Annotated in this window: 55 protein-coding genes, 2 tRNA genes and 1 riboswitch (2 of these 58 cut by a window edge); of the genes, 26 read left to right on the top strand and 31 right to left on the bottom strand. The window is 68.5% G+C overall.

All coding sequences use genetic code 11. The features are described from left to right. A protein-coding gene (locus ACCD06_RS26120; protein ID WP_413344568.1) for a tRNA1(Val) (adenine(37)-N6)-methyltransferase crosses the window boundary here: on the bottom strand, positions 1 to 429 show its 5' portion. It extends 294 nt beyond the left edge of the window; only the first 429 of its 723 coding nucleotides appear in the window; it begins with the start codon at positions 427 to 429; its stop codon lies off the left edge, out of view. Between the two features lie 44 nt (positions 430 to 473). Then, complete coding sequence (locus tag ACCD06_RS26115) at positions 474 to 680, bottom strand: DUF2007 domain-containing protein (RefSeq protein WP_085083912.1); 207 nt, start codon at positions 678 to 680, stop codon at positions 474 to 476. Between the two features lie 117 nt (positions 681 to 797). Here ACCD06_RS26115 and ACCD06_RS26110 point away from each other — a divergent pair, with 117 nt between their 5' ends. From ACCD06_RS26110 to ACCD06_RS26100, 3 genes are all read left to right on the top strand, one after another. Next, positions 798 to 1814, top strand: a complete 1017-nt coding sequence (locus tag ACCD06_RS26110) for a polyprenyl synthetase family protein (protein ID WP_109074664.1) — start codon at positions 798 to 800, stop codon at positions 1812 to 1814. A gap of 132 nt (positions 1815 to 1946) precedes the next feature. After that, positions 1947 to 2023: transfer RNA gene (locus tag ACCD06_RS26105), tRNA-Pro, on the top strand. 194 nt (positions 2024 to 2217) lie between these two features. After that, positions 2218 to 2294, top strand: a tRNA-Pro gene (locus ACCD06_RS26100). Between the two features lie 59 nt (positions 2295 to 2353). Here the strand turns inward: ACCD06_RS26100 and ACCD06_RS26095 are convergent. The 3 genes from ACCD06_RS26095 to ACCD06_RS26085 form a co-directional block, all read right to left on the bottom strand. Then, complete coding sequence (locus ACCD06_RS26095) at positions 2354 to 2770, bottom strand: carboxymuconolactone decarboxylase family protein (RefSeq protein ID WP_158282115.1); 417 nt, start codon at positions 2768 to 2770, stop codon at positions 2354 to 2356. A 171-nt stretch (positions 2771 to 2941) separates the two neighbouring features. After that, positions 2942 to 3742 (bottom strand): metallophosphoesterase family protein, encoded by an 801-nt coding sequence (locus ACCD06_RS26090; protein WP_109155943.1) that lies wholly within the window; start codon positions 3740 to 3742, stop codon positions 2942 to 2944. A 99-nt stretch (positions 3743 to 3841) separates the two neighbouring features. Further along, positions 3842 to 5293, bottom strand: coding sequence for a tetratricopeptide repeat protein (locus ACCD06_RS26085; protein WP_413344564.1), 1452 nt, complete (start codon positions 5291 to 5293; stop codon positions 3842 to 3844). Between the two features lie 124 nt (positions 5294 to 5417). Between ACCD06_RS26085 and ACCD06_RS26080 the strand changes: the two genes are divergently transcribed. Beyond that, positions 5418 to 6680 carry an ABC transporter substrate-binding protein gene (locus ACCD06_RS26080; RefSeq protein WP_413344562.1) on the top strand — a complete coding sequence of 421 codons (1263 nt, stop codon included), beginning with the start codon at positions 5418 to 5420 and terminating at the stop codon, positions 6678 to 6680. A 194-nt stretch (positions 6681 to 6874) separates the two neighbouring features. Here ACCD06_RS26080 and ACCD06_RS26075 read toward each other — a convergent pair whose 3' ends face one another. Together ACCD06_RS26075 and ACCD06_RS26070 are read right to left on the bottom strand one after the other, a co-directional pair. Next, positions 6875 to 7519 carry a trimeric intracellular cation channel family protein gene (locus ACCD06_RS26075; protein ID WP_413344560.1) on the bottom strand — a complete coding sequence of 215 codons (645 nt, stop codon included), beginning with the start codon at positions 7517 to 7519 and terminating at the stop codon, positions 6875 to 6877. 73 nt (positions 7520 to 7592) lie between these two features. Then, entirely contained in the window at positions 7593 to 8153 is a 561-nt protein-coding gene (locus ACCD06_RS26070; protein ID WP_413344558.1) for a hypothetical protein, read from the bottom strand. 161 nt (positions 8154 to 8314) lie between these two features. Between ACCD06_RS26070 and ACCD06_RS26065 the strand changes: the two genes are divergently transcribed. Both ACCD06_RS26065 and cueR read left to right on the top strand, forming a co-directional pair. Next, complete coding sequence (locus ACCD06_RS26065; RefSeq protein ID WP_109072947.1) at positions 8315 to 10768, top strand: heavy metal translocating P-type ATPase; 2454 nt, start codon at positions 8315 to 8317, stop codon at positions 10766 to 10768. Between the two features lie 11 nt (positions 10769 to 10779). Continuing rightward, on the top strand, positions 10780 to 11166 hold the full coding sequence (gene cueR, locus ACCD06_RS26060) for a Cu(I)-responsive transcriptional regulator (protein WP_109073033.1): 387 nt from the start codon (positions 10780 to 10782) through the stop codon (positions 11164 to 11166). A gap of 208 nt (positions 11167 to 11374) precedes the next feature. Here the strand turns inward: cueR and ACCD06_RS26055 are convergent, their stop codons facing one another. After that, entirely contained in the window at positions 11375 to 11572 is a 198-nt protein-coding gene (locus ACCD06_RS26055) for a hypothetical protein (RefSeq protein WP_109072948.1), read from the bottom strand. A 3-nt stretch (positions 11573 to 11575) separates the two neighbouring features. Beyond that, complete coding sequence (locus tag ACCD06_RS26050; protein WP_109072949.1) at positions 11576 to 11761, bottom strand: hypothetical protein; 186 nt, start codon at positions 11759 to 11761, stop codon at positions 11576 to 11578. Positions 11762 to 11920: 159 nt separating this feature from the next. On the opposite strand from ACCD06_RS26050, the gene ACCD06_RS26045 reads away from it, so the two are divergent. Further along, on the top strand, positions 11921 to 13339 hold the full coding sequence (locus ACCD06_RS26045) for an MFS transporter (RefSeq protein WP_413344555.1): 1419 nt from the start codon (positions 11921 to 11923) through the stop codon (positions 13337 to 13339). 21 nt (positions 13340 to 13360) lie between these two features. Here ACCD06_RS26045 and ACCD06_RS26040 read toward each other — a convergent pair whose 3' ends face one another. The 4 genes from ACCD06_RS26040 to metX all read right to left on the bottom strand — a co-directional run bounded on the left by ACCD06_RS26040 (position 13361) and on the right by metX (position 16401). Further along, positions 13361 to 13939 (bottom strand): PRC-barrel domain-containing protein, encoded by a 579-nt coding sequence (locus tag ACCD06_RS26040; protein ID WP_109072951.1) that lies wholly within the window; start codon positions 13937 to 13939, stop codon positions 13361 to 13363. Between the two features lie 257 nt (positions 13940 to 14196). Next, positions 14197 to 14451, bottom strand: coding sequence for a DUF3072 domain-containing protein (locus ACCD06_RS26035; RefSeq protein ID WP_136703942.1), 255 nt, complete (start codon positions 14449 to 14451; stop codon positions 14197 to 14199). Between the two features lie 76 nt (positions 14452 to 14527). After that, complete coding sequence (gene metW, locus ACCD06_RS26030) at positions 14528 to 15139, bottom strand: methionine biosynthesis protein MetW (protein WP_109072952.1); 612 nt, start codon at positions 15137 to 15139, stop codon at positions 14528 to 14530. Positions 15140 to 15171: 32 nt separating this feature from the next. Then, entirely contained in the window at positions 15172 to 16401 is a 1230-nt protein-coding gene (gene metX / locus ACCD06_RS26025) for a homoserine O-acetyltransferase MetX (RefSeq protein WP_109072953.1), read from the bottom strand. 199 nt (positions 16402 to 16600) lie between these two features. On the opposite strand from metX, the gene ACCD06_RS26020 reads away from it, so the two are divergent. After that, the gene (locus ACCD06_RS26020) at positions 16601 to 17497 is read left to right on the top strand and encodes a chorismate mutase (protein ID WP_109072954.1); all 897 of its coding nucleotides are present in this window, start codon (positions 16601 to 16603) and stop codon (positions 17495 to 17497) included. Between the two features lie 135 nt (positions 17498 to 17632). Further along, the gene (gene hisC, locus ACCD06_RS26015) at positions 17633 to 18724 is read left to right on the top strand and encodes a histidinol-phosphate transaminase (protein WP_109072955.1); all 1092 of its coding nucleotides are present in this window, start codon (positions 17633 to 17635) and stop codon (positions 18722 to 18724) included. A 204-nt stretch (positions 18725 to 18928) separates the two neighbouring features. On the opposite strand, the gene ACCD06_RS26010 is transcribed toward hisC, so the two are convergent. The 7 genes from ACCD06_RS26010 to ACCD06_RS25980 form a co-directional block, all read right to left on the bottom strand. Beyond that, the gene (locus ACCD06_RS26010) at positions 18929 to 20209 is read right to left on the bottom strand and encodes an amidohydrolase family protein (protein WP_109072957.1); all 1281 of its coding nucleotides are present in this window, start codon (positions 20207 to 20209) and stop codon (positions 18929 to 18931) included. Further along, positions 20209 to 21132, bottom strand: a complete 924-nt coding sequence (locus tag ACCD06_RS26005) for an ABC transporter permease (protein ID WP_109072958.1) — start codon at positions 21130 to 21132, stop codon at positions 20209 to 20211. Before ACCD06_RS26005 ends, ACCD06_RS26010 begins: the two co-directional genes overlap by 1 nt. A gap of 6 nt (positions 21133 to 21138) precedes the next feature. Then, a complete protein-coding gene (locus ACCD06_RS26000) occupies positions 21139 to 22188 on the bottom strand; it encodes an ABC transporter permease (protein ID WP_109072959.1) in 1050 nt (349 codons plus the stop codon). Further along, positions 22178 to 23746, bottom strand: coding sequence for an ABC transporter ATP-binding protein (locus ACCD06_RS25995; protein WP_413344550.1), 1569 nt, complete (start codon positions 23744 to 23746; stop codon positions 22178 to 22180). Before ACCD06_RS25995 ends, ACCD06_RS26000 begins: the two co-directional genes overlap by 11 nt. A 17-nt stretch (positions 23747 to 23763) precedes the next feature. After that, positions 23764 to 24774, bottom strand: a complete 1011-nt coding sequence (locus ACCD06_RS25990; RefSeq protein WP_413344548.1) for a BMP family protein — start codon at positions 24772 to 24774, stop codon at positions 23764 to 23766. Positions 24775 to 25051: 277 nt separating this feature from the next. Beyond that, the gene (locus ACCD06_RS25985) at positions 25052 to 25231 is read right to left on the bottom strand and encodes a DUF2256 domain-containing protein (protein WP_413344546.1); all 180 of its coding nucleotides are present in this window, start codon (positions 25229 to 25231) and stop codon (positions 25052 to 25054) included. After that, complete coding sequence (locus ACCD06_RS25980; protein WP_199231914.1) at positions 25228 to 26100, bottom strand: IclR family transcriptional regulator; 873 nt, start codon at positions 26098 to 26100, stop codon at positions 25228 to 25230. Before ACCD06_RS25980 ends, ACCD06_RS25985 begins: the two co-directional genes overlap by 4 nt. A gap of 189 nt (positions 26101 to 26289) precedes the next feature. Here ACCD06_RS25980 and ACCD06_RS25975 point away from each other — a divergent pair, with 189 nt between their 5' ends. From ACCD06_RS25975 to ACCD06_RS25945, 7 genes are read left to right on the top strand one after another with little or no spacing between them, the layout of a single operon-like run. Next, positions 26290 to 27384: an ABC transporter ATP-binding protein gene (locus tag ACCD06_RS25975; protein WP_413344544.1), complete on the top strand. Its 1095-nt coding sequence runs from the start codon at positions 26290 to 26292 to the stop codon at positions 27382 to 27384. Next, positions 27381 to 28286 carry an ABC transporter permease gene (locus ACCD06_RS25970; protein ID WP_109072964.1) on the top strand — a complete coding sequence of 302 codons (906 nt, stop codon included), beginning with the start codon at positions 27381 to 27383 and terminating at the stop codon, positions 28284 to 28286. The genes ACCD06_RS25975 and ACCD06_RS25970 overlap by 4 nt, the downstream gene beginning before the upstream one ends. Positions 28287 to 28293: 7 nt before the next feature. After that, the gene (locus ACCD06_RS25965) at positions 28294 to 29088 is read left to right on the top strand and encodes an ABC transporter permease (RefSeq protein ID WP_109072965.1); all 795 of its coding nucleotides are present in this window, start codon (positions 28294 to 28296) and stop codon (positions 29086 to 29088) included. Between the two features lie 40 nt (positions 29089 to 29128). Continuing rightward, positions 29129 to 29419, top strand: coding sequence for a (2Fe-2S)-binding protein (locus ACCD06_RS25960; protein ID WP_109072966.1), 291 nt, complete (start codon positions 29129 to 29131; stop codon positions 29417 to 29419). After that, on the top strand, positions 29416 to 31005 hold the full coding sequence (locus ACCD06_RS25955; protein WP_413344541.1) for an FAD-dependent oxidoreductase: 1590 nt from the start codon (positions 29416 to 29418) through the stop codon (positions 31003 to 31005). Before ACCD06_RS25960 ends, ACCD06_RS25955 begins: the two co-directional genes overlap by 4 nt. Beyond that, entirely contained in the window at positions 31005 to 32123 is a 1119-nt protein-coding gene (locus ACCD06_RS25950) for an NAD(P)/FAD-dependent oxidoreductase (protein WP_413344539.1), read from the top strand. The genes ACCD06_RS25955 and ACCD06_RS25950 overlap by 1 nt, the downstream gene beginning before the upstream one ends. 44 nt (positions 32124 to 32167) lie before the next feature. After that, positions 32168 to 33229, top strand: a complete 1062-nt coding sequence (locus ACCD06_RS25945; RefSeq protein ID WP_109072969.1) for an ABC transporter substrate-binding protein — start codon at positions 32168 to 32170, stop codon at positions 33227 to 33229. A 58-nt stretch (positions 33230 to 33287) separates the two neighbouring features. Here ACCD06_RS25945 and ACCD06_RS25940 read toward each other — a convergent pair whose 3' ends face one another. Next, on the bottom strand, positions 33288 to 34679 hold the full coding sequence (locus ACCD06_RS25940; RefSeq protein ID WP_413344537.1) for a class II 3-deoxy-7-phosphoheptulonate synthase: 1392 nt from the start codon (positions 34677 to 34679) through the stop codon (positions 33288 to 33290). Positions 34680 to 34983: 304 nt separating this feature from the next. Here ACCD06_RS25940 and ACCD06_RS25935 point away from each other — a divergent pair, with 304 nt between their 5' ends. Next, positions 34984 to 36348 carry an AmpG family muropeptide MFS transporter gene (locus tag ACCD06_RS25935; protein WP_413344535.1) on the top strand — a complete coding sequence of 455 codons (1365 nt, stop codon included), beginning with the start codon at positions 34984 to 34986 and terminating at the stop codon, positions 36346 to 36348. A 24-nt stretch (positions 36349 to 36372) separates the two neighbouring features. Here ACCD06_RS25935 and ACCD06_RS25930 read toward each other — a convergent pair whose 3' ends face one another. The 4 genes from ACCD06_RS25930 to fliL all read right to left on the bottom strand — a co-directional run bounded on the left by ACCD06_RS25930 (position 36373) and on the right by fliL (position 40155). Further along, positions 36373 to 37272 carry a manganese catalase family protein gene (locus ACCD06_RS25930; RefSeq protein WP_413344824.1) on the bottom strand — a complete coding sequence of 300 codons (900 nt, stop codon included), beginning with the start codon at positions 37270 to 37272 and terminating at the stop codon, positions 36373 to 36375. Between the two features lie 272 nt (positions 37273 to 37544). Then, complete coding sequence (locus ACCD06_RS25925; RefSeq protein WP_413344533.1) at positions 37545 to 38027, bottom strand: hypothetical protein; 483 nt, start codon at positions 38025 to 38027, stop codon at positions 37545 to 37547. A gap of 174 nt (positions 38028 to 38201) precedes the next feature. Then, entirely contained in the window at positions 38202 to 39569 is a 1368-nt protein-coding gene (gene gor / locus ACCD06_RS25920) for a glutathione-disulfide reductase (RefSeq protein WP_413344531.1), read from the bottom strand. Between the two features lie 91 nt (positions 39570 to 39660). Further along, a complete protein-coding gene (fliL, locus tag ACCD06_RS25915) occupies positions 39661 to 40155 on the bottom strand; it encodes a flagellar basal body-associated protein FliL (protein ID WP_136703924.1) in 495 nt (164 codons plus the stop codon). Between the two features lie 393 nt (positions 40156 to 40548). On the opposite strand from fliL, the gene ACCD06_RS25910 reads away from it, so the two are divergent. After that, positions 40549 to 41727 (top strand): nicotinate phosphoribosyltransferase, encoded by a 1179-nt coding sequence (locus tag ACCD06_RS25910; RefSeq protein ID WP_109072976.1) that lies wholly within the window; start codon positions 40549 to 40551, stop codon positions 41725 to 41727. 302 nt (positions 41728 to 42029) lie between these two features. After that, a complete protein-coding gene (locus tag ACCD06_RS25905) occupies positions 42030 to 42965 on the top strand; it encodes an IS110 family transposase (protein WP_085083272.1) in 936 nt (311 codons plus the stop codon). A gap of 71 nt (positions 42966 to 43036) precedes the next feature. On the opposite strand, the gene deoA is transcribed toward ACCD06_RS25905, so the two are convergent. The 6 genes from deoA to ACCD06_RS25875 are packed head-to-tail and all read right to left on the bottom strand — an operon-like array spanning position 43037 to position 48574. Continuing rightward, positions 43037 to 44356: a thymidine phosphorylase gene (gene deoA, locus ACCD06_RS25900; RefSeq protein ID WP_413344529.1), complete on the bottom strand. Its 1320-nt coding sequence runs from the start codon at positions 44354 to 44356 to the stop codon at positions 43037 to 43039. 3 nt (positions 44357 to 44359) lie between these two features. Next, the gene (deoC, locus tag ACCD06_RS25895) at positions 44360 to 45187 is read right to left on the bottom strand and encodes a deoxyribose-phosphate aldolase (RefSeq protein ID WP_413344527.1); all 828 of its coding nucleotides are present in this window, start codon (positions 45185 to 45187) and stop codon (positions 44360 to 44362) included. Further along, positions 45184 to 46017: a purine-nucleoside phosphorylase gene (locus ACCD06_RS25890; RefSeq protein WP_109072979.1), complete on the bottom strand. Its 834-nt coding sequence runs from the start codon at positions 46015 to 46017 to the stop codon at positions 45184 to 45186. The genes deoC and ACCD06_RS25890 overlap by 4 nt, the downstream gene beginning before the upstream one ends. 15 nt (positions 46018 to 46032) lie before the next feature. Then, positions 46033 to 46452, bottom strand: coding sequence for a cytidine deaminase (gene cdd, locus ACCD06_RS25885; protein ID WP_413344525.1), 420 nt, complete (start codon positions 46450 to 46452; stop codon positions 46033 to 46035). Positions 46453 to 46456: 4 nt separating this feature from the next. Continuing rightward, positions 46457 to 47431 carry an ABC transporter permease gene (locus ACCD06_RS25880; RefSeq protein WP_413344523.1) on the bottom strand — a complete coding sequence of 325 codons (975 nt, stop codon included), beginning with the start codon at positions 47429 to 47431 and terminating at the stop codon, positions 46457 to 46459. Positions 47432 to 47434: 3 nt separating this feature from the next. Then, on the bottom strand, positions 47435 to 48574 hold the full coding sequence (locus tag ACCD06_RS25875) for an ABC transporter permease (protein WP_413344521.1): 1140 nt from the start codon (positions 48572 to 48574) through the stop codon (positions 47435 to 47437). A gap of 186 nt (positions 48575 to 48760) precedes the next feature. Here ACCD06_RS25875 and ACCD06_RS25870 point away from each other — a divergent pair, with 186 nt between their 5' ends. The 7 genes from ACCD06_RS25870 to ACCD06_RS25840 all read left to right on the top strand — a co-directional run. Further along, on the top strand, positions 48761 to 49093 hold the full coding sequence (locus tag ACCD06_RS25870; protein WP_413344519.1) for a (2Fe-2S) ferredoxin domain-containing protein: 333 nt from the start codon (positions 48761 to 48763) through the stop codon (positions 49091 to 49093). A 123-nt stretch (positions 49094 to 49216) separates the two neighbouring features. Then, the gene (locus ACCD06_RS25865; RefSeq protein WP_136703916.1) at positions 49217 to 50131 is read left to right on the top strand and encodes a DMT family transporter; all 915 of its coding nucleotides are present in this window, start codon (positions 49217 to 49219) and stop codon (positions 50129 to 50131) included. 33 nt (positions 50132 to 50164) lie between these two features. Further along, positions 50165 to 50280, top strand: a riboswitch (TPP riboswitch). Between the two features lie 71 nt (positions 50281 to 50351). Beyond that, on the top strand, positions 50352 to 51488 hold the full coding sequence (locus tag ACCD06_RS25860) for an ABC transporter substrate-binding protein (RefSeq protein WP_413344516.1): 1137 nt from the start codon (positions 50352 to 50354) through the stop codon (positions 51486 to 51488). 4 nt (positions 51489 to 51492) lie between these two features. Then, positions 51493 to 52365 carry a branched-chain amino acid ABC transporter permease gene (locus ACCD06_RS25855; RefSeq protein ID WP_413344514.1) on the top strand — a complete coding sequence of 291 codons (873 nt, stop codon included), beginning with the start codon at positions 51493 to 51495 and terminating at the stop codon, positions 52363 to 52365. Further along, complete coding sequence (locus ACCD06_RS25850) at positions 52358 to 54073, top strand: ABC transporter permease subunit (RefSeq protein WP_413344512.1); 1716 nt, start codon at positions 52358 to 52360, stop codon at positions 54071 to 54073. The genes ACCD06_RS25855 and ACCD06_RS25850 overlap by 8 nt, the downstream gene beginning before the upstream one ends. Then, on the top strand, positions 54070 to 54771 hold the full coding sequence (locus tag ACCD06_RS25845) for an ABC transporter ATP-binding protein (RefSeq protein ID WP_413344510.1): 702 nt from the start codon (positions 54070 to 54072) through the stop codon (positions 54769 to 54771). The genes ACCD06_RS25850 and ACCD06_RS25845 overlap by 4 nt, the downstream gene beginning before the upstream one ends. Positions 54772 to 54897: 126 nt before the next feature. After that, positions 54898 to 55139, top strand: the start of a protein-coding gene (locus ACCD06_RS25840) for a hypothetical protein (RefSeq protein WP_413344508.1). The gene runs 1099 nt beyond the window's last position; only the first 242 of its 1341 coding nucleotides appear in the window; it begins with the start codon at positions 54898 to 54900; its stop codon lies beyond the right edge, outside the window.

Below are 55139 nucleotides of genomic sequence, written 5' to 3'. Positions count from 1 at the left end.
GTCGCCCAGCCCTGCCGCGCCTTCCACATTCGCCGCGGCCTTCCAGTCGTCGGGCGGGACGCTGGCGGCACCGGCCTTCAGGTAGGGCGGATTCATCATTACACGATCGAATCCGAAGGTCCCGAGAGCTTCGGGTGGGGCCATCAGGTCGCCCTGGACCACCGTCACCCGCTCCGCGACGCCGCTGAGCGCGGCATTGCGGCGGGCGAAGCCGCAGGCGTCGGCCCGCTGTTCCAGCCCGACCACCGCCACGCCCGGCACCCGGACGGCGAGGCACAGTGCCGCAGCTCCGGTGCCGGTGCCGACATCCAGCACCCGCTCGCCGGCGGCGGCGGCGGTGATGGCGGCGAGGAAGACCGGATCGATGGCGGCGCGATAGCCGCCGTCCGGCTGGTGCAGCCTGACCCGGCCGTTCAGCAGGAAATCCACGGGTGTTTCCAGGCGTCGTTCTGGAGACGGAACGATATGGCCGCTCACGCTTCGCCGGCCTCGCGCAGGATGCGGAGGGCCTGTGCGGCGTCCTCCGTGCCGACCATCAGCCGCCGGGGAATGGCGCCGATGGAGCCCTCCAGGATGCTGGTGTAGCTGTCCAGCACGATGGCCTCGATGCCCGCGTCGGCCAGAAGGGCAACCAGCCAGGACAGGCGGACGGGGTCGGTGGTGCGCAGCAGTTCGGTCATGGCATCTCGGAAGAACGGGCGTCTCGAAAGAACGGTCCCCTGCGGACTTGACCGAACAGGCTAGGCCGTTATGCTCCCTAGCGCAAATTCTGGCGTCAATCACCCGTGGAGTCGACCTTGGCGGTCGTGACCAACTTCGAGCCGAAACGGCGCAAGTCTACCCCGCTCGACGACCTGACCGCTTTGGTGGCCGAGGACCTCAGCGCCGTCAACCAGATCATCCTCGACCGTATGCAGTCGTCGGTCGAGATGATTCCGCAGCTGGCCGGCTATCTGATCGCGGCCGGCGGCAAGCGCCTGCGCCCGGTGCTGACGCTCGCCGCCGCCAACATGTGCGGCTATCAGGGGGAGCATCACCGGCTGCTGGCCGCGGTGGTGGAGTTCATCCACAGCGCGACCCTGCTGCACGACGACGTGGTCGACGAAAGCGACCTGCGCCGCGGCATGGCCTCGGCCAACGCGGTGTTCGGCAACAAGGCCAGCGTGCTGGTCGGCGATTTCCTGTTCTCCCGCGCCTTCGAGATGATGGTGGAGGTGCAGTCGCTCGACGTGCTGCGCATCCTGTCCGGCGCCTCGGCCATCATCGCCGAGGGCGAGGTGCTGCAGCTGCGCACCACCAATGACACCGAGACCAGCGAGCAGGCCTATCTCGAGGTCATCAAGGGCAAGACGGCCGAGCTGTTCGCCGCCGCCTGCCGCGTCGGCGCCGTCGTCGCCAACCGCCCGCAGGCGGAGGAGTTGGCGCTCTACGATTACGGCATGAATCTCGGCATCGCCTTCCAGCTGGTCGACGACGTGCTGGATTACTCGGCCTTGCAGGCGAAGCTGGGCAAGACGGTCGGCGACGATTTCCGCGAGGGCAAGATCACCCTGCCGGTCGTGCTGGCCTTCCGCCGCGGCAACGACGAGGAACGCGCCTTCTGGCGCCGGGTGATGGAGGAGCTGGACCAGAAGGACGGCGACCTGGAGCGTGCCCAGGCGCTGATGGCCCGCCACAACGCCCTGAAGGACACGGTGGAACGGGCGCGCCATTACGGCTCCATCGCCCGCGACAGCCTGGGTCTGTTCGCCGACGGGCCGATCAAGCAGGCCCTGCTGGAAGTCATTGATTTCGTGATCGATCGCGATTTCTGACGGCATTTCCGCCGGGCCGGGAGGGGGCCGGATCTTTTTGGCCGATGACGCATTTTTTGCGTTGCGCGCCGGAGCGTGAGCGTTTATACACCCCCTCCACCGGCGGACGACACCGCCCGCCGGTGCCATGATCGGAGAGTAGCTCAGCCTGGTAGAGCACTGCTTTCGGGAGGCAGGGGCCGGAGGTTCGAATCCTCTCTCTCCGACCACAAAGACAAGGGCTTCCGGAGAAATCCGGGAGCCCTTCGTCGTTTCGGGGTTCCGCCGGGCATGGCAAAACAGCATGGCAAAAATGCAGTGGTCAGGCTGTGACTTTGCATTGCGCAGCCGGCCGGAACCGTTTATACACCCGCTCCACCGGCGGACGGCGCACTCCAGAGTGACAGGCCGCCGGTGCCATGATCGGAGAGTAGCTCAGCCTGGTAGAGCACTGCTTTCGGGAGGCAGGGGCCGGAGGTTCGAATCCTCTCTCTCCGACCAACAAGACAAGGGCTTCCGGAGTGATCCGGAAGCCCTTTGTCGTTCCGGACCGGTGCCGATCAGGCGGCGCGCTGCTGTTGCGACATCTGGCTCCGCACATGGTCGCAGGCCTGATCGACCTCCCGTGTGAAGGTGTCATAGTCCACCTGCATGCCATTCAGGTAGGCGCTCCAGCCCGCGCTGGACTTCGCGTAATGAACGGCGGCCTCGATCTCATCCTGCGTTGCGCCGAACAGTTTGGCGAGCGCCGTATGATAGAAGGCGCAATACCGGCACTTCATGACGGCGGCAATCCCCAGACCGATCAGTTCGCGGTACTTCTGTGGGATCGGCCCGTCATCGACCTGCACGGCCTTGAACAGGCGCCATTCGGCTTCGATGGTGGTGTCGGGCAGTTCCTTGAAGAAGGATGGAACCAGCCCGAAGATGTCGGTGATCTCCTGGTATACGGCTTGGCGATCCGCTTGGCGATCCATGTGCCCCTCCCTGAGGTGAGGCGTGGGCATGCCGCAAGTTGCGCGGGCACGCTCGCGTCGAAGGCGGCCATTATGCGCCGTGAAACGTCGGCTGGACCTTTCCATTGCGGCAGATGTGCTTTTTAGACCTTGCTCCGGCGCCAATTCCCCCAATTTCGGCCAGAGCCCCCCTCACACCGTGCACAGGAACCGCCGGTCCGTCCCCTCCAGCACCAGGGCGGTCAGGCGGTTGGTGGCGTAGGCGCCGGTGTCGATGCCGATGCGGTTGGCCAGCAGTTCAGGCTCCGGCGCGATGGTGTGGCCATGGACGACCACCTTGCCATGATCGGCGCGTGACGCGAGGAAGACCTCGCGGATCCACAGCCGGTCCTGGTCCTCCTGCCGGTCGAGCGGGACGCCGGGGCGGACGCCGGCATGGACGAAATGATAGTCGCCGATGGTCAGGTGGCAGCGCAGGCCGGTCAAGAAGGCGCGGTGATGGGCCGGCAGCAGGCTGTTCAGCATCATCTGCGCCTGCTGCAGATGCTCCGTCGGCGCATCAGGATCGGGGGCGGGGATGCCGTAGCTCTCCAGCGTCGCATCGCCGCCATAGGTCAGCCAGCCGGGGGCGACGCGCAGGTCCGACAGGAAGCCCAGCATGGTGTCCTCGTGGTTGCCGCGCAGGAATACCGCGCCGAAGGCCGGCGGCAGCCCGCAGGCGAGCCGTTCGATCACCAGCCGCGAATCCGGGCCGCGGTCGACATAATCGCCGAGGAAGACGAGGTATTTCAGCAGGTTCGGCGCCTGTTCGGCATCGCGGGCGATCTGGCCCAGCATCTGCTCGAGCAGGTCGAGCCGGCCATGGATGTCGCCGACCGCATAGACGCGCATGCCGCGCGGCACCGATGCCGGTCCCGCCCGGCCGCCAAAAGGACCGGCCGAGGGAGCGCCCGAAATGGCCTCCGCCCACAGTCTGCGTGCCAAGCTCAACACGAGATCGTTCTCGAATTCGTCACATCCCGCCCCCTCACCTGTGTCCGGGCCGTTGGCCCTTCAAGGGGTTCCCGGCGTTGCACCGCATTTGCGCCGCTTTCAGTCGAACGGCGATGCGACCGGTGACGGAAGATCGCGCGACGACAGCAGCGGCCGGCGCAGCCGCCCGGCGGCGATGTCGGCGCGCAACGTGTCTCCGTCCGCGTTGCGCACGCGCTCCAGCTCCGCCCGGTTGGCCTCGAAGAAGGGATTCTGCTCCGACGAGTTCGCCGGCCGGGCATGCTCCAGATGGTAGAGCGGTCCCGGCACCCGCTCGACGCCGAGCCCCAGCCGACGGAAGCGCTCGACGATCTCGTCATCCTCGAAGCCCCAGGACAGGAAGGCCTCGTTGTAGCCGCCGTTGGCGAGCAGCCGCTCCCGGTCGAAGAAGGCGCCGCCGCCGGGGGAATTGCGGTGCATCAGCGGAAAGCGTGGGCAGACGGCGTTCAGCGGGGCCGCCGACAGGGTGTAGCCGAAGCGCAGGACCTCCCGGCCCATGATCCAGAAGAACAGCCCGTTGTAGGGGAAGACCAGCCCGCCGCCCCGCCGGACGGCGTCGCGCGCCAGCACATACTGCACCGGGTCCACCACGATGTCGGTGTCGTGCAGGGCGACGATGGGCGTGTCGGCCGCCTCGGCCATGCGGTTGATGAGGTGGGCCTTGTGGGTGAAGGGCGTGTCGTTGCCGCGCAGATGCAGGTGGCGGCAGCGGGCGGCCAGTTCGGGGCCGAGCGCGTCCGGCACGTCGCTCGGCCCGTCCTTGTCCTCGCCGATCAGCAGGGTGGCGTCGACATGCTTCAGCAGGAAGCCGACGATCCAGCGCAGGTTGCGCCTGCGGTCGTCGCTGTCGGCGCGGAACGGAATCAGGATGGTGGTGTCGCGCAGGTCGTGCCGTCCGTCCGGCAGCCGTGCCGCCATCGCCGCGCTGCGGGTGCGGAAGGCCTCCTCCTGCGCCGTCAGCCGCTCCCGCGACAGGTCGTCGGCGGGATTCAGCGCCAGCGCCATCTCATAGAAATGCACCGCCGCGCCGGGCCGGCCCAAATCCGCTTCGATGTCGCCATGCTGGCGCCAGCCGGCGGGATAATGCGGGTGGCGCCCCAGCAACGTGTCCAGCGCCGCCAGCGCCTCGTCCAGGCGGCCGGCGCCCTGCAGGGCCTCGCTCAGGTGATATTCGGCATCGGGGAAGTCGGGGCGCAGCGCCAGGGCGCGGCGGTAGGCGACGATGGCCTCCTCCGTCCGCAGGGCGCGGTGGTGCAGGGTTCCCAGGTTGAACAGCGCATCGGCATCGGGCGCCCGCTCCACCGAGCGGGTCAGCAGGTCCAGCGCCCGGTCCATGTCGCCCCGGCGGCCGGCGATGAAGCCCATCCGGTGCAGCGCCTCGGCATTGCCGGGATCGGCGTCGAGGATTCGGGCATAGAGGTCCTCCCCCTCGTCCAGGCGCCCGGATTTCAGGTGGTCGAGCGCGATGGCGAGCGCCTCGTCGAGGGTGACGGTCCGGCTGCCGTTGGGCATGAAGGTCATTCCGTTGCGTATTGAAGGACTTCGGCGATTCCACTTTGACACGGAGGGGGCCGGCGGTGGACTCTTCGGTCGAACCAAACCGCTTTGCGACCAGCCAAAAGGCATCCGCAGGACCATGACCAACGATCATAAGAACCGTTCCACCGGAGGACTCGCCCTTTCCCGCCGCACGCTGGGGCAGGCCGCCATCGCCGGCGGCGTGCTGGCCGGCTTCGGCCGCGCCCCGGTCTTCGCGCAGGACACCACGCTGAAGGTCGGCGTTCTGCTGCCGCGCTCCGGCCTGCTGGCCCAGGCGGGTCAGGCCTGCCAGCGCGGCGCCGACATCGCGCCGGCGGTGCTTTCCGACCTTGGCTACAAGGTCGAGGTGATGTCGGCCGACACCGAATCGAACGCCGACGTCGCCCGCTCGCGCACGGAAAAGCTGATCAACGACGGCGCCCATGTCATCGTCGGCGCCTTCGACAGCGGCCAGACCGCCGCCGCCGCCCAGGTGTGCGAGCAGCGCGGCGTGCCGTTGGTGATGAACATCGCCGCCGCCGACAAGCTGACGGAGCAGGGGTACAAGACCGTCTTCCGCAACTTCCCGACCTCCACCATGCTGGTGTCGAACGGGATGTCGCTGATGAAGGACCTGTTCGCCGCCACCGGCACCACGCCGAAGACCGCCGTCTTCCTGCACGCCAACGACACCTTCGGCATGGCGAACAAGGCCGCCATCGACGCGCTGTTCCCCAAGCTGGACATGCCGTTCCAGATCGTCGAATCGATCTCCTACGACCCGCGGGCGCAGGATCTGGCGGTCGAGGTGGCGAAGGCCAAGGCCACCGGCGCCGAGCTTGCCATCGTCACCACCCGCGCCAACGACGCCATCATGATGGTGCGCGAGATGGTCAAGCAGCGGTGGGAGCCGAAGGGCATCGTCTCCCCCGGTTCGCCCGGCCTGTATGACGAACAGTTCTACAAGGTGCTGGGCAAATACGCCGACTACGCCATCACCAACCTGCCCTGGTACGACCCCAAGGCGGCGATGACCAAGCGGGTCGAGGCGGCCTTCAAGAAGCAGTTTCCGAACGACCGGTTTGAGGGCTACGCCTTCAACGTCGCCTTCACCTTCGAGGCGATCCTGATCGCCGCCGACGCCTTCAAGCGCGCCGGCACGGCGGAGGCCTCGGCGATGCTGGCGGCTCTGCGCCAGACCAACCTGACGGACAAGCTGATGGTCGGCCCGGCGATCACCTTCGACGAGAAGGGCCAGAACACCAACCTGATCTCCGCCTGCATCCAGAACCACAAGCTGCGCCCGACCGTGGTCCTGCCGAAGGCGTCGGCCGAAGCCGACCCGGTCTTCCCGATGCCGGGCTGGGGCAAGCGGGCGTAACGAGGCGATCCTGTGAACCTCCCTCTCCCGTCCCGGGAGAGGGAAGGGGCCCATGCGCAGCATGGGAAGGGTGAGGGGTATTCCAAGGAACCATGCGGCACGGGGATTCTTGCTTTGCCCCTCACCCTCCCCACCGCTTTGCGGCGGGTCCCCTCCCTCTCCCGGGGCGGGAGAGGGCGATTTAAGAGCCCCCCTCAACTCCCCGGCGCCCGCGGCGCGCTCCAGTTGCGCAGAACGCTGACGACGCGCAGCACGAACACGGCGAGCGCGCCGGCCACCGCGACCGGCACCGGCGGCAGATCCAGACGATTGCCGGCGATCACCACCACGGCCCCCAGCAGCGAGGCCATGGCATAGATCTCCTCGCGCAGCACCCGGGGCACCTCGGCGACCAGCAGGTCGCGCACCGCCCCGCCGCCGCAGGCGGTCATCACGCCCAAAAGGGCGGCCGGCAGCGGGCTGAGGCCATAGGCCAGCGCCTTGCCGCAGCCGGCGACGGTGAACAGCCCGAGCCCGGCGGCATCCAGCACCATCACCGGCTTGCCCAGCCGGTTGATCGGGCCGTGGAACAGGAAGGCGGCCATCCCGGCGGCGAGCGCCACCATCAGATAGCGGTCGTCCTGCAGGCTGGCCGGCGGCAGCGCGCCGATCAGCACATCGCGGACCACGCCGCCGGCCAGCGCCGCGGCCAGCGACAGCACCATCACCCCGAACAGGTCCAGCCGCTTGCGCACCGCCAGCGTGCCGCCGCTGAGCCCGAAGACGAACACGCCGATGAAATCCATCACCGTCAGTAGGGTGGACAGGTCGGTCGGCATCGGAATGGGAAGCGGCGGCATGGTCGGGCTCTGCTGAGAACGTCTGCCTACCGATTGAGCACAGCCGCCCCCACCGCGCCAAGCGAAACCTCCGCTACACCGTGTCGGGCGCCGACAGCCGGATGCTCATCCGGCGCGCTTCCAGCATGAAGGCACGGGTCATCTGCAGCAGGTCGGTGCGCCAATAGAGCTGGGTCAGCGGTTCGTCCAGGAAGCCTTCCGGCAGCATGGCGTAGCAATAGGTCTCCACCACCCGCAGGTCATGGTCCCAGGGATCGACGCCGTCGCGCCAGCCGATGGTCCAGCCGGCATGGCCGGCGCCGATGGCCCAGCGTTCGAAATGCGGGGCGATGGTGTTGCTGTCGATCGGGTCCTTCACCGGCACCTGATAGATGGCGACGAACCGCCAGACATTCAGCTGAAGCCGCATCAGCAGCGAATCGCCGAAGGCGCCGATGCGATAGAGGCAGTCCGGCGAGCCGGGGGCGTGGCTGAAGCTGACCTCCGCCCGCCGCAGCTCGGCCAGCGGCGTGGCGGACGGGGCGTCGGCCAGGGGCGGCGTCTCATACTCCACGGCACGCAGATCCTCGACCACGTCATGGGTCAGCAGGTGTGAAACGCGGCTCTGCGCCTCGGCGATGGTCAGGCGGGTCAAGGGGGCGGTCCCTTTCTGCTGGTGGCTGACGGTCAGGACACGAACGCCCCGTCCGCTGTTTTGTTCATGGGTCACGACTATGCGTCGATTGGCCCCTTGACCTTCCAATGATTGGAAGCCCCATATCACTCCATGCCGAGCGGAATCGAAGGAGAACCGGCATGACCACGACTCAGCACAGCATCAGCCCAACGACGGCGCCCGTCGGTGCCCCGGCCGAACTCGACCTCGGCGTATCGGGCATGACCTGCGCCTCCTGCGTCCGCCGGGTGGAGAAGGCGCTGGGCCGGGTGCCGGGCGTCACCGCCGTCTCGGTCAATCTGGCGACGGAGCGGGCGCGGCTGACCTTCGCCGGTCCGCTGGACGTCAAGGCCGCGGCGGACGCGGTCGAGGCCGCCGGCTACCATGCCGAGAAGCGGGAGTTCGACCTGTCGGTCACCGGCATGACCTGCGCCTCCTGTTCCGGCCGGGTGGAGAAGGCGCTGAGCCGGCTTCCGGGCGTGGAGTCGGCTTCGGTCAATCTGGCGACCGAGCGCGCCCATGTCGTCGCCTTCGCCGGCAGCGTCGACACTGCCGATCTGATCGCGGCGGTGGAGAAGGTCGGCTATGGCGCCGCTCCCGTCGGCCAGGGCGGCGAACAGGCGGAGGAGGAGGCGCGGGCCGACCGCAGCCGGCGCGAGCTGCACCATGTATTGATCGCCGCGGCTCTGTCGCTGCCGCTGCTGGCCGGCATGGTCGGCGACCTGTTCGGGGCGGACTGGATGCTGCCGGGCTGGGTCCAGCTGATCCTCGCCAGCATCGTGCAGTTCTGGCTCGGCGCCCGCTTCTACCGCGCCGGCTGGAACGCGGTGCGGGCAGGGGCCGGCAACATGGATTTGCTGGTGGCGCTCGGCACCTCGGCGGCCTGGGGGCTCAGCCTCTACCTGATGCTGACCGCGCATGACGGGCACGAGCCGCACCTCTATTTCGAAGCCTCCTCGGTCCTCATCACCTTCGTGCTGTTCGGCAAATGGCTGGAGGCGCGGGCCAAGGGCCAGACCGCGGCGGCGATCCGCGCGCTGATGGATTTGCGCCCGGCCACCGCCCGCCTGCGCCGCGACGGGGTGGAGACCGAGGTGCCGGTGGAGCGTGTCCATGTCGGCGACCATGTGGTGGTCCGCCCCGGCGAGCGGGTGCCGGTCGACGGCCGGGTGGTCGAGGGCAGCGGCGGCGTCGACGAATCGATGCTGACCGGCGAGAGCCTGCCGGTGGACAAGGAGCCGGGCGCCCGCGTCACCGGCGGTTCGATCAACGGCGACGGCCTGCTGGTGGTGGAGACCACGGCAGTCGGCACCGAAACCATGCTGGCGCAGATCGTCCGCATGGTGGAGGGCGCCCAGGCGTCGAAGGCGCCGATCCAGCGGCTGGTCGACCGGGTCAGCGCGGTCTTCGTCCCGGCGGTGCTGGCGGTGGCGGCGCTGACGCTCATCGGCTGGTGGATCGTCGGCGGCGACCTGGAGGTGGCCATCGTCGCCGCCGTTTCGGTTCTGGTCATCGCCTGCCCCTGTGCGTTGGGTCTGGCGACGCCGACCGCCATCATGGTCGGCACCGGCGTCGCCGCCCGCCACGGCATCCTCATCAAGGACGCCGAGGCGCTGGAGCGCGCCCATGCCCTGACCGCCGTCGCCTTCGACAAGACCGGCACGCTGACGGAGGGCAAGCCCCGCGTCACCGACCTGATCCCCGCCGAGGATACCGATGGCGAGACCCTGCTCCGCCTCGCCGCCGCGCTCCAGGCCGGCAGCGAGCATCCGCTCGCCCATGCGCTGCGCGACCGCGCCAAGGCGGCGGGCATGGCGGCGGAGGCGGTCACGGACTTCCGTGCTCTGGCCGGCCGTGGCGTTTCCGGCACGGTGGCGGGGCGCCGCCTGCAACTCGGCAACGCCCGTGCGGTGGAAGAGGCCGGCCTGCAGCCGGGTCCGCTGGCCGAACCGGCCGAGGCGCTGGCGGCGACCGGCCGCACCCTGTCCTGGCTGATCGAACTCGGGGAGACGCCGCATCTGCTCGGACTCGTCGCCTTCGGCGATACGGTGAAGGACAGCGCGATCACCGCCGTCGCCTCGTTGAAGGCGCAGGGGGTGGAGCCGGTGATGGTGACCGGTGACGGCCAGGGCGCCGCCCGCTCCGTCGCCGCAGCGCTGGGCATCGAGCGGGTGTTCGCCGAGGTGCTGCCCGGCGACAAGGCTGCCGTCGTCGCGACGCTGAAGGGGGAGGGCAAGGTCGTCGGCATGGTCGGCGACGGCATCAACGACGCACCGGCGCTGGCCGCCGCCGATGTCGGCATCGCCATGGCGACCGGCACCGACGTGGCGATGCACAGCGCCGGCGTCACCCTGATGCGCGGCGATCCGCGTCTGGTCGCCGGGTCCATCGACGTGTCGCGCCGGACCTATTCGAAGATCCGGCAGGGGCTGTTCTGGGCCTTCGCCTACAACGTGGTCGGCATTCCGCTGGCGGCGTCGGGCAATCTCAGCCCGGTGCTGGCGGGAGCGGCGATGGCGCTCAGTTCGGTCAGCGTGGTGGTGAACGCCCTGACCCTGCGCGGCTGGGCTCCGCCGAAGAACGGAGACGCATGATGAAGGACGGCATGACCATCGGCGACGCCGCCAAGGCGTCGGGCGTCAACGCCAAGCTGATCCGCTATTACGAATCCATCGGTTTGATTCCGGAGGCCGGGCGGACGGCGTCGGGCTATCGCGTCTACAGCGACCGCGACGTGAATGTGCTGCGCTTCGTCAAGCGGGCGCGGACGCTGGGCTTCGGGATCGAACGGATCCAGAAGCTGGTCGGGCTGTGGCAGGACCGCTCCCGCTGCAGTTCGGAGGTGAAGCGGATCGCCATGCAGCACATCGACGAGCTGGAGGCGAAGATCTCCGAGTTGCAGGCGATGCGCGACACCCTGCACGAGCTTGCCGACGCCTGCCACGGCGACCACCGCCCGGACTGCCCGATCTTGAAGGATTTGGCGTCGTGAAGTGAACTCTCCCACGCACGTTGTCCCCTCTCCCCCCCGGGGAGAGGGTTAGGGTGAGGGGGAGCGCGGCGAGGATTTTCAAAAGCCGCGCACTTCCGTCTCCGAGTGACTCCACCCCATGCATCCCCCTCACCCCGACCCTCTCCCCGGGGGGAGGGGGAGATCCCGGGGTTGGAAGGGAGGGACGGGAGAGGGCGCTACAACGCCCCTACCGCTTCGTCTTCGGGTCGTGCGTGTGGTGGAGGTCGCGTTCGCCGCCGCCGCTGGAGCTGCCGGAGTGGCGGGTGTTGGTGGGTTCGCCCGGATGCGGGTGCTTTTCCGGACTGGCCGCCGGCTTGTCGGCGTTCTGCTGGCTGCTGCCGGGGCCGCCATGGTGGCGGTCGGTCGCGTCACTATGCTTGCTCATGCCTCACCGATCCTGCTGATAGCCCTGGTGGGTGGTGTTCTGCCGGGTGTTGCCCTGCTGGCCCTGTTCCTTGGTGTTCGGGGCGCCGCGGTTGCTGACGCCGTCGTCGGGGGTCGCGCTGGTCGCCGGTTCGCCGGGACCCTTGTCGCTGCGGCCCTCGGGCGGGACGGGCGGGATGTGCTTGGTCATGGTGGCGCTCCTTGCTGTTGGCTCGCGTTTTCTTCCAACAGGAGGGCGGGGGAGGGGTTCCGGTTGGATAGAGACCCAGCCCTGCGCTCGGCTGTCGCAATGCTTTCATGCGAAATTGCTGCGACCGCACAGAGTGGATCGGACTCTATGCTGATCCCCATGCCAGATCTTCCCGTCCAGTCTCTCGCCTCCGCAGCATCCGCCGTTCGCCAGCCGCCCGTCGCGGCGTCGGACGGGCTGCCGACCCCGCAGCGCTATTGGGCGATGGCGGCGATGACCGTCGCGCTAATCATGGCGGTGCTGGACGGGGTGGTCGCAAACATCGCCCTGCCGACGATCCAGCGCGAGTTCGCGGTCGATGCCGCCGGTGCCATCTGGGTGGTCAACGCCTATCAGCTGGCGGTCACCGTCGCGCTGTTCCCGCTGGCCTCGCTGGGCGACATCATCGGCTACCGCAAGGTCTACTGGTTTGGTCTGGCGGTCTTCACCGCGGCCTCGCTCGCCTGCGCGCTGTCGCCGAACCTGCCGGTTCTCACCGCCGCCCGCGTGTTGCAGGGCATCGGCGGCGCCGGGATCATGAGCGTCAATCTGGCGCTGGTCCGCCACATCTACCCCTCCACCCATCTGGGACGCGGCGTCGGCTACAACGCGATGATCGTCGCGGTGTCCTCGGCGGCGGGACCGAGCCTTGCGGCGCTGATCCTGTCGGTGGCCTCCTGGCCCTGGCTGTTCGCGGTCAATGTGCCGCTGGGGCTGGCGGCGCTGGCGGTGGCGGCGCGGTCGATGCCGGTGTCCAACCCGGCCGGGCACCGCTTCGACTGGCTGAGCGCGGCGCTGAACGCCGCCACGCTCGGCCTGCTGATCGTCGGCTTCAAGGGGGTGGACGGCAGCCAGCCCACTTGGCAGGTCGGGGTGGAACTGGCGGCGGCCCTGGCGCTCGGCGCGACGCTGGTGCGGCGCGAACTGGCGCAGGCCGCCCCCTTGCTGCCGGTGGATCTGCTGCGCCGGCCGGTCTTCGCCCTGTCGGTGGTGACCTCGGTCTGCTCCTTTGCGTCGCAGAACATCGTCTTCGTCGCCATGCCCTTCTTTTTCGAGGACGTGCTGCACCGGTCGCTGACCGAATCCGGACTGCTGATGACGCCCTGGCCGCTGATGGTGGCGCTGGTCGCCCCGATCTCCGGCCGGTTGGCCGATCGCTACGAGCCGACGCGGCTGGCGGCGGTCGGGCTGGCGCTGTTCGCCACCGGCCTTGCCCTGATGGCGCTGCTGCCGCCCGACCCGTCGACGCTGGATATGGTCTGGCGGATGGCGCTGGCCGGCTTCGGCTTCGGCCTGTTCCAGACCCCCAACAACAAGGTTCTGGTCAGCAGCGCGCCGAAGGAGCGCAGCGGCGGCGCCAGCGGCATCCAGGCGACCGGCCGCCTGCTGGGCCAGACGCTGGGTGCCGCCACGGTCGGTCTGGTCTTCACCGCCATCGGCAAGGCGGACGGCAGCGTCGTCGTGCTGTGGCTGGGTGCCGGGCTGTGCCTCGTCGCCTGCCTGACCGGCATCTTCCGCCGCCGCCCGGCCGCCGCCTGACCGGCTTGTTGCCTGACCGGTCTATTGCTTGTCGGGCTGCTGGCTTTCGGGCCGGGTCAGCGTCGGCTCGTCGCCGTAGGCGAAGGTCGGCGCCTTGGCGAAATCCGCCTGTCCGATGTTCAGCACCGGCCCGCTCGGACCATTGCCCAGCATGTCGGCCGGAAGCGCCACCAGCTTCTCGCCCAGCCCCAGCACCTCGTTGGGTGCCACGACGATGCGATCCACCCGGTCGCCGGTCTGGTCCATGGTGAAGTCGAGGATGCGGCCGGCCGGCTGGCCGTCATTGGTGCGCAACTCATTCCCCACCATCGCCCGCGCCTGATCGGGGTTGAGCGCGGCCGGCGGCAGGGCCGCCACCGGCGGCGACGAGCCCTGTCCACCGGTTACCGGTGGCGCGGGGTTCTGCACCTCGTGAGAGGGAGCCTCGCCGCTGACCCCCGGCGGGGAGGTGATCGCTCCGGTCGCCGGCTGGTCGTCCGGCCGCGGCGCGGTCATCAGCGGCGGCGAGGCGGTGGCGCCTGGTGCCGGTGTGGTCTGGGCAATGGCGGTGCCGGTCAGCAGCAGCGCCGCGGCCGGCAGGAGCAACAGGGGGCGGAGCATAAGGGCGACCCTTCCGTTCGGATTCGGTATCGCCCTGATTAACAGCGGAACATGCCCAGGGGTTGCCGGCGGTGCTTCGCGGAAAACTCCCTCTCCCGTCCCGGGAGAGGGAAGGGGCCCACCGCAAAGCGGTGGGAAGGGTGAGGGGTTATACAAGGAACCATGCGCTTCAGGATTCTTGGATCACCCCTCACCCTCCCCGCTTCGCGGGTCCCCTCCCTCTCCCGGGGCGGGAGAGGGCGCATATCCCTACCCCCTTACTTCCCGCGTCCGGTCTTGTCCTGCAGCGCGTCGATCCGCTTCGACGCTTCCGCCTTGGACAGCCCGTCGTCGAAGGACTCGCCGGCTTCCTCGCTCAGCGTCTTCAGGTAGGAGGCCTGGGCGCCGGTCATCGGCTCGTCGCCGGTGGTCCAGTCGTCGGGGTTCTTGTCGCGGTTGGAGTGGTCCTCGCCGGTCTTCGGGTTCTCGTGCTCGGAATGGCTCCGGCGGTCGTCGGTGTGCTTGCTGGTCATGATCCGTGCCTCATAAAAAGGAACGTATCAAGAACAGGCTAGGAGGCGGGAAGTTCCCGCCCTCACCGGAAAACCGTCACCCGCCGTTGCCGCGCAGCAGGAAGACGCCCTGTTCGCCCAGCAGGTTGGCGAGGCCGGAATGGGCATGGCTGGTCACCCGGCCGGCGCGGTCGATTATGCGGGTCTGCTCGATGGTGATGCCCATCTCTTCCGTCAGCACGACGAAGTCGCGCAGCGTGCAAAAATGGATGTTGGGCGTTTCCCACCACTGGTAGCCCAGCTTTTCCGTCACCGGCATGCGGCCGGTCAGCATCAACTGCAACCGCACCCGCCAATAGCCGAAATTGGGGACCGACACGATGGCGCGGCGGCCGATGCGGCACATCATCTGCAGCACGTCGCGCGGCTGCCGCATCGCCTGCAGGGTCTGGCCCAGGATGACGTAGTCGAAGGCGCCGGCGGGATAGTCCTTCAGGTCGGTCTCGGCATCGCCCTGGATCACCGACAGGCCGTGCGCCACGCATTGCCGCACGCCGTCCATGCTGAGTTCGATGCCGCGCCCGTCGACGTTCTTGGCATGGGTCAGATAGTCCAGCAGGGCACCGTCGCCGCAGCCGACGTCCAGCACGCGGCTGTTCGGCTCCACCATCTCAGCGATCAGCTTCAGGTCGTCGCGAATGTCCACCATGGTCGGTCGTCCAGTCCCAATCCCAATGCCAATCAGCGCGCGCGGCGGCGGGCGGACAGGCCGCGATGCTCGGCGCAGCCCTCCAGGAAGCCGTGGATGACCTGATGGAACTCCGGCTCGTCCAGCAGGAAGGCGTCGTGGCCCTTGTCGGTCTCGATCTCCACGAAGCTGACATTGGCGGCGACGGCGTTCAGCGCATGCACGATGGCCCGCGATTCCGAGGTCGGGAACAGCCAGTCGCTGGAGAAGCTGGCAAGGCAGAAGCGCACCGGCGTCGTCTTGCCCCCCGGCCGGAAGGCGTTGGCCAGCGTACCCCCGGCATCGGCGGCGAGGTCGAAATAATCCATCGCCCGCGTGATGTAGAGGTAGGAGTTGGCGTCGAACCGCTCGACGAAGGCCGCCCCCTGGTAGCGCAGATAGCTTTCCACCTGGAAATCGGCGTCGAAGCCGTAGGTGACCGCCTTGCGGTCCTGCAGGTTGCGGCCGAACTTGCGGTGCAACGCCGCTTCCGACAGGTAGGTGATGTGGGCGGCCATGCGGGCGACGGCCAGACCGGCCTCCGGCTTGGTGCCTTCCAGCAGATAGTTGCCGCCACGCCAGTTCGGATCGGCCATGATCGCTTGGCGCCCGACCTCGTGGAAGGCGATGTTCTGCGCCGAATGGCGGGCGGCGGTGGCGATGGGCACCGCGGCGAACACCGATTCGGGATAGGCCACCGCCCATTGCAGAACCTGCATCCCGCCCATCGAGCCGCCGACGACGCAGAACAGCTTGTCGATGCCGAGATGCTCGACCAGCAGCTTCTGCGCCCGCACCATGTCGCCGATGGTCACCACCGGGAAGGACAGGCCATAGGGCTGGCCGGTGGCCGGGTCGATGTCCTTCGGCCCGGTGCTGCCCAGGCAGCCGCCCAGCACGTTGGAGCAGATGACGAAATAGCGGTCGGTGTCCACCGGCTTGCCGGGGCCGACCAGCATTTCCCACCAGCCGGGCTTGCCGGTGACGGGATGCTTCTCCACCACGAAATGGTCGCCGGTCAGGGCGTGGCAGATCATGATGGCGTTGGATTTGTCGGCGTTCAGCGTGCCGTAGGTCTGGTAGGCGATCTGGAAGCCGCCGATCTCCACCCCGCTGTCCAGCCGCATCGGCTGGTCCACCGCCAGACGCACGCGCTTGCCCGGCATGACTTGGTCATTGGGGGCCGCACTGTCGGCGGCCGGGGTGACCAGGGGAGATTGCGGCGCGGAGGTGGGCGCGGACATGTCGTTTCGTGCCTTGAAAGCGGTTCTGGCCTTCGGGATTTCCAGCCTCGCGGCGCCTTGGCGGAGACCGTCAGAGAGCTGTGGCGGAACGGGAGGGTATAGCTACGAAGCCGGCCTCAAGAGTGTCAATGTTTTCTTTGATTTCAGGGCGCATGCGGACTACTACTAACCGGCTTTGCATTCGATGGTTTTCTGACCCATGGCCGCCGCCCGGACCCCGCTCGACGATTTGCGCCGCGAGATCGACCAGATCGACGACGCGATCCATGACCTGCTGATGCGCCGCGCCGCCGTGGTGGAACGCATCGGGGCGGCGAAGGGCAATGGCGCGGCCGAAAACGGCACGCAGCCGATCATTCTGCGCCCGGCGCGGGAGGCGACGATCCTGCGCCGCCTGATGGCCCGCCATGCCGGCTCCTTCCCCGCCCAGGTCGTCGTGCGCATCTGGCGGGAGATGATCACCGCCTTCACCCGCATGCAGGGACCCTTCGCCGTCGCCGTCTATGCGCCGGAGGACCGCCGCGGCTTCTGGGACGTCGCCCGTGACCATTTCGGCGGATTCGTGCCGATGACCGCCGTCAACACCCCCGCCGCTGCGCTCCGCGCCGTGTCGGAAGGGACCGCGACCGTCGCCGTGGTGCCCTATCCGGCCGAGGACGATTCGGATCCCTGGTGGCGCTTCCTGGTGTCGGCCGACGCCGGCCGGCCGCAGGTGGTGGCGCGCCTGCCCTTCGGCGGGCGCGGCAATGCCCGCGGCGAGAATCGCGACGCGCTGGCCATCGCCGCCGTCCCGCACGAGCCGACCGGCGACGACCGCACGCTGCTGAGCATCGAGATCGGCGGCGACCTCAGCCGCGGCCGGCTGAAGGATCTGCTGGAGGCCTGCGGCCTGCCGCCGGTCGGTTTCTGCACCTGGCACCCGGCCGGCCATGCCACCGGGATGAGCGGCGGCGGCCCGTCGGTCCATCTGGTCGAGATCGCCGACTTCGTCGGGCAGGCCGACCCCCGCCTCGCCAAGCTGCTGGAACGGTCGGGCGACATCCCGGTGCGGGTCAACGTCGTCGGCGGCTATGCCGTGCCGCTGCATCTGGGCTGATGCGCGCTTTTGGGGCGAGCCGCCGGGGCGGCTCCTGCCTTATCCTGCCTCCCCATTTCCTGCGATGGAACACCAGCGCTGGTTCTGTTCCATCCTGTTCCAACCCATCCCACTCTGTCGGAAGGTAAGCAGACCATGACCCAGCCGAACGGCCCGCAGCCGCGTCCGGGGATTCTCGACATCGCCGCCTATGTCGGCGGCGAGCATCAGGGTCATATCCGTCTCGCCTCCAACGAAGGGGCGCTGGGACCGAGCCCGAAGGCGATGGAGGCCTATACGGCGGCGGCGTCCACCCTGCATCGCTATCCGGACGGCGCCTCGGCGGCCCTGCGCGGCGCCATCGCCAAGCGCTTCAACCTGGATGCCGACCGCATCGTTTGCGGCGCCGGGTCCGACGAGATCATCAGCCTGCTGATCCGCTCCTATGCCGGGCCGGGCGACGAGGTGCTGTATTCGCAGTACGGCTTCCTGATGTACCCGATCGGCGCCAAGTCGGTGGGCGCCACCCCGGTGACCGCGCCCGAGGACGGGCTGACCGCCAGCGTCGACAACCTGCTTGCCCGCGTCACCCCGCGCACCCGTCTGGTCTTCCTCGCCAACCCGAACAACCCGACCGGTACCTATCTGCCCGCATCGGAGGTGGCGCGGCTGCATGCCGGCCTGCCCTCCGACGTCATCCTGGTCATCGACGCGGCTTATGCCGAATACATGAACAAGGACGACTACACCGCCGGGGAGGAATTGGTGGAGAAGTTCCCGAACGTGGTGATGACCCGCACCTTCTCGAAGATCTTCGCGCTGGGCTCGCTGCGCATCGGCTGGTGCTATGGCCCGGCCGGGATCGTCGACGTGCTGAACCGCGTGCGCGGTCCCTTCAACGTGTCGACCGCCGCCCATGTCGCCGGCATCGCCGCGGTGGAGGACGCCGAGTTCCTCGACCGCTCCCGCCGCCACAATGAGCAGTGGCGCGAGTGGTTTTCCGCCACCGTGCGGGAGTTGGGCCTGACGGTGCATCCCAGCGTCACCAACTTCGTCCTGGTCGATTTCAAGGGCCAGCCCGCCGGCAAGGACGACGCCGAGGCCGCGCGCCAGTTCCTGAAGGCCCGCGGCATCCTGGTCCGCCAGATGCCGTCCTACGGCCTGCCGAGCTGCCTGCGCGTCACCATCGGCACCGAACAGGAAATGCGCACGGTGGCCGACGCGCTGCGAGACTTTTTGAAGGCGTAACAGAGTGCGGCGTAAATCTCCCTCTCCCGCCCCGGGAGAGGGAAGGGGCCCAAGCGAAGCTTGGGAAGGGTGAGGGATTGGGCACGAAGCCATGCGCTTCGGGGCCAAGCGCTTCAGGATTCTTGGATCACCCCTCACCCTCCCCACGCCTTCGGCGCGGGTCCCCTCCCTCTCCCGGGACGGGAGAGGGCCTATTTCTACGCCTCACCCCCGGTTCAGCAGGAAATCGACCGTTTGCGGCCGGCCCGGCAGGTCGAGCTTCGCCTGCACCGGCTCGCAGCGGCTGACGATCCGGCCACGGCGCAGGACGAACAGGCGGGCGGCGCGGGTGCGGATCGCCTCCACGGCACTGCCAGCCTGGAGCACCACGAGATCGGCGTTGCAGCCGGGTTCCAACCCGTAGCCGTCCAGATGCAGCAGGCGGGCCGGGTTGACCGTCACCGCGTCGAAGGCGGCCTTGATGCCGTCCTGGCCGGTCATCTGCCCGACATGCAGGCCCATATGCGCCACCTCCAGCATGTCGCCTGAGCCCAGCGGATACCAGGGGTCCATCACGCAATCATGGCCGAAGGCGACCGTCAGCCCGGCGGCCATCAGCTCCGGCACGCGGGTCATGCCGCGGCGCTTGGGATAGGTGTCGTGGCGACCCTGGAGGACGATGTTGATCAACGGGTTGGCGATCACTCCCAGCCGAGCCTCCGCCATCAGCGGGATCAGCTTGGAGACATAGTAATTATCCATGGAATGCATGGAAGTCAGGTGCGACCCCGTCACCCGGCCGTGCAGCCCCAGCCGCTGAGTCTCGTAGGCCAGCGTCTCGACATGGCGGGACAGCGGGTCGTCGCTCTCGTCGCAATGCATGTCGACCAGCAGCCCGCGCTCCGCCGCGATCTCGCAGAGCAGGCGGACCGACGCGGCGCCGTCGGCCATGGTGCGCTCGAAATGCGGGATGCCGCCGACCACGTCGACGCCCATGTCCAGCGCGCGGCGCAGCAGTTCCTCGGTGCCGGCTGAGCGCAGGACGCCGTCCTGCGGGAAGGCGACCAACTGCAGGTCGAGATAGGGGGAGACGCGCTTCTTGACGTCCAGCAGCGCTTCGACCGCCAGGAGGCGCGGATCGCAGACGTCGACATGGCTGCGCACCGCCAGTAACCCGCGCCCGACCGCCCAGTCGCAGTAGGCGAGCGCCCGCTCGACGATGGCGTCCTGCACCAGCTGCGGCTTCAGCTCGCCCCACAGCGCGATGCCCTCCAGCAGGGTGCCGCTCTGGTTCACGCGCGGCAGGCCGTAGCTGAGCGTGCTGTCCATGTGGAAATGGGAATCGACGAAGGGCGGCGTGACCAGCCGGCCGGTGGCGTCGATTTCGGAGGCGGCCTCGCCAGCCAGATTGGCTTCCACAGCGGCGATGCGGCCACCCCGGATGCCGATGTCGATGCCGCTGCGGCCATCCGGAAGGGTGGCGCGGCGCAGGATCAGGTCGAACATCAGCGTTCTCCTTTGCGGTACGGGATCATCAGGGCGCGCGGGTAGGAGGCCCGGCGGGCCACCAGAACCAGCGCCAGGATGCTCAGCAGATAGGGCATCATCAGGAACAGCTGGTAGGGGAGGACGCCGCCGCTCGCCTGCTGCAACCGCAGTTGCAGCGCATCGAACACCGCGAACAGCATGGCGCCCAGCAGAGCCTTGCCCGGCCGCCAGGAGGCGAAGACCACCAGCGCGATGCAGATCCAGCCGCGGCCGTTGACCATGTTGAAAAAGAAGGCGTTGAAGGCCGACAGGGTCAGGAAGGCGCCGGCCAGCGCCATCAGCGCACTGCCCGCCACCACCGCGCCGATGCGGATGGCGGTGACGTTCAGCCCCTGCGCCTCGGCGGCGGCCGGATTCTCGCCGACCATCCGCACCGCCAGCCCGACCGGCGTGCGGTAGAGGACATAGGCGACGACCGCGACGAGCAGAAAGGCGAGGTAGGTCAGCGGCGTCTGGGCCAGGGCGCCGGGCAGGGCCAGTGGCTGGAACGGCTCGATGGTCGGCGGGGTGCTGGCCTGCGGCAGGACGAGGCGGTAGACGAAATAGGACAGGCTGGTGCCGAGCAGGGTCACGCCGATGCCCGTCACATGTTGCGACAGCCCGAGCGGCACGGCCAGCGCCGCATGCAGCAGGCCGAGCAGCGCGCCGCAGGCGGCAGCAGCCAGCACGCCGGTCCACAGATCGGCTCCCTGGTAGACCGCCATCCAGCCGGCCATGGCGCCCAGCGTCATGATGCCTTCGATGCCGAGATTCAGCACGCCGGCCCGCTCGCACACGAGTTCGCCCAGCGTGCCCAGCACATAGGGGGTGGCGATGCGCAGCACCGCGGTCCAGAAGGCGGCGGACAGCAGGATGTCGAGGATGGTCGACAGGAAATCCATAACCCCTTACCCCCGCCGCAGCCGGTAGCGCGCCAGCAGCCCGGCGACCAGCATGCACAGCAGGCTGGCGGCGACCAGGACGTCGGCGATGTAGTTGGGAACCGGCATGGCCCGGCTCATGGCGTCGGCACCGACGAAGATGCCGGCGATGAACAGCGCGGCCCCGACCACGCCGATGGGGTGCAACTGCGCCAGCATGGCGACGACGATGCCGCTGTAGCCGAAGCCCGGCGACAGGTCGAGCGTCAGGTAGCCCTTCAGGCCGCAGACCTCCGCGGCGCCGGCCAGCCCGGCGAGGCCACCCGACAGCAAGGCGGTGCGCAGCATCACCCGGGTCACCGGCATGCCGGCGAAGGCGGCGGCGCGCGGGTTGGCGCCGACCGCCCGGTTCTCGTAACCCCAGATGGTCCGGGTATCGACCAGCCACAGCAGGACCGACAGGCCGAGCGCGATGGCGAACCCGGCATGCAGCCGGGTGCGCGCCACCAGCTTGGGCAGCTCCGCCGCTTCCACGACCGGCGCCGACTGCGGCCAGCCCATGCCCATCGGGTCCTTCAAGGCCCCTTCCAGCAGCATCGACACCAGCAGAAGCACGACGAAATTCAGCAGCAGGGTGGTCACCACCTCGTCGACGCCGAAGCGGACCTTGAGGACTGCGGGGCCGAGCAGCGTGACGCCGCCTGCCGCCATGCCGGCGATCATCACCAGGGGGATCAGCGCCCAGGCCGGCAGGTCGAGCATGCCGCCGCCGACCACCACGGCGGCCAGGGCGCCCATATAGAGCTGGCCCTCCGCTCCGATGTTCCACAGCTTGGCGCGAAAGGCGACGGCGGCGGCGAGGCCGGTCAGGATCAGCGGGGTGGCGCGGGTCAGCGTCTCGGTCAGGGCGAAGCGGGAACCGACCGCCCCCTCGAACAGCAGGCCGTAGGCGCGCAGCACCGGCGCGCCGGTCCAGGCGACCAGCAGGGCGCAGAGCGCCAGCGCCGCGACCACGGCGCCCACCGGGGCCAGCAGCCGCAGGGCGAGCGGGGTATCGGTGCGCGGTTCAAGCCGCATGAACGGTCTCCGGCAGGATGTCGCGCAGGATGTCCCAATGCCCGGCCATCAGCAGGCCGAGCTGGCTGACCGACACCCGGTCATGCGGCAGAAGCGGGGTGAGGCGCCCGTGATAGGCGACGGTAACGCAATCGGCCAGCGCCAGGATCTCGTCCAGATCCTCGGAGATCAGCAGAACGCCGGCCCCGGCGGCGCGGGCGTCGAGCAGCCGGCTGTGGACGTAGGACACAGCACCGATGTCGAGACCGCGCGTCGGCTGGCTCGCCAGGATCAGGTCCGGCCCGTGGGCCAGCGTGCGGCCCAGGATCAGCTTCTGCATGTTGCCACCCGACAGCAGCTGTGTCCGGGCATCGGGACCTGGGCAGCGGACGTCGAACTCCTCGATCACCTTGCGGGCGTAGGCCCTTGCGGCCCCGCGCCGCAGCACGCCGAAACGGGAGAAGGCGGAATCGTGATAGCGCTCGGCGATCAGGTTCTCCCACACCGCCATGGCGCCGACCAGACCGGCGCTGTGCCGATCTTCCGGGATGCGGGCGACGCCGCGCCGGACCATGTCGGCGGGGTCGCCATGCTCGACCACGCTGCCCTTCAAGGACAGCCGGCCCGAATCCGGACGGATCAGGCCGCTGACCAGCTCGGCCAGCGCCGTCTGGCCGTTGCCGGACACGCCGGCGATGCCGACCACCTGATGGCGCCGCACCGTCAGATCCACCCCGTCCAGCAGCGGGCGGCCATGGCCGGAGGCGACCGTGACGCCCGACAGCTCCAGCACCGGCTCTCCGGGGCTGAGAGGGGCGGGGGCCGGCGGCTTGACGCTGCGGCCGACCATCAGCTCGGCCAGCTTGGCGCGGTCGGTGGAGGCGGTGGCGTGGGTGGCGACCAGCTTTCCCGCGCGCAGAACGGCGACGGTGTCGCTGGCGGCGAAGACCTCGTTCATCTTGTGGCTGATGAAGACGACGGCGAGCCCATCGGCGGTCAGCCGGCGCAGCGTTTCGAACAGCCCCGCCGATTCCTGCGGCGTCAGCACCGCGGTCGGCTCGTCCAGGATCAGGATGCGGGCGTCGCGGTAGAGCGCCTTGAGGATCTCGACGCGCTGGCGCTCGCCGACCGACAGGTCGCCAACCAGCGCGTCCGGCCGAACCTCCAGCCCGAAGCGTTGCGACAGGTCGAGCAGGCGGCGGCGGGCGGCGCCCCGGTCGGAGCGCCAGCGCCACAGCGATTCGGTGCCGACGGCGATGTTGTCCAGCACCGACAGATTGTCCGCCAGCGTGAAATGCTGGTGGACCATGCCGATGCCGGCCTCCAGCGCGGCGCGGGGCGAACCCGGCGGCAAGGGACGGCCGAACGCCTCGATGGTTCCCTCGTCGGCCACGTAATGGCCGAAGAGGATGTTCATCAGGGTGGTCTTGCCGGCCCCGTTCTCGCCCAGCAGCGCCAGCACCTCGCCGGCGCGCAGCGTCAGCGAGATGTCGTCGTTGGCGAGCAGCGGACCGAACCGCTTCGAAATGCCGGCGAGCCGGAGGACGACCTCCGGCCCGCCTTTCACGGGTGATGACATTGCAGATACGCCGGGCGTCACATCGTCGACTTCGGCTCGGCGTCGTTGACCTTGACGGTGAACTTGCCGTCGCGGATCTGCTGCTCGCGCTCCTTGACCTTCGCCTTGATGGCGTCGGGGACCTTCGACTCGAAGGTGCCGAGCGGCGCAAGGCTGGAGCCCTTGTGCGCCATCATGCTGTAGGGGCCGTAATCCTCGGCCTTGTAGCTGCCGGCCTTCACCGCGGCGATGGCGCGCTCCACCGACGGTTCCATGTGCCACAGGGCGCTGGCGACGACGGTGTCCGGATACTGCGGCTGGGTGTCGATGACGTTGCCGATGGCGAGCACCTTGCGCTCCTTGGCCGCGTCGGACACGCCGAAGCGCTCGGCGTACATCACGTCGGCGCCGCGGTCGATCATGGCGAAGGCGGCTTCCTTGGCCTTGGGCGGGTCGAACCAGGAGCCGATGAAGCTGACCGAGAACTTGACCTGCGGGTTGACCTCCTTGGCGCCTTCCATGAAGGCGTTCATCAGGCGGTTGACCTCGGGGATCGGATAGCCGCCGACCATGCCGATCACGTTCGACTTGGTCATGCCGCCGGCGACCATGCCGGACAGGTAGGCCGGCTCCTGGATGTAGTTGTCGAAGACCGAGAAGTTGGGCTCCTGCGGCTTGAAGCTGGAGCCCATGACGAAGGCGGTCTTCGGATAGTCCTTGGCGACGGCGCGGGCGGCGCGCTCCACGCCAAACACCTCGCCGAAGACCAACTGCTGGCCGGCCTCGGCATACTGGCGCATCACGCGCTCATAGTCGGTGTTGGCGACCGACTCGGCCCAGACATACTCGATGTCGCCGCGGTCGGCGGCGGCCTTCAGCGCGACATGGATGCGGCTGACCCACTGCTGCTCGATCGGCACGGTGTAGATGCCGGCGACCTTCAGCTTGCCTTCCGCGAATGCCGGCAGGGAGCTGCCGGCCACCGCCGCGAAGGCCACCGCGGCGACGCCGCACAGCACCGCACGGCGCGTCATTCCCAAAACTGTCATCGCCCGATCCCCCATCCCCCGAACCGACATCGTGAGCCCCCTTTGTCGCTGAGTATCGTTGGCTGCATTTTGCTGGCAGCAGGTCTCCGGCCCGCATGTGGCATGAATACCCGGGAATGCTCCTCCCGTAAATCCATCGCCCCTCGCGAGCCGTGCATGCAAATGCAACGGAAATGCCATCGGCCGCTACCGCCGCCCGCCTTGCGGACGCTGCAATCCGGCCGGTCAGAATGCTGGCATGTGATTGAAAAAGGGGCAACTCTTCTTGGCGATCCGGTCAGGATCGCGACGTGTCGCTCTCCGGCCGCTCACCGCGCCTGCGGGCGTCGCTCCGGCAGCGGTCGGAGCAGTATTTCACCTCGTCCCACACCCGCTCCCACTTCTTGCGCCAAGTGAAGGGACGGTTGCAGACCGGGCAGGTCTTGGTCGGCAGGTCGGCCTTCTTTACGCCCCTCATGCCGGGCCCCCTCCCAGAATTGCGGCGGGACGGCGCAGGACGGGGTCGAAGGGGTTCAACTGGCGGCTGATCGCAGCGGATTCGCGTTTCAGGATGTCGACCACCACCGGCAGCCGCTCCTCGTTCAGCCGCTCGCTGATCGTGCCGACGCTGAGTGCCGCCACCGCATGGCCGTCGCGGTCCAGCACCGGAACCGCCACGCCGGACATTCCCGGCAGCAGGCCGGTGGAGCGGCTGGCATAGCCCACCTCCCGCACCCGCGCGATCTCCGTGCGCAGATAGACCTCGTCGATGATGCCGACACCCTGCATGCGCGGCAGGTTGAAGCGGATGACTTCCTCCCGCTCCTCCGCATGCAGGAAGGCCATGATGGCAAGGCTGCCCTGGCCGACGCCCAGCGTCACCCGGCCGCCGATGTCGCCGGTGAAGGAGCGGATGGGGAAGGGCCCCTCGCTGCGGTCCAGGCACACCGCGTCGAAGCCGCTACGCACCAGCAGGAAGATGGTGTCGCGCAGGGTCGCCGACAGGCGCAGCAGGATCGGCCGGCAGATGTCGCGAAGGTTGTTCGGGTTTCCGGCCTGCGCCGCCAAACCGAACAGGTCGATGCCCAGCCGGTAGCGCTTGGTCGCCTTGTCCGCCTCCGCCATGCCTTCTTCCACCAGGATCTTCAGCAGTCGGTGGACGGTCGGCGGGGTGAGGTCGAGGGCGCGCGCGATGTCGGTCAGCCGAGCCCCCGTCTCGTTGGAGGAGGCCAGCAGGCGCAGGATCGCCAACCCGCGCTGCAGGCTGGATTTGCCGCCCGCCTCCTCATTGCCGGTGCCCTCGCCACCGGTGCTCTTGTCGGTCTTGCTGCGGGTGTCGGCGCTCATTTCCAGCCTCTTCCTGAAAATCGAAGAATGTTTGTTGGTCCATCTATTCCGCATATCGGAAGCTTTTGCAAAATCTTTTCTGCCAATGGAAAAAGCGGATTGACGCGACCGGGGGTGCGGCGGAACCATCGGGCAACAGGTGAGGCCCGGAGACCGAGGCCAATTGTCGCAAGAGGGAGAATTCCCCCCGTGTCGTTCCTCGAATTGAAAAACATCACCAAGCGTTACGGCCCGCTGACCGCGGTCGGCGATGTCTCGCTGTCGGTGGAAAAGGGGGAGTTCGTCTCTCTGCTCGGCCCCTCGGGCTGCGGCAAGACCACGACCCTGCAGATGATCGCCGGTTTCGTGGAACCGTCGGCCGGCACCATCCGGCTGGACGGACGCGACATCACGCGGGCCAAGGCGAACAGCCGCGGGCTGGGCATCGTGTTCCAGAGCTACGCGCTGTTCCCGCATATGACCGTGTTCGACAATGTCAGCTTCGGCCTGGAGATGCAGCGCGTGCCCAAGGGCGAGCGCAAGCCCCGCGTCGAAGAGGCGCTGTCGCTGGTCCACCTGTCCCCCTATGCCAAGCGCTATCCGCGCGAACTGTCGGGCGGCCAGCGCCAGCGCGTGGCGCTGGCCCGCGCCCTGGTCATCCGCCCGCCGGTCCTGCTGCTGGACGAGCCGCTGTCGAACCTGGACGCCAAGCTGCGCGAGGCGATGCAGTTCGAACTGCGCGAGATTCAGCGCAAGGTCGGCACCACCACGGTCATGGTCACCCACGATCAGGCCGAAGCCTTCTCGATCAGCGACCGTGTCGTCGTGATGGAGGCCGGGCGCATCACCCAGATCGACCAGCCCTATCGCATCTACGAGCATCCGGAGACGGAGTTCATCTCCCGCTTCGTCGGCAAGACCAACCTGCTGCCGGGCAAGGTCGTCACCGCGACCGGCGCCGGCGCCACGGTGTCTTTGGCCGGCATCGCCGTGCCGGTCGAAGCCGCCGGCCTGTCGGTGGGCGAGACGGTGACGCTGTGCATCCGGCCGGAGAAGCTGCACCTGACCGCCCCGGCGAACGGGCTGCTGACCGGCCGTGTCGCCGACCGCTTCTTCCTGGGCAGCCAGTGGCTCTATCACATCGACGGGCCGCTCGGCACGCTGATGGTGGTGACGCCGAATGACGGCTCCACCCCGGCGGAGCCGGGCGCGAGCGTTGGGCTGGACTGGTCGCCGTCGGTCGTGCGCGTCCATCGTGGCGCCATGGCGGAGGCGCCCGACGTGGCGCTCGAGGTGACGGGATGAGCGCAACCCTTCCCGATGCCGCCCCGGCCTCGCCGGGCGAGGAGACGCCTGAACGCAGTTTCCCCACCGCGCCGCTGTTCCTGTCGGCGCCGGCTGTCCTGCTGTTCTCGGCACTGGTGCTGATTCCGCTGTTCCTGACGGCTTTGCTGTCCTTCAACCAGTTCGACTATGCGACCGGGCGCACCGGCGGCTTCACGCTGGAGCATTACCTGTCGGTCCTGACCGACGAGTATTACCTGGAAATCTTCCTGCGCACCTTCCGGATATCGGCGCTGGCGACCGCCATCTGCGTGGTGATCGGCGTGCCGGAGGCCTACATCCTCAGCCGGATGACCAACCCCTGGCGCTCGATCTTCCTGCTGGTGATCCTGGCGCCGCTGCTGGTCTCCGTCGTGGTGCGCGCCTTCGGCTGGAGCATGCTGCTGGGGCCGGAAGGGCCGGTGAACGCCGCGCTGATGGCGTTCGGCATCGGCCGCATGCGGTTGCTCTACACCGAAGGCACGGTGATCGTGGCCCTGGTCCACGTCATGCTGCCCTTCATGGTCATCCCGGTCTGGACCTCGCTGCAGAAGCTGGATCCGGCGGTGGAGCAGGCGGCGCTGTCCTTCGGCGCCTCGCGCGGCACGGCCATCGTCCGGGTGGTGGCGCCGCAGATCCTGCCCGGCATCCTGTCGGGAAGCCTGATCGTCTTCGGCCTCAGCGCCAGCGCCTTCGCCATTCCCGGCCTGCTCGGCGGGCGGCGGCTGAAGATGGTCGCGACGGTGGTCTACGACCAGTATCTCAGCGACCTGAACTGGCCGATGGGGGCCGCGGTCGCCGCATTGCTGCTGATCGCCAACCTGATCGTCATGCTGACCTACCACCGTCTGGTGGAAGGCCATTACCGCCGCCGGCTGGGGTGAGGATGCCATGACCCGCAACGGACCCGTCGCCCTGATCTTCCACACTCTGGTCGTCATCTTCATGCTGGCGCCGCTGGCGATCGTCTGCCTCGTCGCCTTCACGCCCGAGAATACGCTGTCGCTGCCGACCAACGGCTTCTCGCTGCGCTGGTTCGACGCGGTGTTCCATCACCCGGACTTCGTCCAGTCGTTCTGGAACAGCCTGTGGCTGGCCGTGCTGTCGGCGACGCTGGCGGTGGTGCTGGCGGTTCCGGCCTCCCTCGCCATCACGCGCTGGGAGTTTCCCGGCCGCGGCTTCCTCAATGCGCTGTTCCTGTCGCCGCTGATCATCCCGCATCTGGTGCTGGGCGTCGCCATGCTGCGGCTGTTCGCCATCGTCGGCGCCACGGGCAGCTTCGGCTGGCTGGTGGCGGCGCACATCGTGATCGTCACGCCCTATGTCATGCGCCTGCTGATCGCCGCGATTTCCGGCTTCGACCGCAGCGTGGAGCAGGCCGCCTTCTCGCTGGGGGCCAGCGAGGCCACCGTGTTCCGCCGCGTCACCCTGCCGATGATCCTGCCCGGCGTCACCGGCGGCTGGCTGATCGCCTTCATCAACAGCTTCGACGAGCTGACCATGTCCATCTTCATCACCTCGCCGTCCACGGTGACGCTGCCGGTGCGGATGTACATGTACGCCACCGAATCCATCGACCCGATGATGGCGGCGGTTTCGGCGCTGATCATCGGCATCACCGCGGTCGCCGTGCTTCTGCTCGACCGCGTCTATGGGTTGGACCGCATCCTGGTCGGCCAGCACTGAGCATCCGCTCCGGCCGTCCTCTCTTCGGAGACCAGTCATCATGGCTTTGCTGCAGCGTGTGGCCGAACAGGGCCGGCGCGTGGTCCGATTTACCCTCGACGGGCGCCCGGTTGAGGCGCTGGAGGGCGACACCGTCATGACCGCCATGCTCACCAATGGCGAGCGGCTGCGCCGGACGGAGTTTGCCGACAGCCCGCGTGCCGGCTTCTGCATGATGGGCGCCTGCCAGGATTGCTGGGTGCGGACGGAGGAGGGCGAGCGCCTGCGCGCCTGCGGCACCTTCATCGCCGACGGCATGCGCCTTGTGAGCGGCGGGGAGTGGACGTCGTGAGCGAAACTCTCCCTCCCGTCATCGTCGGCGCCGGCCCGGCCGGCATCCGCGCCGCGGAGCGGCTGGTCGCCGCCGGACTGCGTCCGGTGGTGGTCGACGAGGCGGCGCGCTGGGGCGGCCAGATCTATCGCCAGCCACCGGATGGCGGCTTCACCCGGCCGAAGAAGGCTCTGTACGGCTTCGAAGCGGGCAAGGCCGACGCGGTCCACCGCGCCATGGCGGCCATCCGTGACCGCGTCGACTACCGCCCGCGCACGCTGGTTTGGAACTGCGAGGCGGGTGCGCTCGACCTGCTGTGCGACGGGGCGAGCGAGGCCTTGCCCTTCAGTCACCTGATCCTGGCGACGGGCGCCACCGACCGCGTGCTGCCCTTCCCCGGCTGGACGCTGCCCGGCGTCTTCACGCTGGGCGGCTCGCAGGTGGCGTTGAAGTTCCAGGGCTGCGCCGTCGGCCGGCGGGTCGCCTTCCTCGGCACCGGGCCGCTGCTCTATCTGGTCGCCTACCAGTATCTGAAGGCCGGGGTCGAGGTGGCGGGGGTGTTCGACACCACGCCCTTCGCCGTCCAGGCCCGCGCCACCGCCGGCATGCTGCGCGATGCGGCCACGCTGGCGAAGGGGCTGCTGTATGTCGGCTGGCTGCGCGCCCATGGCGTGCCGATCCACAACGGCGTCCGCCCGGTGCGTGCGGAGGGAGCCGAACGGGTCAATGCGCTGGTCTGGCGCGATGCACAGGGGCAGGAGCGGCGCACGCCCTGCGACGCCGTCGCCTTTGGCCTTGGACTGCGGTCGGAGACCCAGCTGGCAGACCTTGCCGGCTGCCGGTTCCGTTTTGATGAAGCCGACCGCGCGTGGCTGCCGGAGCGGGACGGGGCGGGGCGCAGCTCGGTTCCCGGCGTCTATCTGGCCGGTGACGGCAGCGGCATTTCCGGTGCCGATGCGGCGGAACTGGCGGGAGAGCGAGCGGCGCTGGCCCTGCTGGAGGATCTCGGCCGCCCGGTGGACGGTAAACGGGTGAAGGAGTTGGACGTTCGGCTCTTCCGCATCGCCGCCTTCCGCCGCAGCCTGTCGGCGGCCTTCCCCTTCCCGGCGGATTGGGCCGACGCCATCGCCGACGACACGATGATCTGCCGCTGCGAAGGTATCACCGCCGGCGCCGTGCGCGAGGTCGCCCGCAGCGGACAGGCCCGCGAGATGAACCGCGCCAAGGCGCTGACCCGTGCCGGCATGGGCCGTTGCCAGGGTCGCATGTGCAGCGCCACCACGGCGGAACTGCTGTCCCGCACGCTCGGCACCGGTCCTGACGGGGTGGGGCGCCTGCGGGCGCAGCCCCCGATCAAGCCTCTCCCCATCGCGACGATCATCCCCTCTCCCCCCCGCTCACGCGCAAACGAAGTTTGCGCTGACGCGACAGGCGGACCAGAGGTCCGCCGAAAGCGGGGAGAGGGTCAGGGTGAGGGGGATGCATCGCGAGGCGCCGGTCGGATATCTGCAGCGCCCCAAACCGCCAAAGACGCTCCGCCACGCGTCCCCCTCACCCAACCCTCTCCCCGGGGGGGAGAGGGCTTGTCTGGACGGGAGGTCGCGTGATGCGGGAACGGATCGAGTGCGATGTCGCCATTGTCGGCGGCGGGATCGTCGGCGGGTCGGCGGCGCTGTTCCTGCGGCAGGCCGGCCTGTCGGTGACCTTGCTGGAGCGCGATTGGTGCGGCGCCAAGGCGAGCGGCGTCAATTTCGGCGGTGTGCGCCGACAGGGCCGCCCGCTGGAGCAGCTGCCGCTGTCCCAGCGCGCCCACGCCATCTGGGGCCGCCTGCCGGAGCTGCTGGGCACCGATGCCGAATACATCCGCTCCGGCCATCTGAAGCTGGCCCGTAGCGAGCCCGACCTTGAGTCGCTGATCGCCTATCGCGAGCGCAGCCAGGGCTTCGGCCTGGGGCTGGAGATCATCGTCGGCGAGGAGTTCCGCCGCCGCTGGCCGGCGCTGGGCGACCGCGCCATCGGCGGGTCGCTCTGTCCGGAGGATGGCCACGCCAACCCCCGCCTCGTCTCCCCCGCCTTCGCCCGCGCCGCTGCGGCGCTGGGGGCCGTGGTGCGCGAACAGACGCCGGTCGACCGGGTGGAGAGGGACGGCGACCGCTTCGTGCTGCTGAGCGGCGATGCCCTGGAAGTCCGCGCCCGCTTCCTGCTGAACACCGCCGGCGCCTGGTCCTGGCGGGTGGCGGAGGCGTTCGGCGAGCCGGTGCCGCTGGAATCGCTCCACCCCAACATGGCGGTGACGGAGCCGCTGCCCCGCTTCCTCGACGTCAACATCGGGGTGGAGGGCGGCGGCGTCTATGGCCGGCAGGTGCCGCGCGGCAACATGGTGGTCGGCGGCGGGCGCGGCTTTGCGCTGGACGCCGACCGCGCCCGGCCGCAGCGCGACGCCGTGCTGACCCTGATGCGCGACGCGGCGGAGTTGTTCCCGCAGCTGCGCCACGCCCACGTCATCCGCTGCTGGACCGGGGTGGAGGGCTATACGCCCGACCGCAACCCGATCATCGGCCCCAGCCGCACCACGCCCGGCCTGTTCCACGCCTTCGGCTTCTCCGGCGCCGGTTTCCAGATCGGACCCGGCGTCGGCCAGACGCTGGCCGAACTGGTCACCAGCGGCGAGACGCCGATGCCGCTGGAGGCTTTCCGCATCGACCGCTTTTCACCGACCGCTTAAGACTTCACCCGAGACTTCACCCCTTGGCCCATTGGAGGACATGCATGCCCAGCTTGCGTACCCTGTCGCTCACCGGTCTCGCCACGGTTGCCATCACGGCGGCCGCCGCGCTCTCCACCCCCGCCGCCGCCCAGACCAAGACGGTCTATATCGGCATGAACGGCGGCACGATGGAGAAGACCTACACCGAGCATGTCTTCCCCGCCTTCGAGAAGGCGACCGGCATCAAGGTGGTGGTGGTTCCCGGCACCTCGTCCGACATCCTGGCCAAGTTGCAGGCGCAGAAGGACAATCCGCAGATGCACGTCGTCTTCCTGGACGACGGGCTGATGTACCGCGCGATCGGCATGGGCCTGTGCCAGAAGATGGACAGCTCGCCGGTGCTGAACGACGTCTATCCGTCGGCGCGCATGAAGGGCGACATGGCCGTCGGCGTGAACATGGGCATGACCGGCCTCGCCTATAACAAGGCGATGTTCGACGAGAAGGGCTGGGCGCCGCCGACCAGCTGGATGGATCTGGCCGATCCCAAGTACAAGGGCAAGGTCGTCGTCCAGTCGGCCGCCAGCAGTTCCTTCGGCCTGCATGCCTTCCTGATGTACAACCGCATCAAGGGCGGCACCGAGGCGAACGTCGATCCGGGCTTCACCACCTGGCGCAAGACCATCGGCCCCAACGTGCTGGAATACATCCCCAGCTCCGCCAAGATCGCCGAGATGGTGCAGACCAATGAGGCGGCGATCTTCCCGCTGACCCCGACCGGCGTCGGCAGCCTGAAGGCCAAGGGCATTCCGGTCGAATATGCCCAGCCGAAGGAAGGCTCGGTCGTGCTGATGGTCGGCGAATGTGTCGTCGCCAAGAACCCGGACAACGAGGCCGCGCAGAAGCTCGCCGCCTATCTGCTGGGGCCGGAGGCGCAGCTCGCCGCCCTGCAGTACGGCGCGCAGATTCCGTCGAACACCAAGGTCACGGCGCCGGCCGACGTAGCCGACGAGATGAACAAGTTCCAGGGCTACATGAAGAACGCCGTCACGGTGGACTGGGACGTCATCAACGAGAAGCGCCCCGACTGGAACCAGCGCTGGAACAAGGAAATCGAACGGTAATCAGGGCATGAAAAAGGGGGGCGCCGAAAGCGCCCCCCGATTTGTATTCCGCAGCTGGTTATTCGGCAGCCATCGCGGCGCGGCGCTGGGCCTCGCGGATCTGGCGGCCTTCCTTCAGCTTTTCCGACAGCAGGAAGGCCAGTTCCAGCGACTGGCTGGCGTTCAGGCGCGGATCGCAGGCGGTGTGGTAGCGCAGCGCCAGATTGTGGTCGGTGATGGCCTGGGCGCCGCCCGTGCACTCCGTCACATCCTGGCCGGTCAGCTCGAAATGCACGCCGCCGGCATGGGTGCCTTCGGCCTGATGCACCTCGAAGAAGCCGCGCGCCTCGGCCAGCACCCGCTCGACGGGGCGGGTCTTGTAGCCGGTGGTCGACTTGATCGTGTTGCCGTGCATCGGGTCGCAGGACCACACCACGGTGCGGCCTTCGCGCTGGACCTTGCGCAGCAGCGGCGGGAACTTCTCCGCCACCTTGTCGGAGCCCATGCGCACGATCAGCGTCAGGCGCCCGGCCTCGTTGGTCGGGTTCAGGATGTCGATCAGGCGGATCAGCTCGTCCGGGTCGGTGGTCGGGCCGCACTTCAGGCCGATCGGGTTCTTCACGCCGCGCAGGAACTCGACATGGGCGCCGTCGGGCTGGCGGGTGCGGTCGCCGATCCACAGCATGTGGGCCGACACGTCGTACCAGTCGCCGGTGGTGCTGTCGACGCGGGTCAGCGCCTGCTCGAAGGGCAGCAGCAGCGCCTCGTGGCTGGTGAAGAAGTCGGTCTCGCGCAGCTGCGGCGTCGTCTCCGCGGTGATGCCGCAGGCGGCCATGAAGGCCAGCGTCTCGTCCAGGCGGTTGGCCAGCTCCTGGAAATGCTCGCCGGCCGGCGACTTCTCGACGAAGCTCAGCGTCCACTGATGGACCTTGTGCAGGTCGGCGTAGCCGCCCTGGGCGAAGGCGCGCAGCAGGTTCAGCGTTGCCGCGGCCTGGGTGTAGGCCTGCATCATGCGCTCCGGATCGGGAACGCGGGCGTCGCTGGTGAAGTCGAAGCCGTTGATGATGTCGCCGCGGTAGGACGGCAATTCGACCCCGTTAATCTCTTCCATGTCGGCCGAGCGCGGCTTGGCGAACTGGCCGGCCATGCGGCCCACCTTGATGACCGGGATCGAGGCGCCGAAGGTCAGCACCACGGCCATCTGCAGCAGGACGCGGAAGGTGTCGCGGATGTTGTTGGGGTGGAACTCGGCGAAGCTCTCGGCGCAGTCGCCTCCCTGCAGCAGGAAAGCCTGACCGGCGGCGGCCTCGGCCAGCTTGGACTTCAGCCGGCGGGCCTCGCCGGCGAAGACGAGCGGCGGATAGGAGGACAGGCGCTGCTCGACCGCCTCGACCTTCGACTGGTCGGGATAAGTCGGCAACTGCTTCGCCGGTTTCGTCCTCCAACTGGCGGGTGTCCAACGCTCGACCATGACGCGCCTGCTCTTCCTTGACGATTGCGGAACGGGGGCCGGGCGGGCGGCGAACGACCGGCGGCGAAACCCGTGGGGGGTACTCTATAGCGCGACTCGCGGTAACTTTTCCACAGTTTCGGCCCGCCTGCCGGCAATGCTGTGCCATCGGGACAGGTCGCCTGCCACCGCTGGTAATTTCAGATGAAAGGAACTTCGCCCCGCCTTCGTCCCGACATCCGATATATCAAGGGCCGCTGGCGGCGCGTGGCCGCGGCCAGTATACATCGGGGGCAACCGACCACGCCCGAGAGGAGCCTCCCCGGTGAAAGCGACATCCTGGCGGGCAAAGCGCCTGTCCTCCTGGGGGCAGGCCCTGTCCGTCTACCGCGACCCGCGCGTGCTGGCGATCCTGTTCCTGGGCTTCTCCGAAGGGCTTCCGTTGGCGCTGACCGGCGCCACGCTGAATGTCTGGCTGACCGAACAGGGCGTCAGCCGCACCAACATCGGGCTTTTCGCGCTGGTCACCATGCCCTATGCGCTGAAGTTCCTGTGGGCTCCGCTGATCGACCGGTTGCGCTTGCCGGTGATGACGCGGCTGTTCGGGCGGCGGCGCGGCTGGGCGCTGACGGCGCAGGCGGCGCTGATCGCGGCGCTGCTGGGGCTGGGCACCACCGATCCGGGGCAGGACCTGTGGTGGACGGCGATGTGCGCCGTGCTGGTCGCCTTCTGCTCGGCCAGCCAGGACATCGTCGTCGATGCCTATCGGGTCGAGGTGCTGGAGGAGCATCAGCAGGCCGCCGGTGCTGCGGTGCTGGTGCTGGGCTATCGCTTCGGCATGATGGCGGCGGGGGCGGGCGCGCTCTACATCGCGCAGTACTATGGCTGGCGCACGGCCTACGAGGTGATGGCGGCGCTGGTTCTGGTCGGCATGGCCACCATCCTGCTGTGCCGCGAGCCGAAGGAGCCGCCGCCCAGCGCCCGCGAAAGGCTGATCGCGGAGTGGCTGGGTCACCGGCCGCATCTGTCGGGCCGCAGCGCCGTCGTGCTCGCCTGGATTTACGGAGCGGTGGTGGCGCCCTTCGCCCAATTCATGGAACGGCGCGGCTGGGTGGTGATCCTGGCCTTCATCGCCAGCTACAAGCTGGGGGAGGTGCTGGCCGGGCAGATGTCCTCGACCTTCTACATCAGCCTGGGCTTCACCAAGGTGGAGATCGCCAACGTCAGCAAGCTGTTCGGGCTGTGGGCGACCATCGCCGGCGGGTTGCTGGGCGGGTTGCTGGTGGGCAAGGTCGGGGTTCTGCGCGGCCTGATGATCGGCGGCATCCTGCAGATGGTGTCGAACCTGGGCTATGTCGTGCTGGCCTGGAACGGCAACGACGTGTCGACCCTGGCGATGACGGTGGCGGTGGAGAATGTCTGTGCCGGCATCGCGACGGCGGCCTTCGTCGCCTATCTGTCCAGCTTGTGCAACGTCGCCTACACCGCGACCCAGTACGCGCTGCTGTCCAGCCTTTACAAGCTGGGCGGCGACCTGTTCGGCGCGTCCTCCGGCTGGCTGGCGGAGCGGATGGACTGGGTCAGCTTCTTCCTGCTGTCGATGGCCGGCGCCATTCCGGCCCTGTGCCTGCTGATCTGGCTGATGGGCCTGCACCGCCGCGAAGAAGAGGCGGCCGTCCCCGCCCAGTGACGGGGACGGCGATGCCGGAGCCGCTTAGCGGCTGCCGGTGGTCGTCTTGGTCTTGCCGGCGCCCGGGCCCGCGCCCAGGTCGGCGCCGGTGGTCGGATCGGAATCCGGCTTCGACATGGTGCGGGCGGCCACGGCGTTGACCGCCGCCAGTTCCGACGCGGCGAGCTTGACCGTCGGGTTGCCGTCGCCGCCGCTGACCGGGGCGTCGGTCGGCTTGACGTCGACGAACTCCCACTGGGCGCCCTGGTTCCACGGGCCGCGCATGTCGCCTTCGCCCTGGCTCATGTTGTAGTACTTGTCGGTGTATTCCGGCTTGCCCGGCAGCTTGCCCGGCGGGAAGTTGTTGTCGATCGCGTAAAGCGCCTTCTCGAAGCTCTTCTGGTGGGCGATCTCGCGGGTCATCAGGAAGCCCAGCGCATCCTTCACGCCCGGATCGTCGGTGACGTTGATCAGCCGCTCGTAGATGATCTTCGCGCGCGCTTCCGCGGCGACGTTGGAGCGCAGGTCGGCCGTCGGCTCGCCGATGCTGTCGATGTAGCCGCCGGTCCACAGCTGCCCGGCCGAATTCACCAGGGCCGGCCCGCCGCCATACAGCAGCGACAGGGTGTGGCTGCCGTTGCCCTGGGTGATGTTGGCATAGAGGTCGGTGGTCGCCTCCGCACCTTCGGCCAGCTTGCCCTTGGCGCCCTTGGTCAGCATGGCGACGATGGAGCCGATGACCTCCAGGTGGCTCAACTCCTCGGTCGCGATGTCGATCAGCATGTCCTTGCGGCCCGGATCCTCGTCGGCCAGACCCTGGGTGAAGTAGCGCATGGCCGCGGCAAGCTCGCCCTGCGGGCCGCCGAACTGCTCAAGCATGAGGCTAGCGAGCACCGGGTTCGGCTCCGACACGCGAACCGTGTACATGAGCTTTTTGTTATGCATGAACATGCGAGGGACTCCTCCTGCGTCTGATGGCCCGCTAAGCAGGGGCCGCGGATCGGCGCGACCGGGTCCGGACCGGATCGCTCCCTGTCCTCAACCGAGGATCTTTAGAAGCGTTCCAGGAAGAATGCCTGTTTCGGAGTGCTATGCCGGATGGATTCCAACGGCGGCAGGAAGGACTGTCTTCCGTACAGAAGATGGCTGTGGTGCAGGGTGCCCACCCTGGTTTTCACGTCCGGGTGGGCGCACTTGCCGATGAGTGCCGCAGAGGCTTACTGCGCCTGGGCGCGGCAGGCTTCCAGAGCGGAGATCGCCTTGCGGGTATCGTCGAGGTAATAGGTGTAGGCGTAATCGTCGCTCTTGCCGTCGATCTCCATGTAAAGCTCGCGGCCGTTCATCAGGGCCTCGATCGCCTTGGAGGTTGCCGGAATACCGACGACGGCCATCGTCTTGTCGATGGCAGCGCCCGGAACCTTGTCGCTCCACTTCTTATCGACCGACAGGGAGACGGTGAGATCTTCCTTCTCCTTCAGCCTCCAGGCGGAATCACCGAAGATCAGCACCATCGCCTGACCCTTGTTCGTGTAGGCCAGGGCGATGGTGGCGGTATCCTTGGAATCGGTCTTCCATTCCTGGCTAATGGCGCAGTCCTTGTCGATCTTGACGTCCCACACGCCGATCTTGGTCTGAGCGTGTGCAGTACCGATCGAGGCGAATGCCGCAACGCAGGCAGCCGCTGCAAAAATTCCGCGCATGTTCACAGTCATTCCCTGGGAAAATTGTTCGTACCACCATGGTAGGTACTACAATCGGGGTAGGTCCAGGGATTTCCTGTCCTTACACTGGAATGTAACGGGGCCATGAGCGGAGGAGTCCGATCATGGCCCGTTGCGGATAGCCCGCCACTGCGTTTCGGTACGGTTGACCGCTCAGATCTTCTTTTCCGGCTCCGCCTTCTCGCGCATCAGCACGAATTCCTCCGACGTGGAGGGGTGCAGCGCGATGGTGCGGTCGAAGTCGCGCTTGGTGGCGCCGCAGTTCATGGCGATTGCCATCGGCTGCATCATCTCCGGCGCATCCATGCCCATCATGTGGCAGCCCAGCACGCGCTGGCTTTCGCCGTCCACCACCAGCTTCATCAGCACCCGCTCATCGCGGCCGGACAGGGTGTGCTTCATCGGGCGGAAGCCGGCCTTGTAGATGTCGACCTGCGGGTATTTGGCACGGGCCTGCATCTCGGTCAGGCCGACGGTGCCCAGCGGCGGCAGCGAGAACACCGCGGTCGGCACGTTGTCGTAGCCGATGTGCATCGGGTTGTCGTTGTACAGCGTTTCGGCCAGCGCCCGGCCCTCGGCGATGGCGATCGGGGTCAGCGCCATGCGGTCGGTGACGTCGCCGATGGCATAGATGCTGTCGACCGAGGTCCGCGACCACTCGTCCACCGGGATCGCGCCGGCCTCGTTCAGGGTGATGCCGACCTCTTCCAGGCCGAGATTCTTGGTGTTCGGGCGACGACCGGTGGCGGCCATCACCAGACCGGCGGAATGCTCGCGGCCCATATGGTCGGTCAGGGTATAGCCGCCGGGACCCTTTTCCAGCTTCGCCGGCTTGCAGCGCGAGATGATGTTGATGCCGCGCTTGCGCATCTCCTGCGCCAGAGCGATGCGGATGTCGTCGTCGAAGCCGTTCAGCAGGTCGTCGCCGCGGATCATCAGCGTCACTTCGGCGCCCAGCCCGCGGAAAATGCTGGCGAACTCCACGGCGATGTAGCCGCCGCCGATGATCAGGACGGAGTGGGGAAGCGTTTCCAGATGCAGCGCCTCGTTGGAGGTCGCAGCATGCTCCATCCCTTCCACCTGCGGCAGGGTCGGCCAGCCGCCGGTGGCGATCAGGATGTTGCGGGCGGTGTAGCGCTTGCCGTCCACCTCGACCGTGTGGGGGTCGATGATCCGGCCGAACCCTTCATACAGGGTGACGCCGGAGTTCTTCAGCATGGTGATGTAGATGCCGTTCAGCCGGTCGATCTCGCGGTCCTTGCGCGCGATCAGCGTTTCCCAGTCGAAGGTCGGCGTGTGCGAGTTCCAGCCATAGCCGCAGGAATCCTCGAAGCCGTCGCGGAACTGGGCGGCGTAGACCAGCAGCTTTTTCGGCACGCAGCCGCGGATCACGCAGGTGCCGCCGACGCGGCTGCCCTCGCAGATCGCCACCTTGGCGCCGTAGGACGCCGCGCGCCGGCTGGCGGCGACGCCCCCGGACCCCGCCCCGATGGTGAAGAGGTCGAAATCGAACTCGGCCACGGCCGTCTCCTTCCGCAACTGGACCTTTAACCCACGAACGAATGTCGTCGGGCAGGATATGGGGTCGGGGCAGGCGTTGGGAAGCGCGCCCTCAGCGCAGCAGCATGTCCTGGATCAGCACTTGCCGAAGCTTCAGCGGACGCATGGTCTTGTTGGCGACGTAGCGCAGCGCGTCCTTGACATAGACCTGCCCCTCCGCCCCACGCAGTTCGGCCGGGTCGACCTCCAGCAGGCGCCGTTCGATGGCGTCCGCGATGCGCGGCAGATGCGGCGTGACCGTCTCCATCGGGGTCGACGGGTCGAATTCCAAGACGGCGCGCAGCCGCAGTTCCTGCAGCCGGCGACCGTCGTTGAGCGTGACCGTCAGCGTGGGCAGGGCGGCATAGACAGCCGGTGCCGCCTCGACGCGGGCAGGGGAATAGGCGCCCTGGGCGGGGGCCGGGCGCAGAAGCAGCGCACTGCCGATCCCGGCACCGGCGAAGGCCAGCATCAGCCCCAGCAATGCCAGGACGATCCTGTTTCCGGTTCCATCGAAGGAGGGCAGGCTGCCTTGGCCGGCTTCGGCAGAGACTGATGTCTTGGTCATTCCGCCCTGCTGAGTTGCTGCCGCCGAACCGGTTCGAAAACTCTAGAAGCGCGGAAATGGTAGGTCAAATGAAGGTATTTTATCTGGTTTTTCTTTGATTGCCGGCAGATGGACGGTGATTGACTGTGGGATTGCAGAGTAGCTTTCAAAAGCATTTGAGATTTTTCCCAGAGACCGGCCGCTGAATCCCCGCCGAAAAACGCAACGCAGCCATCCGCCGCGGGTTGATAGGGTGGGAAGCCTCTTCCCCCGACCGACCGGGGCGTATAATGCTGGGATTCCAACACAACCGGCCGGCTGCCCTGTCCGGTGGCCGGACCATCCATAACGAAGCACTGCAAAGCCATGCGCGGACACGGGCATAGACAGGGGCGGAAGGCGAGGGTGACGGGTATGAGCGACACCGATAACCGATCAGTTGGCAGCCGGTCAGTCGATGGACGGCCGACGGCCCTCCATCCGTCCTCCGCGGCGGTGCCCGACTGGACGGACACCTATTTCCGCCGCACCAAGGAGGCGGTCGGCAAGTTCGGCGACAAGACCGTCACCTATGCGATCTTCATGCGGCGTCCGGTGGTCTGCGCCCCGCGCCTTGCGGTGGAATGGCTGGAGTCGGTGGCGCGGGAACGCAACACCAGCTTCCAGATCGAACTGAACTACCCCGAGGGCAAGTGGGTCGGCGCCGGCGAGCCGATCATGTACATCACCGGATCCTTCTACCATCTGGTCGATTGCGAGACGATCCTGCTGCAGAAGCTGGGCCCGGCCAGCGTCGCCGCCTACAACGCCTTCACCATGTGCGCCGACCTGCCGAAGGTCGCCTTCCTCGCCATGGACGCCCGCCACTGCGCCGGGACGGAAATGGCGGAGATGATGGCCTATGCGGCCTCCGTCGGCTCCGACCGGGCCAAGCGCAAGGTCGGCGCCAAGGGCTTCGTCGGCAACGCCACCGACGCCACCGCCTTCTACTTCGGGCAGGAACGGGGCATGGGCACCATGCCGCACGCCCTGATCGGCTATGCCGGATCGACCGTGCGCGCGGCGGAGATGTTCCACGAGACCTTCCCCGACCTGCCGCTGACCGTCCTGGTCGATTATTTCGGCCGCGAGATCACCGACGGGCTGGAGGTCTGCCGCCGCTTCCCGCAGCTGGCCGCCCAAGGCAAGCTGTCGCTGCGGCTCGACACCCCCGGCGGCCGTTTCGTCGAGGGGCTGGACCCGCCCGGCTCCTACGCCGTGCTGGAGCGCCATGCGCCGCATGCCATCCGCGGTTATCGCGACGAGACGCAACTGCGTTACCTGATCGGCACCGGTGTCTCTGCCGCCGCGATCCACTATGTGCGCGAACGGCTGGACGAGGCCGGCTTCCCGGCGGTGAAGATCGTCGCCAGCAGCGGCTTCGGCCCGGCCAAGTGCCGGCTGATGGCGGAGGCCAATGCCCCGGTGGACGTGATCGGCACCGGCAGCTACCTGCCCGAACGCTGGACCGAGACCTACGCGACCGCCGACATCATCGAGTATGACGGCGAACGCCGTGTGAAGGTCGGCCGCGAGTTCCTGTTTCGGCGGTAACCTCCGGCTAACGCCCGGGATCCCCTCTCCCCCCCGGGAGAGGGTTAGGGTGAGGGGGATCCGCTTCGTGGCTCTCTTCGGCTCCGCCGAACCCCCTTGTGTCTTTGAATTTTGCTAGAGAAGAAGCCCTGGGGGGTGGGGCATGCCCCACCCCCCAGGGTGGAGCGGCACCCGCTAAACCCTTGGCCCTGGCCGGCCGCGGATGAGCTTGGGACCGCTCCGCCGTCTTCCACGCCCGAACAGTTGCCTGGCACGACCGCCGAACAGGCAAGGAAGGGATCCGAAGAATGGCACTTCTTCTCATATTTGTCGGCATTGATGTAAGCAAAGACGCTCTCGATGTCCATCTCCTGCCCGGCAACGCTTCCTGGCGCGTGGACAACACCGAGCAGGGCTGGAAACAACTGATGGCGTGGCTGGAACGCCACGGCGAGCCGGCCCAGATCACCATCGCCCTGGAGGCCAGCGGTGGCTTCGAGAAGGGCTGCGCCCGCAAGTTCGCCGAGGCGGGCTATACCGTCTCCATCCTCGATCCAGTACGCGTGCGCCGCTTCGCCGAGGCCGCCGGTCAGTTCGCCAAGACCGACGCCATCGACGCCCGCGTCATCGCCCGCTTCGCCCAGACCTTCACCACCACCCCGGCGGTCTTCGACCAAGCCACCGAGCGGCTGGCTGAGACTGTGCGCTGGCGCCGCCAGCTGATCGAGCAGAAGACCGCGCTGGACAATCAACTGCGTGGCTTGACCAGCACCTCCCTGCGCCGTGCCACGCGCGGCCTGCTGACCCGGCTCGAAACGCTGATCGAGCGGATCAGCGACGAGATCGCCAAGCAGATCCAGGCCAATCCGGCCTGGACCGCCGTGACCAAGCCGATCCACTCGATCAAGGGAGTCGGCCCGGTCACGGTCGCCACCCTGCTGGCCGAGTTGCCTGAACTGGGCAGGCTCGACCGGCGAAAGATCGCCGCATTGGTTGGGGTGTGCCCTTACACCCGCCAAAGCGGCAAGAGCGACGCCAAGCGCATGATCCGCGGTGGGCGCCTTGGACTGCGCAACGCACTCTACATGGCCGCACTAACCGCCATGCGATATGATCCAACCCTCAAAGCCTTCTCCGAGCGCCTCAGAGCCGCCGGAAAGCCGGGAAAGGTCGCCGTCGTCGCTGTCATCCACAAAATGCTGACAATTCTCAACGCTCGGGTCCGTGACGCACTGGCAGCCATTCCCACCAACACATGAACAAGACAGTTGCTCATCCCAACCTTCTCCCCAGGGGGGAGAAGGAGTGGGGAGAAGGGGTTAAGCGCTTCTCACCCCAAGCGTTTCGCGATCAGCGGGCCACGCTCCGGTGCCGCATCCCTCACCGTGACCGACGCGCGCAGGCGGCGTTCGGCTTCGTCGGCCTGCGCCTCCGTGCGGGCGTGCAGGATCGCCAGCGGACGTTCCGTCGGACCCACCGCGTCGCCCAACCCGGCCACCTCGTCGAAGCCGACGGCGAAGTCGATGGCGTCGGTCGTCCTGGTTCGGCCGCCGCCCAGCGCCACCACCGCCATGCCGACGCCGCGGGTGTCGATCGCGCCAACGAATCCGGCCCGCTCGGCGAACACCGGGCGGACGATGGGCGCGCGTTCCAGATGGCGGTCCGGCTGCTCCAGCAGGTCGGCCGGCCCCCCGAGCGCTTCGACCATGCGGGCGAAACGCTCCGCCGCCGCGCCGCTGGCGATGGAGCGGTCGGCCATGGCGCGCCCGGCCGCCGCGTCCGGCACCAGCCCGCTCAACGCCAGCAGTTCCGCCGCCAGCGCCGCCGTCACCTCGTAGAGTCGCGGTTCGGCCGGTTCGCCGCGCAGGATGGCGAGGCATTCCCGCATCTCCAGCGCATTGCCGGCGCTGCGGCCCAGCACCTCGTTCATGTCGGTCAGCAGGGCCACCGCCGGCAGGCCCGCGCCCTTGGAGACGGTGACGATGCTCTCGGCCAGCGCCTCGGCATCCTGGAGGCGCTGCATGAAGGCGCCGCTGCCGAACTTCACGTCCATCACCAACGCGTCCAGCCCGGCGGCGAGCTTCTTCGACAGGATCGACGCGGTGATGAGGTCGAGCGATTCGACCGTCGCCGTCACGTCGCGAATGGAATAGAGCCGCTTGTCGGCCGGGGCGATGTCGTCGGTGGCGCCGATCACCGCGCAGCCGACCTGCTTCACCACCCGGCGCAGCAGGTCATTGTCGGGCTTGGCGCGATAGCCGGGGATGCTCTCGAACTTGTCGAGCGTACCGCCGGTGTGGCCCAACCCGCGCCCCGACACCATCGGCACGAAGCCGCCGCAGGCCGCCAGCATCGGCGCCAGGATCAGGCTGACCTTGTCGCCGACACCGCCGGTCGAATGCTTGTCGATCACCGGGCCGGGCAGGTTCAGCGACCGCCATTCCATCACCGTGCCCGAATCGCGCATGGCGCGGGTCAGCGCCACCCGTTCGTCCAGGCTCATGCCGCGGAAGAAGACGGCCATGGCAAAGGCCGCCGCCTGGGCCTCCGACACGCTGCCGTCGGTGATGCCGCGCACGAAATCCTGGATGGTGGCGGCGTCGAGCAGCTGGCCATCGCGCTTGGCGCGGACGATCTCCTGCGGAAGCATGCTTCAGTACCCTCCCGCCGGGGCCGGCTCGCGTTCGCCTTCCCGTTCTCCATGTCCGGCCGCCACCAGCAGCGAGTCGAGCAGGCTGGAGGCGCCGAAGCGGAAGGTCTGCGGCGTCGCCCAGCCTTCCCCCAGGATATGGTCGGCGAGCGCCAAATAGCGCGCTGCCTCCGCCGCGTCGCGGATGCCGCCGGACGCCTTGAAGCCGACCTGCTTGCCCGACTCATAGATGCAGTCCAGCATCACCGCCGCCGCCGGCAGGGTGGCGGCCGGCTGGGTCTTGCCGGTGGAGGTCTTCAGGAAATCGGCCCCGGCGGCGATGGCGTCGCGGGCTGCCCAGGCGAGCAGGTCGGCGTCGGGGAAGGCGCCTGATTCCAGGATCACCTTCATCAGGGCCTTGTCGCCGCAGGCCTCGCGGCAGGCCTTCACGACATTCATCGGCTGGGTGCGGGCGCCGTCGATGAAGGCCTTGTAGGGCAGCACGACGTCGATCTCGTCGGCGCCGTCAGCAATGGCGCGCCGGGTTTCCGCCGCCACCGAGGAGGCGTCCGCCTCGCCGGTCGGGAAATTCACCACGGTGGCGACCTTTACCGCCGTTCCCTCCAGCGCCTTGCGGGCGGTGGGGACGAAGCGCGCCCAGACGCAGACGGCGGCGACCGGCCCGACGGGCGTGACGGCGCGGGTGCAGAGATCCTGCACCACCCGGTCGCTGTCGTCGCCGTTCAGGCTGGTGAGGTCGAGCATGCCCACGGCACGGCGCGCCAGATCGGCGTCGGACGGGGCGTTGGCGCTGGCATCGAGCGCGCTTTGCAGGTCGGCAGACAGTTTCATGACCGGGACCCGTCCTTTTCATGCAGGCGTTCGAGAAAACCGACCAGCAGGCGCTCCAGGTCGGCGGCTGCCGCCGACGCGGCGGTCAGGGTCTGGTGGTGGTCGACCGGCCCGTCGCCGAGCCCGACCCCCAGGTTGGTGACGACGGCGCAGCCGACGACCCGCAGGCCGCAATGGCGGGCGATGATGCATTCCGGAACGGTGGACATGCCGACCGCGTCGGCACCCAGCAGCTTCATCATCCGGACCTCGGCCGGCGTCTCGAAGGATGGGCCGGGATAGGCGGCATAGACGCCCTCCGCCAGATCGATGGACAAGCCGGCCGCCACCTCCTTCAGGAGGCTGCGCAGAGCCGGATCCCAGGCGTCGGTCATGCTGGGGAAGCGCTCGCCGAAGGCCTCGTCGTTCGGGCCGGTCAGCGGGTTGGCGCCCAGCAGGTTCAGATGGTCGCTGATCGCCATCAGCCGGCCCGGCCCGACCTCCAGCCGGAGCGAGCCGACGGCGGCGGTCAGCACCAGCGTGTCGCAGCCGGCCAGCTTCAGCGCCCGCACGGCGGTCTTCAGCGCATCGAAGCCGTTGCCTTCATAGGCATGGACGCGGCCCTGCATGCAGGCGACCTCGACCCCGCCGAGCTGCCCAACGACCAGCCGTCCGGCATGGCCGGACACGCTGGGGATGGGGAAGCCGGCAATGTCGGTGTAGGGGATGACGACCGCGTCGGCGATGCGGTCGGCGATGCCGCCCAGGCCGGAACCCAGCACGATGCCGACCCGCGGCCGGTGGCCGGAGGCACGGTGAAGGATGTCCGCGGCGGCGCGGGCTGCCGTCATGTCGGGAAACTCCGCTCAGAAGGCTAAATTGGTGGGGCCGAACGATTCGGGCAACAGGATCTCCAGCGAAAAGGTCCGCCGCAGACCGGCCGGGTCGCAGATGTGGATCGGGGTTTCCGGCGTGGCGAATTCGCGGATGCGCTGGCGGCAGCCGCCGCAGGGTGTGCAGATTTCCTCCGCCCCCGCCTCGCCGCCCATGACGACGATGGCGCGGATGCGGCGGTCGCCGGCGGTGATCATGGCGCCGATGGCGCTCGATTCGGCGCACTGGCCTTGCGGGTAGGCGGCATTCTCCACATTGCAGCCGGCGAAGATGCGCCCCGATTCGCCGAGGATGGCGGCGCCGACCTTGAATTTGGAATAGGGGGCGTGGGCGTTCTCGCGCGCGGCACGGGCCGCTTCGATCATCCGGGACAGCTCCGCCGGGTCGGTCATGGCGTCAGCGCTCCTTGACATAGGGGATGCCGCTCGCCTTCGGGGCGATGGCCTTGCCGACGAAGCCGGCCAGCAGCAGGACGGTCAGCACATAGGGCAGCATCTGGATGAACTGCACCGGGATCACGCCGATGCCCGGCAGTTCCACCCCCTGCAGGCGCACCTGCACCGCATCGGTGAAGGCGAAGAGCAGGCAGGCGAACAGGGTCGGTCCCGGCCGCCATTTGCCGAAGATCAGCGCCGCCAGCGCCAGATAGCCCTTGCCGGCGGTCATGTCGCGGACGAAGCCGGCGCCATGGCCGGTGGAGAGATACGAGCCGGCCATCCCCGTCAGCGCTCCGGTCACCAGCAGCGCCTGATAGCGCAGCTTCGTCACCGACAGGCCGGCGGTGTCGACCGCCGCCGGATTCTCGCCCACCGCCCGCAGCCGCAGCCCGAAGCGTGAGCGGTAAAGCACCCATTGGGTGGCGATCACCAGGACCAGCGTCACCCAGATCAGCACGTTGTTGCCGTTCAGCAATTCGCGGTAGACCGGCCCCAGAACCGGCACGCCGGCCAGCGCGTCGACCCCCGGCAACTCCACCGCGGGAATGCGCGCCTGGTTGGGCAGAAGCGGGGTCTGGCCGCCCTGCTGGAACCAGGCATAGGCCAGCGTCGGCGCCAGCCCGGCGACCAGGATGTTGATCGCCATGCCCGATACCACCTGATTGCCGTTGTGGGTGATGCAGGCGAAGCCGTGGACCAGCGCCAGCGCCACCCCGGCGGCGATGCCGGCCAGCAGTCCGAGCCAGGGATTGAGCGTCGTCGACGCGACGGCGGCGGAGAAAAAGGCGCCGGCCAGCATCTTGCCTTCAAGCCCGATGTCGACCACCCCCGACCGCTCGCAGTACATGCCGGCGAAGGCGGCCAGCACCAGTGGCGTCGCCACCCGGATGGTGGCGCCCAGCAGCTGCAGCGCCAGAAGAAGCGCGTCCTCCATCGCTCAGCCCCTTCCCGTATCTGCCGCGGCGGTGCCGCGGCGGCGGAACAGCGCCTCCACCTGCGGCTTGAACAGGTTCTCCATTGCGCCGGCGAACAGGATGACCAAGCCCTGGATGACCATCACCAGCTCGCGGTTGATCGTGGGATAGTCGAAGGACAGCTGGCCGCCGCCCTGCGCCAGAACCCCGAACAGCAAGGCGGCCAGAATGATCCCGACCGGATGGTTGCGTCCCATCAGCGCCACGGCGATGCCGACGAAGCCGACGCCGCCGGTGAAGTTCAGGATCACCCGGTGCTGCACGCCCAGGATCTCGTTCACGCCGACGAAGCCGGCCAGAGCGCCGGAGATCAGCATGGCGATGATGATGTTCCGCGCCGGCGAGATGCCGGCATAGACCGCCGCCCGCTCGTTGCGGCCCACCGTGCGCAGCTCGTAGCCCCAGCGGGTCCGGCGCAGGAAGATGTGGAACAGCAGGCAGCAGGCCAGCGCCCACAGGAAGGACAGGTTCAGCGGCGAGGCCGGGATGGCGATGCCGAACCAGCCGAGCGCCCGGTCCATCGACGGCAGCCAGACGCCGGGATCGAACTCGCGGGTTTCCGGCGACTGGCTGCCGGGACGGATCAGCACGTCCACCAGCAGCCAGGTCATGATCGACGCGGCGATGAAGTTGAACATGATCGTCGTGATGACGATGTGGCTGCCGCGCTTGGCCTGCAGCCAGGCTGGGATGAAGGCCCAGGCGGCGCCGAACAGGGCGGACGCCAATACCGCCAGCAGCGCCACCACCGGCCAGGGCCAGCCGGTCAGCGCCAGCGCCACCAGCCCGGCGCCGAGCCCGCCGAGATAGGCCTGCCCCTCGCCGCCGATGTTGAACAGCCCGCAATGGAAGGCGATGGCGACCGCCAGCCCGGTGAAGATGTAGTCCGTGGTGTAATAAAGGGTGTAGCCGATGGCCTCCGGGTAGCCCAGAGCCTCCGACAGCAGCAGCGACAGCACGTCGACCGGATTCTCGCCGATCACCAGGATCACCAGCCCCGACAGCACGAAGGCCGCGACGAGGTTGAGAACCGGAAGCAGCGCATACCCGACCCAGCCCGGCACGGCGCCCGGCTGGCCCTTCCCCGATCCGCTCAGCAGCACCGGCGTCTCCTGGATTGCCCCCTGCCGCGGATTCTTAACCGCCAATGCTCTGCCGACCAAGCATTTCATCGCGCCGGAATCACTGCGGCTGCCGTGGGTTAGAAGGATTTCAAAAACTCTTGCCGCAGCGCAGCAATCTGGCATGCTTCTAAACCATAGAAATTTTATGGTTATGGAGCATGCCCGATGCCGCTCGACATTCCTCAGACCTTTCGCCACCACGTCTTTTGCTGCGCCCAGCAGCGCCCGTCCGGCCATCCGCGCGGTAGCTGTGCCGCCAAGGGCGCCCACCCGCTGTGGCAGCGGCTCGACCAGAAAATCCAGGCGAAGGGTCTGGCCGACGTCGGTATGGCGATGACGGGCTGCCTCGGCTTCTGCTCGGCCGGGCCGCTGATGGTGGTCTATCCCGAAGGCATCTGGTACCGGCCGGAAACGGCGGAGGACATCGACGAGATCGTCGAGTCGCATCTGGTGAGCGATGCACCGGTGGAGCGGCTGGTGATGGTGCTGACAAGGTGAGGCATCGCCAGCCATCACTTCCAAAACCCCACGCCTATCAGACCTGCGGTTGCGGCATTGGGACGCAGAAGCGTTTGCCCATAATGTGGGCAACCTCCGCCATTGCCCTTCCGAACCAACTCCATGACCGACGCCGAGACCGCCGACCTGCTGCCAGCCGAGGCCGATTCGGTCCCCTATGCCGTCGGCTGCTTCCTGGGTGCGATCCTGCTGTTCGCGGCGATGGACACGCTCATCAAGTTCCTGACCGCCGATTACCCGGTGCCGCAGCTGATGTTCGTGCGCTCGCTGGTCGCCTTCCTGCTGGTGGGCGGCTACACGCTTTGGCGCGGCGGCGGAATCGCGGCGATGCGGACGCGGCGGCCCTGGGGGCATGTCTGGCGGGCCTTCGCCGGGCTGATCTCGATGGGATGCTTCTTCTATGCGTTCCGCGAACTGCCGCTGGCCGACGTCTATGTGCTGAGCTTCGCCGGGCCGCTGTTCATCACCGCGCTGTCCGCACCGCTGTTGGGGGAACCCGTGGGCTGGCGGCGCTGGGCGGCGGTGGTGGTTGGATTCGGCGGCGTGGTGGTGATGGCGCAGCCCTCGGCGGGGGCGCCGCTGGTGCCGGTGCTGGTCGGGCTGTGCGCTGCCCTGTTCTATGCGCTGGCGGCGCTGGCCGTGCGCGGCCTGTCGCGGACGGAGACCAGCGCGTCCATCGTGCTCTATCTGCTGCTGACGACGACGGTGGTCAGTGGGGCGCTGGCGGTGCCGGTGTGGACGGCGCCGACCGGTTTCGCGCTGGGGCTGATGGCGCTGGTCGGCGCGATCGGCGCCGGCGCGCAGGTGCTGCTGACCCAGGCCTTCCGCCGCGCGCCGCCGGCGGTGGTGGCGCCCTTCGAATATACCGGCATGGTCTGGGCCAGCCTGTTCGGCTGGCTGGTGTTTGGCGATTTGCCGACCGCGCCGGTGATCGCCGGCGCCATGGTCATCATCGGCAGCGGACTCTACATCCTGCATCGTGAAACGCTGGTGGCGCGTCGCCGGCTGGGTTCTTGACAGGATGGGGCCGGCGGCGACACTCTCGCCGCCTGTTCACGGCTGGGGTGCCCCTGCCTTTCGCCGGATCGGCGGATGCGGGGGCTGAGACCACACCCATCGAACCTGATCCGGGTCATGCCGGCGAAGGGAGCCGACCGGAACCCGACGGATCAGCCACAAACGCCCCGTCCCCTCCGCGTCGCTCCGGTTGCCGGCGCGAGTTGAGGAGTTTTCGGTCATGCGGCGCGCGCTTCCCCTTCTGATCGGCCTGCTGGCGGCCACGTCCTGCCTGTCCCCGGCGGCGCGGGCCGACGACACGCTGTCCTTTCCGGTGCTGGTTCCGCTGACCGGATTCCTGTCGCTGGAGGGCACCAGCCAGCGGAACGGCGCTGTCCTGGCGCTGAAGCAGACGCCGGCCGGCGTCGCCATCGCGTCGGAGGTCGTCGACACGGGTACGTCGCCCGAGGCGGCGGTGACGGCGCTGGAGCGGGCGGCCGGCAGCGGAACCGTCGGGGCGGTCGCCGCCAGCATGCTCGGCACCCAGATGCTGGCGATGCTGCCGCTGGCGCAGGAGTTGAAGCTGCCGCTGGTCACCGTGTCGGGCACCGCATCGATCACCGAGCAGGGCAACCCCTGGGTCTTCCGCTTCTTCCCCGGCGACGCCGTGACCAAGTCCGCCCACGCCCGCTATGTGGTGGAGGAATTGGGCAAGCGGCAGCCGGCGATCATCTATCAGACCACCGCCTATGGGCAGAGCGGCAAGACCCATCTCGACGCCGCCTTCAAGGCGCTGGGCGTGACCCCGGTGTTCGAGGAGGGGGTGGACCCGGCGGCCAAGGACCTGCTGCCGGTGCTGACCAAGGCGTTGGCCGCCAAGCCGGACGTGCTGGTGCTGCACCTGCATTCCGGTCCGACCGCGCTGCTGCTGCGGCAGGCGGCGTCCAGTGGGGTGACCCTGCCGATCGTCGCCGGTTCCGCCATGCATCAGCCGAGCACCGCGGCCCTGCTGGAACCGGCGGAACTGAAGGGCGTCTGTGCCGAGACCGCGGCCTCGCCGATTTCCGGCGACACGCCGGAGGTCAAGGCCTTCACCGAGGCCTACCGCGCCGCCTTCGGCAAGGACCCGGACGCCTTCGCGCTCGGCCAGTATGACGGCATGACGATGGTGCTGGAGGCGGTGAAGGCCGGCGCCCGGACGCCGGACGCGATCCGCAAGGAGCTGTCGTCGGGGACCTTCAAGGGACTCGCCATGACCTACAAGTCCGACGGCAAGGGCAACATGGCCCATTCCGCCGTCATCGTCTGCTATGATGGGACCAGCCGCGTGCCGAAGCTGGTGAAGCGGTACGACGACCCGACGCTCGCGGCGAAGTGAGCGGATGGCGGCGTTTCAACTGCTGGTCAATGGGGTGGCGCTGGGGGCGGCTTACGCCCTGGTGGCGCTTGGCTTCGTGCTGGTGCTGAACGCCACCTCGGCGGTGAATTTCGCCCAGGGCGACCTCGTGATGGCCGGCGGGCTGCTGGCGGTGGCGCTGGCGCCGCTGATCCCGTTGCCGGGCATCGTCCTGCTGCCGGTGGTGCTGGTGCTGATGGCGGCACTGGGTCTGCTGCTGGCCCTGGCCGCCTATCTGCCGCTGCGCCGCCGGCCGCCGGTTTCGGTCTTCATCAGCACCATCGCGGTCGGCATCATCCTGCAGAACGGGGCCGCCATCCTCTTCGGGCCGGAGCCGCGCGCCGCGCCGCCGCTGTTCGGCGACGAAACGCTGCACATCGCCGGGCTGGCGGTGCCGGAGCAGTCGCTCGCCATCGTCGTGGTGGCGGCCCTGCTGATCGGGGCGCAGCAATGGGTTTTCGCACGCACGCAGTTGGGCCGCCGGCTGCGTGCGACGGCGCAGGATCCGGAGATGGCGCGTGCCTGTGGCGTGCCGGTCACCGCCATGATCCTGGTGACCTTCGCCATCGGCGCCGCCTGCGCTGGGGCGGCCGGACTGCTGCTGGCCAACCGCTATTTCGTCACGCCGACATCGGGCGGGGACCTGATCCTGAAGGCCTACATCGCGGTGACGGTGGGCGGTTGGGGGTCCGTGCCGGGCGCGGTGGTGGGGGCGCTGCTGATCGCGCTGTTCGAGGTGGGGGTGTCGTCGGTGCTGTCCTACCCGGTGGCGCTGGGGGCTTTGTACCTGACGCTGCTGGCGATTCTGGTGCTGCGGCCACAAGGGCTGTTCGGCGAAGCGGTGCGCCGCCGTGGTTGAGCGTCGGTCGGCCGTCATTCTCACCGCCGGCGCCCTCGCCCTGCTGGTTTACGCGCTGGCCTTTGCCTCGCCCTATGGCCTGCGCGTTCTGACCGTCGCAGGTGTGTATGCGCTGGCGACCTTCGGCTTCCAGATCGTCTTCGGCCTGGGTGGTGCGCTGTCGCTGGCGCAAGGCGCCTTCTTCGGCGTCGGCGCCTATGTGACCGGCATCCTCGGCAGCCGCTACGGCCTCGGCTTCGAGGTGACCTTTCCGCTGTCGATGCTGGTTCCGCTGCTGCTGGCGCTGCCGGTCGGGCTGGCGGTGCTGCGGCTGGAATCGCATTACTTCGCCCTGGCGACGCTGGGGATCGCGCAGGTGCTCCATCTGCTGGCGGTGAATCTGCCGGAACTGACCGGCGGTTCCAATGGGCTCGCCGGGGTGCCGGCGGTGGTGCTGTTCGGCTGGGCGGTGCCGCGCGGGCTGCCGATGGCCGGGTTGGTCTGGGGGCTTGTCGCTCTCGGCGGGTTGATCGGCTGGCGGCTGGCGCGCGGACGGCTTGGCCGGTCGCTGACCATGCTGCGCGACGATCCGCTGGCGGCGGGGACGCTGGGGCTGGATGTCGGCCGGCTGCGGCTGGTGGCCTTCGGCATCAGCGCGGTTTTCGCCGGGGCGGCCGGAGCGCTGGCCGTCCATACCCAGCGCGTCGTCTCGCCGGAGGTGCTGGAATTCCCGGTCATGGTCTCCATCCTCACCATCGCCATCGTCGGCGGTCGGGGGCGGATGGCCGGGGCGGTGCTGGGTGCCGTGCTGCTGCTGCATCTGCCGGAATGGTTCCGCTTCCTGGAGCGTGGCTATCTGGTCATCTACGGCGCCGCCCTGCTGCTGACCGTCGTGCTGGCGCCGGACGGGCTGACCGGGCTCCTCCACCGCCTCACGGCCCGCCTGTACGGCGGCAAGCCCTGTTCGCCGGTGGAGGCGAGGGAGCCGCCGCCGCCGCCCGCCCGGCCGGATGGGCTGGTGGTCGAGGGCTTGCGGAAATCCTTCGGCGGCGTGCGGGCGGTGGACCGCGTGTCGCTGGAGCTGCGGCCGGGCAGCATCACCGGGCTGATCGGGCCGAACGGGTCGGGCAAGTCAACGGTCATCAACCTGCTGTCGGGGCTGGAGCGGCCGGATGCCGGGCGGGTGCGGCTCGGCGGACAGGACGTCACCGGCGCCCGTTCCGACCGACTGGCCCGTGCCGGACTGGCCCGCAGTTTCCAGGCGGCGGCTCTGCCCGCCGGGGCCGGCGTGCTGGAGGCGGTGGCTGCCGCCCGCCTCGCCTTCGATCCGGACGCCGCGACGGCGGAGGCGCATGCCTGCTGGGCGCTCGACCGGCTGGGCGTCGGCGAACTTGCCGGGCAGTCCTGCGACGGGTTGCCGGCGGCGCTGCGGCGGCGGGTGGAACTGGCCCGCGCCCTGGTCCGCCGGCCGGCGATCCTGCTGCTGGACGAACCCGCCGCCGGACTGACCGACGGCGAAAAGGCCGAACTGGCGGTTTTGCTGCGCGATCTGGCTGGGGAAGGGATGGCGATCCTGCTGGTGGAGCATGACATGGGATTCCTGCTGCCGCTGGCCGGCCGGGTGCTGTGCCTCGACCGTGGGCGGGTGATCTATGACGGCCCGGCCGGTGGCGTGCGCCGGGACCCGGCGGTCGCAACCGCATACTTGGGCCGGGCGGGATCGGCATGAGCCCGCTGCTGTCCATCCGCAACCTGACCGCCGGCTATGGCGGCGCCACTGCGCTCGACGGCGTGTCGCTGACCGTCGCGGGCGGGGAGACGGTGGCGCTGCTCGGCGCCAACGGGGCGGGGAAGTCGACGCTGCTGAAGGCGTTGCTCGGCCTCGTGCCGGCACGGGGGGAACTGCGGTTCGACGGCGCCGATCTCCTCCCGCTGGCGACCGAGGCGCGGGTGAGGCGCGGCATCGGCTATGTGCCGGAGGGGCGGCGGGTCTTCCCCGGCATGAGCGTGCGCGACAATCTGGAGGTCGCCGGCCTGCCCGCCGCCCGCGACCGCGCGCAAGATGTCGAGCGCGTCTTCACCCTGTTCCCCGACCTCGCCGTCAAGAGCGGCGAGAGCGCCTGGCGATTGTCCGGTGGTCAGCAACAGATGCTGAGCCTGGGCCGCGCGCTGATGGGCCGGCCGCGCCTGCTGCTGCTTGATGAGCCGTCGCTCGGCCTGTCGCCCAAGCTGGCCGACGAGGTCTTTTCCGCCGTCGGCCGCATCGCCGCCGCGGGCACCGCGGTGCTGCTGGCCGAGCAGAGCGCGGCACGCGCGCTGGCGGTCGCGCCGCGCGCCGTCCTGCTGCGGCTGGGCCGCGTGGTCGGCGATGGGCCGGTCGCGTCGCTGTCCGACGAGGCGCTGCGGGGGGCGTTCTTCGGGGGGTAGGAGCATCCCCCTGCGTGTCCCGTGCAACAGGTGTCAGCCTCCCGCAACAGGAAGGGCGGTTGGGCTTGCGGATGGGGGCGGTCGCGGATAGCTTCGCCGCCACAACCATCTATGGATTACCTCGTGATGACCGCCCGCCTTGCCGCTTCGCTGTCCGCGCTCCTCCTGCTGGGGGTGGCGTCGACTCCGGCGGTGGCGGATCTGGTGCCGGTCGAACCGAACATGCCGCCGGCCGCCTATTACGGGCTGCCCGAGCCGGAAGAGGAAATCCTGACTCCTGCCGCGCCGCAGCAGGGCGCCAAGCCGGCCAATCCGTCCGCCGCCGGCACCCCTGGCAGCGACAAGGCCGCCGCTTCGCCGAAGCCGGA

The organism is Azospirillum sp. CT11-132 (assembly GCF_047302835.1).
In the GTDB taxonomy this organism is placed as follows: Bacteria; Pseudomonadota; Alphaproteobacteria; order Azospirillales; family Azospirillaceae; genus Azospirillum.
Note: the sequence above shows the minus strand (reverse complement) of the source record. Positions and strands in the feature narration are given on the sequence as shown.

Bases quoted from the DNA above. Each gene is read 5' to 3' on its own strand.
- ACCD06_RS26115 (WP_085083912.1), bottom strand. From the start codon at position 680: ATGACCGAACTGCTGCGCACCACCGACCCCGTCCGCCTGTCCTGGCTG.
- ACCD06_RS26095 (WP_158282115.1), bottom strand. From the start codon at position 2,770: ATGGATCGCCAAGCGGATCGCCAAGCCGTATACCAGGAGATCACCGAC.
- ACCD06_RS26085 (WP_413344564.1), bottom strand. From the start codon at position 5,293: ATGCCCAACGGCAGCCGGACCGTCACCCTCGACGAGGCGCTCGCCATC.
- ACCD06_RS26080 (WP_413344562.1), top strand. From the start codon at position 5,418: ATGACCAACGATCATAAGAACCGTTCCACCGGAGGACTCGCCCTTTCC.
- ACCD06_RS26075 (WP_413344560.1), bottom strand. From the start codon at position 7,519: ATGCCGCCGCTTCCCATTCCGATGCCGACCGACCTGTCCACCCTACTG.
- ACCD06_RS26065 (WP_109072947.1), top strand. From the start codon at position 8,315: ATGACCACGACTCAGCACAGCATCAGCCCAACGACGGCGCCCGTCGGT.
- cueR (WP_109073033.1), top strand. From the start codon at position 10,780: ATGACCATCGGCGACGCCGCCAAGGCGTCGGGCGTCAACGCCAAGCTG.
- ACCD06_RS26055 (WP_109072948.1), bottom strand. From the start codon at position 11,572: ATGAGCAAGCATAGTGACGCGACCGACCGCCACCATGGCGGCCCCGGC.
- ACCD06_RS26050 (WP_109072949.1), bottom strand. From the start codon at position 11,761: ATGACCAAGCACATCCCGCCCGTCCCGCCCGAGGGCCGCAGCGACAAG.
- ACCD06_RS26045 (WP_413344555.1), top strand. From the start codon at position 11,921: ATGCCAGATCTTCCCGTCCAGTCTCTCGCCTCCGCAGCATCCGCCGTT.
- ACCD06_RS26040 (WP_109072951.1), bottom strand. From the start codon at position 13,939: ATGCTCCGCCCCCTGTTGCTCCTGCCGGCCGCGGCGCTGCTGCTGACC.
- ACCD06_RS26035 (WP_136703942.1), bottom strand. From the start codon at position 14,451: ATGACCAGCAAGCACACCGACGACCGCCGGAGCCATTCCGAGCACGAG.
- metW (WP_109072952.1), bottom strand. From the start codon at position 15,139: ATGGTGGACATTCGCGACGACCTGAAGCTGATCGCTGAGATGGTGGAG.
- metX (WP_109072953.1), bottom strand. From the start codon at position 16,401: ATGTCCGCGCCCACCTCCGCGCCGCAATCTCCCCTGGTCACCCCGGCC.
- ACCD06_RS26020 (WP_109072954.1), top strand. From the start codon at position 16,601: ATGGCCGCCGCCCGGACCCCGCTCGACGATTTGCGCCGCGAGATCGAC.
- hisC (WP_109072955.1), top strand. From the start codon at position 17,633: ATGACCCAGCCGAACGGCCCGCAGCCGCGTCCGGGGATTCTCGACATC.
- ACCD06_RS26010 (WP_109072957.1), bottom strand. From the start codon at position 20,209: ATGTTCGACCTGATCCTGCGCCGCGCCACCCTTCCGGATGGCCGCAGC.
- ACCD06_RS26005 (WP_109072958.1), bottom strand. From the start codon at position 21,132: ATGGATTTCCTGTCGACCATCCTCGACATCCTGCTGTCCGCCGCCTTC.
- ACCD06_RS26000 (WP_109072959.1), bottom strand. From the start codon at position 22,188: ATGCGGCTTGAACCGCGCACCGATACCCCGCTCGCCCTGCGGCTGCTG.
- ACCD06_RS25995 (WP_413344550.1), bottom strand. From the start codon at position 23,746: ATGTCATCACCCGTGAAAGGCGGGCCGGAGGTCGTCCTCCGGCTCGCC.
- ACCD06_RS25990 (WP_413344548.1), bottom strand. From the start codon at position 24,774: ATGACAGTTTTGGGAATGACGCGCCGTGCGGTGCTGTGCGGCGTCGCC.
- ACCD06_RS25985 (WP_413344546.1), bottom strand. From the start codon at position 25,231: ATGAGGGGCGTAAAGAAGGCCGACCTGCCGACCAAGACCTGCCCGGTC.
- ACCD06_RS25980 (WP_199231914.1), bottom strand. From the start codon at position 26,100: ATGAGCGCCGACACCCGCAGCAAGACCGACAAGAGCACCGGTGGCGAG.
- ACCD06_RS25970 (WP_109072964.1), top strand. From the start codon at position 27,381: ATGAGCGCAACCCTTCCCGATGCCGCCCCGGCCTCGCCGGGCGAGGAG.
- ACCD06_RS25965 (WP_109072965.1), top strand. From the start codon at position 28,294: ATGACCCGCAACGGACCCGTCGCCCTGATCTTCCACACTCTGGTCGTC.
- ACCD06_RS25960 (WP_109072966.1), top strand. From the start codon at position 29,129: ATGGCTTTGCTGCAGCGTGTGGCCGAACAGGGCCGGCGCGTGGTCCGA.
- ACCD06_RS25950 (WP_413344539.1), top strand. From the start codon at position 31,005: ATGCGGGAACGGATCGAGTGCGATGTCGCCATTGTCGGCGGCGGGATC.
- ACCD06_RS25945 (WP_109072969.1), top strand. From the start codon at position 32,168: ATGCCCAGCTTGCGTACCCTGTCGCTCACCGGTCTCGCCACGGTTGCC.
- ACCD06_RS25940 (WP_413344537.1), bottom strand. From the start codon at position 34,679: ATGGTCGAGCGTTGGACACCCGCCAGTTGGAGGACGAAACCGGCGAAG.
- ACCD06_RS25930 (WP_413344824.1), bottom strand. From the start codon at position 37,272: ATGCATAACAAAAAGCTCATGTACACGGTTCGCGTGTCGGAGCCGAAC.
- ACCD06_RS25925 (WP_413344533.1), bottom strand. From the start codon at position 38,027: ATGCGCGGAATTTTTGCAGCGGCTGCCTGCGTTGCGGCATTCGCCTCG.
- fliL (WP_136703924.1), bottom strand. From the start codon at position 40,155: ATGACCAAGACATCAGTCTCTGCCGAAGCCGGCCAAGGCAGCCTGCCC.
- ACCD06_RS25910 (WP_109072976.1), top strand. From the start codon at position 40,549: ATGAGCGACACCGATAACCGATCAGTTGGCAGCCGGTCAGTCGATGGA.
- deoA (WP_413344529.1), bottom strand. From the start codon at position 44,356: ATGCTTCCGCAGGAGATCGTCCGCGCCAAGCGCGATGGCCAGCTGCTC.
- deoC (WP_413344527.1), bottom strand. From the start codon at position 45,187: ATGAAACTGTCTGCCGACCTGCAAAGCGCGCTCGATGCCAGCGCCAAC.
- ACCD06_RS25890 (WP_109072979.1), bottom strand. From the start codon at position 46,017: ATGACGGCAGCCCGCGCCGCCGCGGACATCCTTCACCGTGCCTCCGGC.
- cdd (WP_413344525.1), bottom strand. From the start codon at position 46,452: ATGACCGACCCGGCGGAGCTGTCCCGGATGATCGAAGCGGCCCGTGCC.
- ACCD06_RS25880 (WP_413344523.1), bottom strand. From the start codon at position 47,431: ATGGAGGACGCGCTTCTTCTGGCGCTGCAGCTGCTGGGCGCCACCATC.
- ACCD06_RS25870 (WP_413344519.1), top strand. From the start codon at position 48,761: ATGCCGCTCGACATTCCTCAGACCTTTCGCCACCACGTCTTTTGCTGC.
- ACCD06_RS25865 (WP_136703916.1), top strand. From the start codon at position 49,217: ATGACCGACGCCGAGACCGCCGACCTGCTGCCAGCCGAGGCCGATTCG.
- ACCD06_RS25860 (WP_413344516.1), top strand. From the start codon at position 50,352: ATGCGGCGCGCGCTTCCCCTTCTGATCGGCCTGCTGGCGGCCACGTCC.
- ACCD06_RS25855 (WP_413344514.1), top strand. From the start codon at position 51,493: ATGGCGGCGTTTCAACTGCTGGTCAATGGGGTGGCGCTGGGGGCGGCT.
- ACCD06_RS25845 (WP_413344510.1), top strand. From the start codon at position 54,070: ATGAGCCCGCTGCTGTCCATCCGCAACCTGACCGCCGGCTATGGCGGC.